Genomic DNA, 57,671 nt, shown 5'->3' with positions numbered 1-57,671 from the left:
GGCCGCCAATTGTCGTGTATTGCTTGAGGTAGAGGAAATCGAGGCCGAAACAGTCGTTCTGATAGCCAACAGAGGTTCCCAAAGACACGAAGTTTTTCCGAGAAATGGCTCGACGCGCGAAAGCTGATGCATGCCAGTTCGCCCAGTATGTCGACACGCCGCCGCTGAGCTCGTTGGTGCGCTGGAAATACACTGACGTCGGCGTCGAGTTCCGGAAATTGTTGACGTAGTAATAGTAGGGCGTGACCGGTTCCCACACATACCCGCCGTTGATCTGGAAATGCGGAATGGACAGGCCGAACAGGGCGTCGCCGAAGTCGATGTCCCCGTTTTTCGGGTTTACGCGTGCGCGGGCCGTAAAGTTGAAATATTGCGAAGGCTCGACGCGCGCGCGTGCGACTACGTCCGAAAGATGGTGATTCAGTCCTGAATAGGGCAGTCGATCATGCTCGACATGTTCCTGGAAGCTTTCGCCCACCAACAGATCAACCTGATGGCCGTTCCAGGTCCAGTTACCGTGCAAACCGATATTGGCTCGCGCGCCGCCGTCGATACGGTCAGTGCCCTGGTAACGGTTCAGTTCGAACAATGTTGAATCCGTGAACTCGTAATTCAGGCTGTCTTCGTTCGGCAGAAGGCGGGAGGCTCCATCTCCGGTGTTCGGCGCGTAAATCGCCTGAACGATGGGTTCGAAAATCTGCGTTCCACGTCCTTTGGAGAAGGTGCGCAGAAACGGCCAGTTCATTTTCAAGGCGACGGTCGGCACGACCTGCGCGCGTGTTACGGAGCCGCTGTACGTGTAGAAATTCGGACGTTCGTTCACTGATCGAGCGTGATACAGCATCGAATCGAGGCGTAGGGTCAGAAGGTATTTCTGTCCCCAGCTGTTCCGAAACGGGCGATCCCAGTTTAGCTGCAATTCGCCACGCTGGTCGCTGGTGCCATTCGAGCGATATATGTTGAAATCATGGGTGTTGACGCCCAGCCTGCCGCCAAGCGCGTCAGGCTGACCGAGGAAGCTGTATTCATAGGACGGCAGGATGAACGGAAGGTCGCTGTTGCTTATGACGCCCTGATTCAATCCCTGATAAAATTGCGTGTCGACGCGCGAATAGGCTCCGGTGCCAAATCCTTCCAGATAAGCGGTCGAATTCAAGGTGTCGGCGCCGTAACCCTGGATGCGGTAGTCGCGCATGTAGTTCGCTGAACTGGCGAGGTTAACGTTGAAGCCTCCCCGCCATGTCGGGGTGATGTTGGCGAGGCCGCGTGCGAACACATAGCCTTGTATGCCATGGTCATTGGTGGCGCCGACCGAGTTGCCGAACGTATTCACGTAGCCGCTTTGTTTATGCGTGTCGTATGCGACGCCGCCGAGGATCGTCAGCGAGCCGAAGTTTAGCCTGTTGCGGTACTGCGCGCTTATCTGCGGTCCAGTTTTTGTTGAGACCAGCCCCTGTATCGTCGCATCGGACTGATCGTCGATGACCCAGTAATAGGGAACGGTCAGATATGTTCCCAGATAGCGGTCGTGCGGCGTCAAGCCTGGGGTGAGAAAACCGCTGTGTCGTTTCGCCGAAGGGTCGGTCATTGAGAAGAACGGCAGATAGAAAACCGGGATACCCAGAATATCCATGTAAGCATCGCGGAAATTAATCTGCTGGTGCTCCAGATCCTGTGTCGCGTCGTATGCCCGAAGTTGCCAGAATGGCGGGCGGGTCCGGTCTTTGGCGCAGATTTCGCAGGCAGTGTAGACGGCGCGGGAGAGGTCGTTGATCTTCCCGCTTGTGCGGCGCATGCCGTTGGCGGCCAGTTTCGCGTTGTCCTGCATGATCGCGTTGACGTGGGTCATGACCCCTTCATGCATGTCGCCGGTAAGTTCGGCGTAACTCGAAAAAAGCACCGACCCGTCCGGCTGACTCGATGCGACGCTGCCGCTCGCCGCGATGATTCCGGTGTTTCGGTCATACGTCATCTTGTCGGCGCGCATGATTCGCTCGCCCTGCCAGACCTGTACGTTGCCGGTCCAGGTGATGACGCCTGCGTGGTCGTCGTAGCTGACCTTGTCCGCCTGAAAGGTGACCGGTTCGCCTGGATTGGTGGTGCGTCCGGTGTTGACGTGCAGGGGGGTGGCGCGGAACTGCGCATGGGCGGCGGATCCGGCGAAAGCTCCGAGCACGCCGAGAGCCCATGCGCCCGCAGGCAGCCTCAACCGGCGGGACAGATCGAAAGGAATAGCGTCTCCGTCTTTCACCCGACGCCTGCGCGCCCAACGAGGGGCGCGGCGCAATGACGTGACCGAATTAAACCGGGCGAAGCTCAAGATCAGCCGTCCTCCAGATGCAGCAGCAATGAGACGGCAAGGCAAAGCCCCGCCCCGGTTGGCGCCCACGCCGCAAGCAGCGGCGGCAAGGCGCCGGAATTACCAAATTGCTCGGCGACTTTCGAGACTGTGAAGAGCAGAAAACCGGCCGCGACGCCAGAGCCGATCATCTGCGCAACGCCGCCGCGACGCGTCGGGCGCATGGAGAAACCGGCGGACACCAGCGCCATTGTGCCCGCAAGGATTGGCAGGGCGAGCAACGATTCAAAATGTAAGCGATGCCGGATGGAGGAAAAACCAGATCTTTCAAGCAGCGCGATGAAGCCCGGAAGAGCCCAGACCGATAATGTGTCCGGCGATGCGAAGCTCTCCTGCACCCGCGACAGCGTCAGATCCGTGGGCAGTGTGACGGTATGCGGCTCTCCCGCCGTCTCGTCCGGACGCAGCGTCCGGGCCTGCTGGAAAACCCACCGGTCCGGAGCCAGCAACCCGACGGGGGCCTCGATCCTTTCGATGAGATGATCGTTTCGGTCGATGCGGAAAATGCTGATGTCGCGAATTTCCAGTTGCTTTTTCATCAGCCGGGTGTCGCGGGCGTGAAGGATCGCCACGCCATGGGCGTCGAGACCGGAGTCGAGTTGCCTGAGCCACAATGACGAACCTGACAAGCTTAGCGGTCCGCCGCCGGTGCGCAGATATTGTGAATCCAGAGCCTCCGCTCGTGCATACATAATGGAAGACAGAGGCGAGATGACGGCGGTGGTCAGGCCGCCAAGCAGAAGCGCGCATGTTAACGGAGCCGCCAGAAACTGCCACGCGGAGATGCCAGCCGCGCGCGCGACGATAAGCTCTGAAGACCTTGTGAGACGCCAGAAGCAGACGATTCCGCCCAGAAGCACGCCGAACGGCATGATTTCCATAAAAAAATACGGGATGTGCAGTCCGGCGATCTCTGTGACCAGGCTGGTCGGCACGTCGGGTTTGGTGGCGACGCGTCGCAGCAGGTCGATGAAGTCGAACAGGCAGACGATCCCGGTCAGCGTGGCTGTCATTGACAGGACCGACAGTATGAACTGGCGTGCGATATAGATGGAGAGCGTGACCGAAACCACCACGAGACAGATCTCCCGTGTTCTAGCGCGCGGCGGGCGAGGCGTCGCGAGACGCGCCCAGCCTCGTGACGTTGGATCCGGAGGAACTGATCGCTGACGCGAACAGCATCGCGGCGCAGATAAGCCCGGGAACGGCTGCCTCGATCAGAATCAGGGGAATCAGCGCGGTGTTGCGGCTCGCAAGGTTCTGGAGAAGCAGGTTCAACGCCAGCAGCGCGACGACCGTCACGACGGCGAAGAGTGGGCGACTGATGTTTCCGTGTCTGGAGAAAGCTCCCTGCAGTACCGCGACGAGGCCGATCATGGCGAACGAGAACGCTGTAAACGGGGAGGTGATTCGCCGCCATCCCTCCACCGCCAGCTTGCCCCGGTCGCGGTTGCTGACCTCATGTGGGTTAGGCGACAGCAGCTCATGCAGAGACATCTCGGCGGCATCCCGATATCGGACCTGATTGTCTTTGTTCGACGTCAGGTCGAGTGCGTTCCGGTCAAACAGCAACATAGTCAGACGTCCGGTCTTCGGGTCGATTTCCTGCCGAGATCCTTCGAACAGCACGACCCGGGGCTGATCGTTCACCAGCAGCATCGTGCCCCTCTTGGCCAGAATTGTAGCGCGGCTGTTGGCCACGCGGTCGTCCTCCACCACGATTCCGCGCAGGGTGCCGTCGTGATCGCGTTCGCGGACATAGACGGTCATGACGTCGGACACACGTGTGAAGACGCCTTCCTGAAGCATGAAGGCGGCCATCTTGTTGCGGATCTGGAACTCGAACTGCCGGAAGTCACGATAGGAAACGGGAACGATCCACAGGTTCAGAAGGAAAGTGAGAGCCGTTGCGAAGCTTGCGCAGACCAGACCCGGCCGCGCTAGAGCGAACGGCGACAGGCCGGCCGCCCGCATGACGGTCAATTCCCGGTCTCCCGCCAGCCGTTGATACATGAAGAGCGTCACGATGAAGGTCGTGATCGGCAGCACGACCGCCACGAACGACGGAATCATCATGCTGGTCAGTTCGATGAACACACGCAGCGAGAGGCCGCGATCAACGACGAGAGACACAAATCGGAGCGACTGCGTGAGCCAGATCAGCGCGGCCAGGCCGCCGGTCGATGCGGCGAGCGCGACGAATAACTGACGGATAACGTAGCGGTCGAGTGTGGTGAAACCCTTCACCGGACGACGCCTGCGGTGTGTCGAGCGGAGGAGGATATGGTGTGCAGGCGAACCTCGCGCGATTCGCGCCGGATATTAGCCAGAACAAGCACCGCTTCCACTCCTCCGTTGAGGCGAACGAACGGCCGAACGTCCGACGCCGCTAACCGCCGCATGGCGGTTACGGCGGGAGGGAGGGCGACGCTATGATCGCCGCGTTCCACGTTGAAGACGCCGTTGAAACCTGGCGGAGAAGGTGGGATTCGAACCCACGGTACGCTTACACGCACGGCGGTTTTCAAGACCGCTGCCTTAAACCACTCGGCCACCTCTCCATGGCCATTGATTAGCGACGCCGTCGCCCGAAGGCAATATGACCCGCGTCGCGCACCATCCCGCCTTTCAGAGATCGAGGATTCGCTCCGGTTTGGCGCGCCCGCGAATCACGTCGACGATTCCGAGCAGGTTGCCCAGAAGACGGCCACGTCGATCGATATAAGCTTCCGGCCGCACGCTGCGGGCCACGTTCATACCCATGTTGCGTAAGATGCTCAGAAGAGACTTTCGCCAGGCGAAGGTGCCTTTACGGGCGAAATAAACCGGATTGACGACCTGCGAATACCCGAGGCGTTTGCCTGATGTGCGTCCCTTTTTTGTGCCTAGGTGAACGCCGGTCGCAGCGTTAATTTTGACGACACGCCCATAAGGCGCAACGCGCCGCGAAAAATCGACGTCCTCGTACCACGCATACAACGGCAACCGCTCATCAAAGCGCAGGGCGTGGTCGCGGATCGGCGCAAGACGGAACGCCATGTTGCATCCATAGCCGTTCCATGTCGGCTCGATGGAGGGATCGCCGTTCGCGCCGCTGACAATGGCTCCGTCGAGAATCGCCTCTCCTTCGTCGATACTCAGCCCGGGCCCACGGGCTCCATCCGCAAGAACGCGTCCGGTCGTTATCGCAACATCAGGTTGAGCAGAGAAAATCGCCAGAGTGCGCTCGATATAATGTGGGTCAGTAAGGAAATCATCGTCGAAGAAGAAAATGAAATCGTCATCCCCGGCCTCGTCGAGCAAGGCGTTACGTTGAATCGGAAGGCCGGGAGGAGCGTACATGATCTTCAGGTCGTCGGCTTCATCCAACCCTTCGACATCCGCCGCCTTTGTCGCGCAAATGACGATACGTTGCGCCTTCCGTGTCTGGCGGCGCAGGTGCGCGATCGTCGACGGAAGGATCGTCGGTCGACCGCTTGTCGCGATACCGATGAAAACGCGGATACCGTCGATGCGATCCTTTTGAGCGGACGATGGCGGGGCGTCCGCTTGTGAGAAGACGAGCGCGCCAGTGTCTGTGTCAGAATATGCCAAGACCAACGACGTCCATTCCTTTCTTGCGCACGGCGGCGGTCAGGGTTTCCCTCGTCGACGTTGATTCCGTGGCTGTTTTGAAACGCCGGCAATGCGGCGCCGTGGTCACAAGATGCATACCATAGCGAGCGTTGACGGTGCGGGCGAAGCGCCCGCTGAGATCGCCCAGAACCATGGGCGAAGCGCTGCGAACCTCACGCGGTTCGCTGAGGTAGAGATGGCCAGCCACTCCATCGGCGGCCTCACACCAGACTACGTCGCCCGACAAGGCGCCGTTCCCTGACAAATCCCGCGCAATGGCTGCTGGGGTCAGGGTCGAGGGCGTCGCGGCAATAATCGCCAAAAGAAACGTCATGCGGCGATGAAGCGAAGGGATCATTTTCATCAAGCCCTTAGCTCCAGAGCCATTTGTTTCAGTCGTTCAGCCGCTTTGACCCAGGTGAAGTCCTGCGCACGCTTCAGCCCCTTCGCCTTCATGGTCGCGGCGAGAGACGCATCATCCAGAATGCGAAGAACCTGAGCGGAAAACTCATCAGGGACCGCCGGGTTGGCGTAAAGCGCCGCGTCTCCGGAAATTTCTTCGAGCGCGGGTATCGCAGAAGCGACCACGGGACAGCCGCAGGCCATCGCTTCGACTGACGGCAATCCGAAGCCCTCATAGAGGGACGGGAAGACGAAGCATGAAGCCGCGCGGTACAGTGCATGGAGTTCACCGTCCGTCACGCGCCCCACATATTTGGCAGGCTCGGGCAGGGAGGCTGTGGCGCTGAATACGCTTGAGTTCACGCCGCCGCTGATGACAAGCGGCACACCGCGCGCCGCGAGGGCTTTGGCGAGATTCCCCAGACCGGCAAGGTTTTTGTGCGGCGCAAGGTTGCCTACGGCAAGCACGAACGGCTTTCCGCTCAGGCCATTTCGATCGAGTATCGCGGCGTCAGGCGTTTCTCGAAGAATGTGCTCGGCGCCTTCGGGAATGACAGAGATACGACTTTCCGGCGTGCGTAAAAACCGCGACAGCTCCGAGCGTGAAAATTCCGAAACGGTGACGAGGTGGGCATCGCTGCGCACGAGGCAGGCTTGTAGCGCCCGGTACCAAAGTCGGAACTTCCAAGAATACCCACCCGGTTGAGCGAAAACGGCAGCGTCATGAAGAACCACGATCTGGCGCCCGGCGAAAACGGGAGCCGTATTACCCAGATTAATCAGAACGCCGCTCCGCGCGACGCGAGGCAGTTCCGCCTGTTCCCATATCTGACCGCCCAGCTTCCCAACGCCTTTGACGGAAAGCCCGCCGGTTGACAGGCCTCCGGCGGACGGGGGAGGAGCGGTCGGCGCCAGAAGCACGGGAGGAGGGCCGTCGACGGTCGCCCAGGATGCCGCCATCGCCCGAGCGATTTCTCCGGCAAAACGCTGCACACCGCTTAAATGCTGGGTCAGATAACGCCCGTTTATGAATACTGGCAGCACTGAAGGTTCCGTGAAATGCGTAGAGCGTGAACGAAAAACGGCGCCTTCTCAGGAGGCGAGAAGACCGTAGTGGCTGTAAATCTGGATCTGGTTCGTTGTTGCGCTGTCAGGACCGCGCATAGGCGCCTGATTGAGCACGCCCCCAAGGACCTTCGCGTCATAGGCCTGCATCTGCCGCATGGCCTCCTTGATCGATGCCTGCGTGGTCGTTCCCCATTTGGCGAGGACGACGACGCCGTCTGTCTGGTGCGAGAGGACGGCCGCATCGGGGAACGCTAACACGGGCGGCGTGTCCAGAATGATCATGTCGTAATGGGGGCTTAGTTCGGCGAGCACGAGACCGATAGCCGACGGCGAGACCATGCGACCGCCGCCCTTGCCACCGCCGGACATCGTCATCACGTCGACGCCTGGCAAAACGTCACGGGCCAGTCCGCCGCTGTCCTGCAGGGACGGGGCCGAGTTGTGCGGAGACCGACCGACGCCCGCCACAAGCTGAATCGCGGACGGGCCGTGCGTGTCGCAGTCTATCAGGAGCGCCCGCTTACCGCTTCGTCCCGTATTGGCGGCGAGAGACAGGGCGAAGGTCGTTTTGCCTTCGTCCGGCCCCGGAGAGGTCACGACAATCGACTTGGCGCGAAACCGGCTTTGTCCGAACGACAGGATCGCACGAATGGACTCCACCATCTCGACATACGCGCATGTCGCGCCCGAGTGATACAATCGCGTCAGGCTGCCCGTGAAGGAAGGCACCATGCCCAACGTGAACAGGCCGGGCACGGAGTCCATCTCGACCGGACTGCGAACGCCTTTGCGGTTACGGTCGAGCGCGAGGGCGACGCCAACGCCCAGAAGGCTGGAGGCGACCAGTGCGAGAACCATCAATTGCATACGCGGCGGCCCGGAGACCGATAGCGGCTTGTCGGCGCGCGTGATCAGATCCGCCTCCGGTTCCTGCAACTCCGCCGCTGTGGACGTCTGCGCAAAGCGGCTCAGGTAGTCCTGATAGACGGCGCGCGCAGCGCTCGCTTCGCTCTCGAGCTGCCGCAACGTCACATTCGCACGGTTTTCCTTCGACACATGCCCCTGAAGACGTTGAACCTCCTGCGTCAACGCTGCGACCTTCGCCTGAGCGCTCTGAAGATCCTTGCCGGAGCTGGCCGAGATGTGTGCGATCTCGGCGTTGATCTGGCGTTGAACATGCGCGGCGGCAGCTCGGGCGGCGCGCAGTTCGGGGTTTGCGTCGCCCGCCGTGCTGGCTAGGCTCGCCGCGCGGGCGTTGAGTTCCGCCTCCTGCGCCTGAAGCTGCTGTATGATCGGCGACGACAGGACGGCGGTCGTGTCGGCGCTGGACCCACCAGCGCCGCCCGAATGCATTTCGGCGTAATGCGCCCGTTTAGCCTCAAGTTCGGACTGGGCTTCGATAAGCTGGCGGTTTGTCTCCACAAGCTGCTGATCGGCGATGGTCGTGCCTTCCTGCACCGGCGCCGCGTTAGGGCCTGACGGGATGATGCTCTGGCTCAGTTGCGTCGAAACAAGGTCGTTCTTTTCCCGGAACTGCTCAACGGCCTGTTCAGCTTTGCGCAGTCTGTCGCGCAAAGGGACGATTTGTTCGTCCAGCAGGCCATTCGCGCGCCAGGTCGCGGAAATCTTCAAATGTCTCTTGAAGTCGAGGTAGACGTCCGCATAGGCGTTCGCGATCTGTGAACTGAGCGTGGCGTCGCCTGTGCGGGCTGTGACGGTGATGATGTAGGACCGTCCGTCGTTCAGTACGGTGATGCGGTTCATCAGCGCGTCGCGCGTGGCCTGAAGCCGCTCGGCTGGCGACAGCTTCGGGTGGTCCGGCGTTTCGCCGAGCAGCCGCGAAATGGCGTCCACGATCCGACGTTTAAGCGGCACGGCGTCGAGCATGTTGCGAAAATATGGCGCGTCGACCAGATCAAGTCTCTGCGCAACAGACGTCGCGATGGTCGAGCTTCTCAGGATCCCGACCTCGGTGTTGACGGCGACGGTGTCGACGTCAACTGGAGACTGCGTAGCCTGAAGATCACGGAACGGCGCCTGTTTCGTCCCGATCATGAGAGAAGACGAAGCGTCGTAATAGGGGCTCAGAAGGCCAATGCCCACACAGGCCGGGCCGCCAATCAGCACCGTCGTCACTGAAACTGCGAGCCAGTGCCGACGTATCACGCTGAAAATCTTCAGAGGGGAGACGTGCGACGTGTCTTGTGTGTCAGAAGGGGGAGGCCCGTTGAACGAGGGTATCTGCAAGGCGTTCATTCAGGACTCTTCCATGAAAAAATATAATCGGACGGATGCAGAGGCGTGCAGGATCATGGCGCTTTGGCGATCAACTGCACGGGGGCCTGCGGCAACGGAGCGCGGATCAATGCGCTCCTTTCTGGAATAGAACCGCGGGAAGGGTCTTCAAAAGAATCATGACGTCCCGCCCAAGTGTCCATCCTCGCACGTAGTCGGTGTCGAGCCTGACGCGCTCGCCATAACTGGTGTCGCTACGTCCGCTCACTTGCCACAAGCCTGTCACGCCAGGCCGAACCGCCAGATAATATCGCGCGTTACGCCCGTAATAATCCAGCTCTGATTCAACGACGGGCCGAGGGCCGACCAGACTCATCTCAAGGCGGAGCACGTTCAGCAGTTGCGGCAATTCGTCGAGACTCGTTTTGCGCAAGAAACGTCCTACGGGGGTGATCCTGGGATCGTTCTTCAACTTGCGCGTCGCGGCCCATTCCGCCGCGGCAACCGGGTCGCTTGCAAGAATATCGTCAAGCGCCTGAGCAGAGTTAACCACCATACTTCTGAATTTCAGGCACGGAAATTTTTTGCCATTTAGACCGACGCGCATGTGGCCGTAAGTTCCCGGACCGCCGTCCAGACGCACAAGAACCCAAAGCGCCAGCAGCACGGGGGAGGCGGCAAGAAGAAGTAATGCTGCTCCGAAAAGATCCAGAATCACTTTCGCGCTTCGTTCGACTTTGAAACGAAAACCGCTCATGGCGAAAACTGATTCGTCCGTTTCATCGGGAGAGAAATCCGTCGCCGTGCTGAGGACTTCGGACGCCGATCCCGCTGCTTCGGGATGACGTTTGGTCTGGGCGCCGGAAATGGACGCGCTCATGGGGCACAGACTCCATTGCGAAATTGAGAGCGAGTGACCGCCCATGAAATAGCGCGCAGATTCCGGCGCCACTGGCGTGACCGTCGGTTGCCTGAACCCGACCGCGTCGTCGCGCTGCATGCGTTTTGCATGCCTCCTTATTACGACAACAACGTCTGTTTGGCAGCAAAATCATGCGCGCCGAGCGGCAAGTTGTGCAGTATAACGAAGAATTAACGATCCCGGTCCGCACTCATCGTAAAATCGTCGTTAAAGTGATTTGGCGCCTGAGACGCGTTTGTATTGCCGGAAATGGCGCGTTAAGAACTGGGCTTCTTTGGTGGGTCGGAGATTCGTGCTGTATTTCAAACACACTGAAGAGTCGGGCATGCACCAAAAGGTTGGCGCGCCGACCCTGGCCGCAGCATGTGGGATTGCGCTCTTCATGCTTCCTTTCGCCGCCAATGCGCAGGTGATCCAAAACTATTTCCCCGCTCTGGGCAGTGGCGCGGGAGAGTTGAGCACGGAACCCACACAGGTCAGGGCAGCGGGCGCTTACCAGCCGCAGGGTTTCCAGTCTGGCCCCGTCATCGTGAATCTGGATGGTTCCGAGGGCGGCGGTTATGACAGCAACGTCGATATGCTCCCTGCCGCGCATTCGAGCGCGGTGATCAACACGCAGGGTCATCTGTCGGTCGTTTCGCGCTTTCCGCACAACGATCAGGCGCACGGGGACATAAGCGTGTCGGATACGCGCTACCCTTCCCGGTCGGTCCAGAACCGAACGACCTGGACCGCGAATGTCGGCGGCACGCATTATTTTGGTCGAGACGAGCTGGGTTTCTCCTACACCCATCTTTCGCTGGTGCAGATGCCGTCGGAAGCGGGCGCTCTGATCTTGAGCAGCCCGGTGCCGTATACTGTCGAAGACGGGCGCATCAGCTATCTGGTGCACACGCATGGAAGAGCCAGTTTCCAACCTTTCGTAGAAGCGCAGCGCTATGCGTTCGGGCGCCCGGCAATGGTGAATAATGCGGGCGCCTACACAAACCAGACATATCGCAACCGCGTCGTCATCAACGAAGGCGTCACCAGCCGGTATGAGCTGATGGCGGAGACGCATCTTCTTGTGGTCGCGCAGGGGACAGAAATTCGTTACGATACGCCAGCGTCCGGATATCCCAGTCGAAATTCGAACGGTTTTTCCATTCTGGGTGGCTACGATGCGGGTTGGAAGGGGCCGATCAAGTTTCGCGCGCTTCTTGGCTACCAGATGCGTCGCTATGCCTCGACGCTTTATGGGAAGATCACATCGCCTGTGGCTGAGGCCCAGCTTAGTTGGTCGCCGACCCGTCTTACCAGCGCCGTGCTCAGCGTGCGGCACGGCATTGAGGACAGCGCATTCGAAGGCGTCGTCGGCTTCACGAATACTGCGGCCACGCTTGTCGTGACGCATGCGCTGCAACGCAACGTGCTGCTGACGTTCAACGCGCAGGTCAGCAAGGCGTCTTATCCTGCGACGCCTGCAGCGTTGAAGGGGACGCCTGTCTATCAAGTGGCGAGCGACCAGAATACTTACGGCTTCGGCCTCAGCGGGCAGATTTTTCTGAACCGTCATCTCTCGGTGACGGCCAATTACAGTTACCTGAGTCAAAGTGTTTATCAGAGCGCGATGTTCCCGGTGCACATGGCCCAGCTCAGCGTGCATTTCGCTCTTTAAGCCAATTTTCGTTTTCAGCAGGGAAGTCGGATGATGCTTTCGTCGGGATATAGCTTCGGTCGGTCGGTTCGTGCGGCGGCTTTGCTAGGAAGTGTGGCGTTATCGGCTGCTGGCTGTGCGGGTGGATACGACCTGAAACCAGCGCCGCCGTACGATCCGGGCCAATACAAGCTCGGTGTCGATGACGAAATTCGCGTCATCACATATGGGCAGGACCAGCTGACTTCTGATTTCAGGGTCGACAGCAACGGTAAGGTGGCGTTTCCGCTAACCGATGGATTGCAGGCCGCTGGCTTTACGACCCGGCAGTTCGCGAGCGAGGTCGCGGAGGCGCTGGAAAAATCGCGGATGCTGCGTGACCCGAAAGTGTCGGTCGAAATTACCGCGTACCGCATGGTGTCCGTTCTAGGCGAAGTCACCCGTCCCGGACAGTATCCTTACCAGCCAGGCATGACGATGTTGACTGCCGTAGCTTCGGCTGGAGGGTTTACCTACCGTTCGCTTGAAAGTCGCGCCTATGTCCTGCGGCAGGAGGGCGATCATACAGTCGTCGGTAAACTGAAGCCCCAAGATTACGTGAAACCTGGCGACGTCATCAAGATTTACGAAAGGCACTTCTAGGACGGAACAGATCCGGAGGGTATGGCGTCAGGATCGACGTCGGAACTCATTGCGGCTCTTCGCTGGAAACTACCTTAAGGCGGCGATCAGGCCGCCGATAATAGGAATCCACGCGAGTAGACCCAGTACGACGCCAAGCACCACGCCGCGTGCCGTAGAAGTCCGTTCGTCGGCTTTGGCGGCTTCGCCTGAGACCGCAGGGCGAGGGGCTATGGTATCGCTGGAAGAAGGCTGGCTCATTGTCGTCAGCTCACCGCAAAGAATCCGTCCGATCATTGTCGGAACCTAATTGACGAAGATTTAACAGGCCCTACGCGATTTAAAAGCAACATCTGACAAGCCGTGGTTCCGGCGCGGAGCCAAACACGACCGGAAACAGGACGGCCAGACTGCCGACGCCAGTGAGGAAGCGATATGACGACACCGATCTCGCAAGTGAAAGTAGCCATCATCCACGAATGGCTTGAGCACTACGCCGGTTCGGAGCGGGTCGTCGCCGAGCTGCTTAAAATCTTCCCGCAGGCCGAAATATTCGCGGTGGTCGACTTTCTTCCTCCAGAAGAGCGCGGCTTCTTGGGCGGTCGCAAGGTCACCACCACATTTGTCCAGAAACTGCCCTTCGCGCGCAAGTATTTCCGAAATTACCTGGGGTTGATGCCCATCGCGGTTGAGCAGTTCGACCTGGCCAAATTCGACCTGATCGTGTCCAGCCACCACGCTGTGGCGAAGGGCATCATCACCGGGCCCGACCAGTTCCATATCTGCTACGTGCACTCGCCGATGCGTTACGCATGGGACATGCAGGCGGCCTATCTTCGTCAGAGCGGGCTTGAACGCGGCCTGAAGGGGATGTTCGTGCGCTGGATGCTGCACCGAATCCGGACATGGGACGTCCGCGCCGCTTCAGGCGTTGATGTGTTTGTAGCCAATTCTTCCTATATCGCGCGGCGCATTCGCAAGGTGTATCGGCGTGACGCGCTGGTTATCCACCCTCCGGTGGAAATCGAACGCTTTCAGGTCGCGGAAACCAAACGTTCGTCCTACATCGTCGCTGCGCGACAGGTTCCTTACAAGCGCGTTGATCTCGTCGTGGAAGCGTTCCGCAAGATGCCACAACACAGGCTTATGGTCGTGGGCGGTGGTCCTGATCATGACAAGATCGTCGAACTGGCCGCTGCCTCGCCGAATATTACGGTGAAAGGCAAAGTGCCGCACGACGAGTTGCTGGCCCTGATGCAGGGCGCCAAGGCGTTCGTATTCGCCGCCGAGGAAGATTTCGGCATCGCGCTGGTGGAGGCGCAAGCCTGCGGGACGCCGCTTATCGCCTTCGGGCGCGGCGGAGCGTTGGATATCGTGCGTCCGGAAGGGGATCCGAAAGGATGTACCGGCGTCCTGTTCGACACGCAGGATGCCGACGCGATCGTCGCAGCGGTCCAGCGGTTTGAGGCCATTGGCGCGTCGATCACGTCGGAAAACTGTCGCCGCAACGCCCTGCGGTTTTCGGAGGAGGCATTTCGTCAGCACGTGACCGAACTGGTGGAAGGGCTTCTGGATCAGGGCCTGCCGACGCCGCGCATGTCGGATCCGTTGACGAGTATGACGATTGAGGCCGAATAATCGCTTGCCGGATTTATTTTTAGTCGCCAGCCCCCTCGGCTAAACCATGTCTCTATGGCGCAGACCATGATTTCGTTGCGCGTTGCGGGGTTAACGCCAGGTGGAGGCCGATTTCGATGACCGTGCCTTTGATGGGCGCCATCCTGTTTCCGCTATGCTTCCTGCTATGGGCGAGACCGGACCGGATGCTCGGCCTGCTTCTGGTCGCCGGAATTTTTCCGGCGGCTTCCGCTCTCACGCTCGGCAGCGTCTGTCTGCAGCCGTCACTTGTCCCCGGCCTCGCGTTTATCTCCTATGTCGTGCTGCAAAAGCTTCTCGGCGCCCGGTACCCGGGACAGGACTCGGCGTCACGGTTATGCGGCCCCATGATGCTGGCCACAGCGTGGGCGCTGGTCGGCTCCATCGTCATGCCGCGACTGTTTCGGAATCAGGTTCACGTTTGGCCACAGAAGCAGGATCTGGTTGGCGGTCAGGTCCTGCTGACGCCGACTTTCGGCAATATCTCGCAGGACACATACCTGCTGCTGAACGTGTTGCTGATGGTTCTCGCCGCGCAGTACCTGACCCGATGGCAGGTCAAACTCAGCCGCCTGTATTATGCGTATCTCGCCGCAGGGTGGCTGGTGGTGGTCCTGTGCGTCTGGCAGTTCGGCAGCCGAGTGGGCGGCTTGCCGTTCCCCAAGACGTTCTTCTACTCGAACACCGGATGGGCTGTGCTGGATAACCAGATGGCGGGGCCAGTGCCGCGTATCAACGCGACCTTCAGCGAACCGTCAGCCTGTGCGTCATATCTCGCGGGCATTCTGTTCTCGACGGTCTGGGTGACGTTGAAAGGCTACAAGGTTCGCTTCTCCCGCCTGCTCATCGCGGCCTCCGCTTTGGGCATGTGCCTGACGACCTCGACGACCGGGTTCGCCGCTGTCGCGGTCGGGGCGCTGCTGATGCCGATCATGGTCGTGGCGACAGGCGCCGCGCGCCTGCTTGGACGGATCGGGCAACTGGCTATGATCTGCGCCGTGCTTCTGGGCGTCGGCGGTCTGGCCCTGGCGACGTTCTCTCCCCACACCGTGGAAAGCGCGCAGATGATCGCGTCGAGCACGGCGGAAAAAAAGAACAGCGTGTCGTATCAGGAACGTTCGCAGGCCGACGCCGACTCTCTTACGGCCTTCGCCGAGACCTACGGGCTGGGGGTCGGATGGGGCAGCAATCGTTCGTCCAGCCTCATCCCCGGTCTGTTGGCGACTGTGGGCGCCGTCGGCGTCATCTGTCTTGCGGTTTTTGACTGGAGACTTATGAAATCCGCCGCATGGGCCTTGCGCGCTGCGCCGGGGTCGCCTGAAACCATGGTGGTGGAGGGCGTCATGGCGGCGCTCGCCGGTCGTCTGACGGCCGCGTGCATCTCCGGTCCGACCATAGGCCTGCCGGATTTCTATGTGCTGATCGCGGTGGCGATTGCGGCCATTGTGCGCGTCCAGATGCTCAACCGGGCGGCGACAGCAGTTCCGGTAGGGGCGTTGCTCGCCGCGGAGTGATCGTTATCGAATGATTGGTGCGTTCACGGATTTCGCGGATCAGGGGCTTCTGATCCCGTTGGAAATCGCAGTTTTTTTCGTTTTGCTGGCGCTGGGGCGTCCGCGCGACGCCCGCGCGTGGGGCGTCGCGATGGCCGCCGGTTCGCTGCTGATTCTGCTGTTGAAGCTGTGGTTTGAACGCTGCGGCGTTCCCCAACATCGCGTTATCTACAGCCCTAGCGGTCACTCTATGGCTGGCACGATGGTCTATGGCGGCCTTCTTGCACTCTTCTGCGGCAGCGACGTCGTGTTCGCATGCGGCGTGGTGCTGCTGGCTATCGCGTTCGCAACCTCCCGAATCGCTCTGGGCGTGCATACGGTCCCGGAGGTGACACTCGGCGGTTTCATCGGGCTATGCGTGGCCGTCACCCTGCGTCGGGGGCTGGCGCGGGAGCAGGCGGAAAGCCGGGCGGCGCTGTTTACGACGCTTGCGGTGTTCGGCGTGCTGGCGCTGGCGCTGCATGGGTATCGATTGGGAGTCGAGCGCCGCATACAAGCGTTCGCGCATGCGGAACTGGGACGTCTGTTCTGTCAGGGACCCGGTCCCGGCCCGCGTTTCTGAATTTCTGTTAGTCCGCCAGATATCGCTCACGGATGTGACGCAGGTAAGCCCCGGCGCCAAGCGGGCGGCCTGTGGCGTCCGCGATAATCTCCATCGTGGAGGCGCTGCTCGCCCTTTCATGCACCGCCTTGCGCAGCCAGCCGACAACATCGCCGAACTCTCCCCGACGAATTGAACTGTCAAGGTCGGGCAGGGCCGCCGTCGCCGCTTCCTTCAGTTGCGCTGCCGTCAGCGCGCCGAGAGCGTAACAGGGGAAATATCCCCATAGTCCGAGCGGCCAGTGAATGTCCTGCAGGCATCCGCGGCGATCATCAGGAACAGTGAGGCCAAGGAGCGCCTTGATTCGGGCGTTGAACGCCTCAGGCAGATCACGAAGGGCGAGCGTCCCGTCGACCATCGCGCTTTCGAGTTCGTAGCGCGCGATGATGTGCGCAGGATACGTCACTTCGTCCGCATCGACGCGGATGAAGCCGGGCTCGACGTTCGTCATGCGGCGATAGAGCGCGTCCGAACTCCATCCCTCGCCACCGAAAGCACGCTCCATCGCTGGCGCCGCGAACGATGCGAAGGCGGGTGATCTCGCGATCTGCATCTCCAGAAATAACGACTGGCTTTCGTGCATCGTCATGCCGCGCGCCGTTCCAACCGGCTGCCCGGTCCATGCCCTGGGCAGTCCCTGTTCGTAAAGAGCGTGCCCGGTTTCGTGCACGACGCCCAGAAAGGCTGGCAGAAAATTCGCTTCGTCATAACGCGTCGTGATGCGGACGTCGTCGGTGGCGCCGCCACAGAAGGGGTGGGTGCTGACATCCAGTCTTCCGCGAGTCATGTCGAAGCCTACCGCCTCCATCATGGTTCGCCCGAACGCTTCCTGCGCTGCGACAGGAAACGGCGCGCGACCCGGGCCCGCCTCGGCGTTCGATCGGGCGGATTGCCTGTCCAGCACAGCTTGCAGCAGCGAAGGCAGTTCCCGCCCAAGTTTGTCGAAAATCGGCGCAATGACGTCGCGGCGCATTCCGGGATCGAAGGCGTCCAGCAGCGCGTCGTAGGGGGAGAGGGATAGCGCCTCGCCAGTCGCCACGGCGCCTTCGCGCGTCAGGTCCAGTACGACCTGAAGGTCCGGGAGCAAGGCGGCGAAGTCGCTGTTGGCGCGCGCTCCCCGCCAGATCATTTCACAACGGGAACTGGCCTTGGACAATGCCTCGACAAGATCGCCAGGAACGGCGACCGCGCGGGTGTGCAGGCGCCGCATTTCTGCGAGATTGGCCGCTCGCCATGGATCGTCGCCAGGATCGGCGCGTTCCAGCAGTTCCTGCGTTTCAGGCGCGGTCAGAAGCTCGTGTCGCAGACCTTCCAGAGTGGCCATGGTTGCGCCCCGACGTTCGGCGGCTCCATCCGGCATCATCACGTCGCGATCCCATGACAGCACGCCCTGCGCGTCCCCCAACGCGGAAAGACGGGCGAACAGGCGCTCGAGCGTTTCGTAAGCAGTCATGACCGGTCATCTCCATCGGTAGCCATCAGTTCTCGCGCGCGGCGCAAGCGCATGCAGGCGGCAAGGCAACCAATACGGTGGTGCGTGGGCGGCGAAAAGGCTGGTTTCAGATTACGGCGTGTCGTCAGTTAAGGAGGATATGGATATAGCCATTGCGGCTGAGTGGGAGCCGCGACTGCGGAACCTCACGTTGCCTGGATCGCCGCGCGACGTTAAAATCTGCTCATTGCAGGGCCTTATGACCGCCGCAGGCGCTGTGGCTGTCGCAGGGCCTGTCGTCGTGTCAGTTACAGGTGGCGAAGGAGCGGACGTTTTCTATGAGCACGCAACCCGCCGCCCGGGTCACGGATTCTTTCGGCCATGCGGCGACGCTCGAAGGTCTCGCCGCCGGGCTTGCGATTGGCGCCGCGATAGGGCTGGGCGTCATTGCGACAGGCGGGCTGGGCGCGCTGGCCGTTGGTGCGGCTCTGGCGACCACCGGGTTGGGCGCTGCGATTGGCAGCAGGTTTGCAGGACCAGTCACCGGCGTCATCACGACCGGCTCGAGGAACACCTTCGTCAACGGTCTGCCCGCGGCGATGGTGGGCCTCGCCACAGGCGAATGCGCGCTACACGCCGGCGCGCCAATCCCGGTGGCTACCGGGGCTGCGACCGTGTTCATCAACGGGCAACCGGCCGCCCGCGTCGCCGATCTGATGGGCTGCGGCGCGGCGATCCGCATCGGATCGCCCAACGTCCTAATTGGGGGACCGCGGCAATCGCCAGTATGCTCCGCTCTGCGCGGGGAAGCCGCGACGTTCGAACGGTTCCGCATCGACGCGCAGGCCGCAAGCGCCGCCTACGATCCTCCCGAAAGCCGGACGCCGCCAGACGGGTATCGCAATGCGACAGACGAAGATTTGAGGAAGTTACGTTTGTCGCCGGAAATGCTCGAGCATCCCACAAACCCTAAGACCAACAAGCCGACCGACTTCAGGGCTGCGGTGTTTATCAATAACAAGACCAATGCGCCGATCGTCGCCTTCAAGGGCACCAGCAGTGGTGAGGACTGGAAAACCAACTTTGCGCAGGGCCTAGGTCACGACACTTTCTACTATGATCAGGCGCAAAAGATAGCCCAGCGTGTAAGACTTTCACCGGCCGGTGCTGGCGCTCATTTCACCGGCCACTCCCTCGGCGGCGGCCTTGCGTCGGCAGCTGCGAGAGCGACGGGTTTGCCAGCCACGACGTTAAATCCGGCAGGTCTGAACGCCAAAACCGTAGCGCATCCTGTGAACGCCGACATTGACGAAATTTACGTCAAGGGGGAGATCCTGCATGGCGTTCAGTCGACATTGCCGATCCCTGAGGCGGCGGCGACCAGAACCTGGGCGCTCGACCCACCCAGTCTTTTCAGTGCGGCCACAGATCCGCGCTGGAAGGTCAACGCCGCCGGATGGCTGCGGGCGTCCATCATCGGCGCCGGGGTGGGCGACGTTCTGCTTCACTTCATGGACAACGTCAACGAAGCTCTCAGCCAACGCCAGCGCCAGATTCGGCGGTCTCTCGCCAGAAACGGATGCCTGTGATGCGCGTCCTGCCCGTCATTCTCGCGGTCTGCCTGTGCTGCGCCGCGTGCAAGAAAAAGGAACATGCCGTGAGCCAGCATCACGATGATCGCAAGGTCGGAGAGGTCGATCCCAACTATCCTCACATCCCGATGATCGGCGCTGTGATGAACTCGGAAACGGACGAAGTGCGAAAGCTGGCAGCTCAAGGCATCGGCCTTAATGAGCGTGCGCCAGAAGATCGATCAACGCCGATGATAAACGCAGCAGAAACAGATCAATGGCCTGTCGTGGAAATCCTCATCGATCATGGCGCTGATATCTGGGCTCATGATAAATTTGGTGTTGTGGCAGGCGGATATGCTTTGACTAGTTTAGTTTTGCGCGGATCCAATGAAGATCAAGCCCGACTTCGGGTCATCGAAAAACTGAGGGCAAGGGGTTTCCCGCTTCCACCGCCAGACCCAGATCAAATTCTCGCTCTGGACAAGGCGGGCAAATGGCCGCCGCCGGGAGCGCAACGCTGATGTCGAACGGAGAACGACCTATGTCTCTTCAGGGGATGACCATCACCTGCCCCGAGGGATGGCGCGACGCGTCGATGCTCATTGTCTCCGCCAGCGCCCCGTCACCTTCCGGCCTGACGCCAAATCTCGTGATCACGAGAGAGACGCTGTCGGACAGCCTGCCTGAGGATCGCATCGAGCGGCTGCACGAGTTCGTCGATCGCCAGATCGACCAGATGGAGACGGCGCTCGCTGATTTTCGAGAGGTCTCCCTGCGCCGCGCGACGAGTGCGCGGCTTACAGTGGAACTGACCATCGCGTGGACGTCGGGCGGCGTTCCCGTCACACAGTCGATCACCTACGCCTATGCAGGCGAAAAAACTGTCGTCATCTCCACAGCGACCGCAAGTCAGGATCATTTCTCCGAGATAGAGCCGCAGTTCACAAAGATTTTGCAAAGTTTCCGGATAACCTGAGACCTGCGCCACCACGGCCGGCCATGTCCTTGACCGACCGTGTTCGACAGCGAAATGATCTGTCGTTGCTTTTTTGAATCTCGCCGCATCATGAAGGTTCAGGCTTCTCCCAATAGCGGAGAAGACCATGAGGGCGGTACTTTCTAGCGCTTTATGATGTCTGTTTTCCCGGCTTTGAGGGGGGGGGGGACGTCCTCCTTAACTGACAACACGCCGTAGGATTCTTTCCGTGTAGCGGTGCGGGGACGGGAAGCAGAAGCACGCTTCAAATTCCTGCGCGGATAAACCGAGAGACCGTTCGCCATCTGATAGGGCCGCCTCTCAGAGTCTCCCTGCCGGTGCGTAATTCCGCGGAGCAGGTCTTCGGAAGAGGCTGCAAAGGGTATATTTTACCCCCCTGCAGTGGTCTGAGGAATTTATGGTCCGCGATGCGCCCGCATGGTGAAGGAAAACAGCGTGACAGGTGACATTCCCGCGGAAATCACTGTGGCGCTCGGACGTCTGGAGGTTGGCGACGCGGCAGGAGCCTTCGACGATCTGCGCGCTGTTCTGGCGCGGGAGCCGGAGAACGCCGATGTTCTGCATGCGCTTGCCAGAACAGCACATCAGGTGGGGCGTTACGACGCGGCGGTCGCCTACGCGGGAAAGGCTGTCAGGTTTTCCTCGACGACGGACCGGGCCAGTGCGGCCCTGCATGTCACGCTGGGGCTTTCGCTGCTGGCCCTTGGCCACGCTGAGCCGGCTCGCGCCGCCCTGCATGTGGCGACTCTCGCCGCCCCGGACGAGGCCTCCCCGCGTCTCGCCCTCGCGCAGGCGCTGGAGGCGCTTGGGCGGATGGACGAAGCCATGGAGACGTTGCGCGACGTGATACGGATGCGGCCCGCCGAGGCCGGTTTCAGGCTGGTCTATGGACGGTTGCTTGAACGGTGGGGGAAGGGCGACGCGGCGCTCATGGCGTATGAGGACGCCGTGACACTCGCTGTCGCGGGCGACGTCGTGACCCGCCAGCATAAGGCGGAACTGCTGCGGCGGCTCGGACGGGCGGAGGAAGCGGAGCAGACGTTCGCCGAAGTGCGGGAGAGACTTCCCGACGATCCCGCAGCGTTGGCCAACCATGGCGCTGCGTTGTTCGACGTTGGCCGCATGGGGGAGGCGGCCGAAGCGCTGGAGGCGTCCGCCATCGCCTCTCCGAATTCAGCCGAAACACAAACGAATCTCGGGTTGGTAAGGATGGCGTGCGGAGACCTGTCGGGCGCCGACGCGGCCTTCCTGCGAGCCTCCGCGTTACGGCCGGACGATCCGCTGATCGCCCTGAACAGAGGCACGTTGCTTGGTGAACTCGGAGACCGGGACGCTGCGCGCGGCCTGTTCGCTTCGGTTATCACAGCGCGGCCTGACGGCCGGGACGCCGCTCGTGCGTGGTTCAATCTTGGAACGCTCGATTTGGCCGAAGGTCGATTTAGGGACGGTTGGCGGAATTTCGAAGCGCGGCTGGCGTTCATGCCGCCTTTGCCGGGGACGGAATTGTCTCGTTGGGACGGTAGACCGCAGGCGGGTCGCGTTTTGCTCACCGCGGAGCAGGGGCTGGGCGATTTCATCCAGTTCCTGCGTTTTGTGCCAGCGACGCTTGAGCGCGCGCCCGTTCATCTTCAAGCGCCGCCGACGATGATCGCCTTGCTTGAACGTGGCGTCTCGGCGCCGAACTGGGCGCGCAGCAGGGAGTCTGGAAGGCTGACGATTTCGGCCGACGCGCACGATGGCGAGGCCTCAAGCGCCCATGCGTCCGTTCTAAGCCTGCCGTTTCTGCTCGATGCAGGACGGCCGCCGCCTTTTCTGCCTTATCTGGGTACGGGGTGGAAAGATGGACGGAATTGTTCTGTCATGAAAATAGGCGTTTGCAGCGCAGGAAATTCCTCTTACCGTTTCGACAGGCGCCGCTCAATTGGATGGGAAGAGCTTGCCGATCTGCTGGCGATCGGAAACGTCGAATGGCGCTCTCTCCAGCCGGGAGCCTGCCCGCCAAACGTTGTTCCGTTGCCCGAGGGAGATATGGCGCAGACGGCGGCCATCGTCGGAGAACTCGACCTCGTTATCACGGTGGACACCGCTATTGCGCATCTTGCAGGCGCGATGGGCAAGCCGGTCTGGTTGCTGAATCGATATGGTGGCGACTGGCGGTGGGCCGCGGGCTCGTGGGCGAAAGACGAGAGTGGAGAACAACGTAATCTCTGGTACCCGTCTCTGCGCATGTTCCAGCAGGTAGAGCCGGCCCTTCCGGAGAGGGCATGGCGGACCCCGGTTCGCGCCGTGGCGGACGCGTTACGCGCCGAATTGCGGTTACGCGGCGCGCGCGACTAAGCTGCGCCAGCGTTTCAGGGAGAGTGAACGATGGATCTCGGCATTGCAGGACGTAAGGCGATCGTATGCGCCGCGTCCAAAGGACTTGGGCGTGGCGTCGCCGAGAAACTGGCGGCGGCTGGCGTGCATCTGACGTTGAACGCCCGAGGGGCAGAGGCTCTGGAGGCGACGGCGGCCGATTTGTCTGAACGCTACGCCGTTTCCATCAAGACCGTTGCTGCTGACGTGACGACTGAACAGGGGCGGGCGCAGCTGCTGGAGACCGAGCCCGCCGCTGATATCCTGATCAACAACGCGGGTGGACCGCCGCCGGGAATGTGGAGCGACTGGTCGGAAGAAGACTGGCTGAGCGCCGTCGGCGCCAACATGCTGACGCCGATCATGCTGATCAAGGCCGTGTTGCCGGGGATGATCGAACGCGGATGGGGCAGGGTGGTCAACATCACGTCATCCTCAGTGAAAGCGCCGATCGGCAATCTGGGACTTTCGACGGGCGCGCGCTGCGGGCTGACGGGCTATGTCGCGGGAACAGCGCGGCAGGTTGCAAAACATGGCGTTGTCATCAACAATCTTCTTCCCGGCATGCACGAGACGGACAGGCTGTCGGGGCGTATCGAGAGCGATGCGCGCAATCGTGGCGTTTCTTACGAACAAGCCCGCGCCGATCTTGCGGCAAGCATCCCGACAGGGCATCTCGGTCGTGCACAGGACTTCGGCGCTGTCGGCGCTTTCCTGTGCAGCGAGCATGTCGGCTTTATGGTCGGACAAAACGTTCTGCTCGACGGTGGGATGATCAACGCGACGTTCTGATGACTTGCTCGAAAGAGCGATCACGCACGGCGGTGACATGATCAGGTCAGGCGGACCGTCCGGACGGTCCGCTGTCATTCCGTGGCAGAACCTTTGCCGCCCAGAGTCATTTTCATGACTGTGCGCACTGGCACAACGTCTCGACAAAGGAGATCTCAGCATGTCGGACCAGAACTTCCGCGCCATTCTCACCGGATCGTTCTCGACCCCCTGCAAGGACAACCCGACGGGCGCGATGATTGAAGCCGCGTGGGAAAGCGACGGCACGAACGCGCGCTACGTCAATTGCGACGTGAAGCCGGAAAATCTCGCCAGCGCGGTCGCAGGCGCTAAGGCTATGGAATGGGTGGGTTTCAATTGCTCCATGCCGCACAAGGTGTCGGTCATCCAGCACCTTGACGGCGTGACCGACGCCGCGAAGCTGATAGGCGCAGTCAACTGCGTTTCAATCAGTGACGGCAAGCTGACCGGCGACAACACGGACGGAAAGGGCTTTCTGGAATCGCTCAAGAGCGTGACCGATCCTGCGGGCAAGCGAGTGCTGTTGCTTGGAGCGGGCGGCGCAGCGCGTGCGATCGCCGTGGAACTGGGGCTAGCCGGAGCCGCGTCTGTCGCGATCGCAAGCCGCGATGTCTCAAAGGCTGAGGAGATCGCAAAGCTTCTTGCTGAAAACACGAAATCCTCAGCGAGCGCCCTACCTTGGGACGGGGACATCGATGTCCCAGAGGGCATTGAGATCCTCATCAACGCCACTCCGGTCGGTCTTGGCGACGCTGAGGCGATGCCGGACGTGAACGTTGAGACTCTCGGCGGAGTGGAGATCGTCGCCGACGTCATTTTCAATCCGCCAAAAACACGCCTTTTACGGACGGCGGCCAAGAAGGGCTGCACCACATTGGATGGTCTGGGCATGCTGGTGAATCAGGGCGTGATAGGCGTCGAGCAGTGGATGGGCAAAAAGCCTGACGCGCAGGTCATGGCTGAGAAGCTGAAGGAAATCTTCGGCGCATAAGGCGCCCTGGCGCTCAGGCTGAGCGCGCCTTCCCGGCGCGCTCGCGCTCCTTGACCTCGTTCCATACGGCGTCGAGTTCATCGACCGACCTGCCTGATGGTGTAAGGCCCCGTTCTGCGAGAATGGCCTCAAGCGCCTGAAACCGGTGGGAGAACTTGTCGTTCGCGCGGCGCAGGCACGCTTCCGGGTCAAGCTCCAGCCGTCGGGCGAGGCTGGCTGTGGCGAACAGCAGATCGCCGATCTCATCCTCAAGCGCGTCCCGGTCGCCGTTCGCAAGTTCGACGCCGACCTCGTTCACTTCTTCCTGCACCTTAGCGAACACGCCCTTAACGTCGGGCCAGTCGAACCCAACGCGGGCCGCACGTGCGGCGAGTTTGCGCGCCCGCAGTAGCGCCGGAAGCGCACTGGGAACGCCAGCGAGAGCGCCGGTCTCGGCGCGCGCGATGCGTTCCTGCTCCTTGCGGGTCTCCCATTGCGCCATCAGCGCGGCGTCGTCGCGCGCCGCCGTCGTTTCGTCCGTGAAAACATGTGGGTGGCGGCGGATCATCTTGTCGGCGATAGCGCGGGCTACTGTGGAGAAGTCGAATCGCCCGCTTTCTTCGGCCATGCGCGCCTGAAACACGACCTGCAGCAACAGGTCGCCCAACTCGTCAGCGGTCTCGTCCCAGGCGCCTCGGTCTATAGCGTCGGCGATCTCATACGCTTCTTCGATGGCGTAGGGTGCGATGGTCGCAGGCGTCTGCGCGACATCCCAGGGGCAGCCATTGTCCGGATCGCGCAGGCGCGCCATGACGTCGATCAGACGTTCAAGCTGCGCCGAGGCGTCGGAGGACGGACGCACGGGTGGCCGCGTCAAGGGGGAGTTGGTCATCGGCAAACGATCCTGCGCGAGATGATGATGTTTCATGCAATAGCCGCCGGGCATGGCGCATGAGAAGACCGACATGCGCAGCGGTCCCGATGTGACGATTCTTAACGTCTTCCTCTCTGCGCCGCGAAGTAGAAATGATAGGCAAGAAACGCCGCCAGCGCGGAACCCAGACTTGCCAGCACAGTAGGGCGCTGCGCAGGGTCGGCCAGCATCGTTATCGTGACTGACGCAATGGCGACGATGGCCGCATAGTTGACCGCAGGAAACAGCGGGATTGCGCTGTAACCCCAGCGTGACCCGGCGCGTTCGCGCATCCGCAGATGCGCGACGACGATCAGAAGGTAAATGAACAGCATCACCGCGCCGGTCGCACCGAGCAGAAATGCGAAGACCGTGCCGGGAGCAAGAATGGACGAGAAGGCCGCAAGCAGGCCAAACACGCTGCACGCCAGCACGGCAGCCTGCGGCGCGCCGGCGGACGAGAGGCTTCCGAGCGTACGTGGGGCTTCGCCGCGCAGCGCCAGACCACGCAGAGTTCGCGCCGTGACGAACATCGCTGAATTCAGGCAAGACAGGACGGCGCTCAACACGACGAGCCTTATCGCGAATGCTGCGCCGGGCACGCCCATCACGTCCATTGCCAGCACGAACGGAGACTGCCCGGGATGGATGTCGCTCCACGGCTTGATACAAAGGATTAGCGACACCGAGACGACGTAAAAGAGCGTGATCCGCGTGCCAATCGTCCGCGTCACACGCGACAGATTGCGCGGCGCGTCATGAGATTCCGCCGCTGCGACGGTCGCGATCTCGGAGCCGACCATGGAGAACAGCACCGTCGGCAGCACTGCCAGCAACGCCCCCATGCCATGCGGCAAGAAACCGCCGTGACCAAGGAGGGTCGCCACCGGAGCAGGATGACCGCCGAGCAGGCCGAACAGGTATGACGCCCCGAGAACGCTGAACACGACGATGCAGGCGATCTTGATCAACGACAGCCAGAACTCGAACTCGCCGAAAACTCCGACTGCAGTCTGGTTGATAAGCGCAACGCTTGCGACCAGCGCCGTCGCCATCAACCAGACGGGCAGGCCGATCCAGTCCTGAAGCAGGATCGCCCCCGCGATGGCTTCGCTGCCCACGGTCACCACCCAAAAGCCCCAGTAAAGCCAGCCAGATACAAAACCGGCGGCGTCGCCGCAGCCCGCACGGATGTAGTCGACGAATGAGCCCAGCCCCGGCCGTGCGAGCAGCATTTCACCGAGCATCCGCATGACCGTGACCACCAGCGCGCCGGTGAAGGCGAAGGTCAGCAAAACGCCGGGTCCTGCTCCTGCTATGGCGGCGCTGCTGCCGACGAACAGCCCAGCGCCGATCACGCCGCCAAAGGCGATCATGGAAATGTGGCGCGTTTTCAGTTCGGACGCGCCGGAAGACGCCTTGTTATCTCTGGCTGCTTGCGTGGTCGCTGTCTGCACGCGAGGTCGCTCCGTATCGTTGCGGGGTCGAGCGTGCGCGAAAGTGGCGCGCATGGCGACTTATCTTATGGTGCCGGGCGGTTGGACGCCACGCAAGACGTTACGAATTCGAACGGGAGAACAGTCTGGCGCAGTCAAGGCGCTGGCTTCATGAACACCTGTCAGATAAATACACGCTCAGGTTTTTACGGGAGAGGGTAGATGGAACAGCGGCCTGTCGTGTTTATCGACGGAGAAGCGGGAACGACCGGGCTTGGCATCCGCGAACGCCTGCGCGCTCTTCCTGTTCGCCTGCACTCCATCGATCCGTCTCGCCGTAAGGATCCTGCCGCTCGCTCCGAGGCCATGGCGCAAGCCGATCTTGTGGTGTTGTGCCTGCCGGACGCCGCGTCACGGGAGGCCGTCGCGATGGTCGGAGAACTGGCGACGACCGGACAGGCGCCGAAGATTCTTGACGCCAGCACCGCCTTCCGCGTCGCGGACGGGTGGACCTACGGTTTTCCTGAACTCGATCGCCTGCAGGCCGGGCGGATTCGGGAGGCGAGCTTCGTCTCGAATCCCGGCTGTTATCCAACCGGAGCAATCGCGCTTCTAAGGCCTCTGGTCGAAGCCGGGGCGCTCGATGCTGCGTATCCGGTGTCGATCAACGCGGTCAGCGGCTATAGCGGCGGCGGTCGCTCGATGATCGAGGCCCATGAGCGAGACGGCGGCCCGGCGTTCGAGCTTTACGGGCTGGGTCTGACGCACAAGCATGTGCCCGAGATCGAGCGTCACGCGCGTTTGGCGCGACGTCCGCTTTTCGCTCCGTCGGTCGGGCACTTTCCGCAAGGCATGATCGTGTCGATTCCCCTGCATCTTTCAGATCTCGCTTCGGGCGCGACCGGAGAGGGGCTGCGCGACATTCTCGCTCGTTACTACGAGGGTGCGCACTACGTCACAGTCGCCGCGCCCGAAGGCGCGCTGGTTGGCGAAACACTGGCTGGTGCAGACGGCATGGAATTGCGTGTTCACGCGAACGATGAGCACCGTCAGGCGGTTCTCACCGCGCGCCTCGACAATCTCGGCAAGGGCGCATCCGGGGCCGCCATTCAGAATATCGCCCTGATGCTTGGGCTTGAGCTCGACTGATCAGCCGCTCGATGCAGAGAAGGCGTCGTCGCATCTTTCGCGACGCGCCGGTTGCTGATACAGAAACCCTCGCTGCGAGAGTGACGGAACGGTAGACGTAGTCGGCTCAAAATCGACCGCCGCAAGGCATGGGGGTTCGAGTCCCCCCTCTCGCACCAGATAATCTGGAAAAAATGATGACCGAGACCGCCGACGCTGCGCTGCTTCCCAACTGCAAGCCGGGAGCGCGACCAGCGAATCCGCGTTTCTCGTCTGGGCCGTGCGCAAAGCGTCCGGGCTGGTCGCTCGACGCCCTGTCGGGCGCGCTGCTTGGCCGATCCCATCGCGCGCCGGAAGGACGGGCGCGGATCGCGGAAGTGATCGACCGTTCGGCCGCGATTCTCGGCATGCCTGCCGATTGGCGGTTGGGAGTCGTTCCGGGCTCTGATACGGGAGCTGTGGAGATGGCGCTCTGGTCGCTGCTTGGCGCGCGCCCGGTGGACGTATTGGCGTTCGAGAGCTTTTCGGCGACGTGGGCTAACGACATCGTCTCCCAACTCGGGCTGGATGCCCGGGTGCTTACCGCCGAGTATGGCCGTCTGCCCGATCTCGCCGCCGTCGACTGGTCTCGTGACGTGGTGTTGGCATGGAACGGGACGACGTCGGGGGTCTGTTTCCCAAATGGCGACGCCATTCCGGTCGAGCGCGATGGATTGGTGATTTGCGACGCGACGTCTGCGGCGTTCGCCATGGAGCTTCCATGGGAGAAGCTCGATGTCGTGACATGGTCATGGCAGAAGGCGCTGGGCGGGGAGGCTGCGCATGGGATGCTGGCTCTCTCGCCGCGTGCGGTGGCCCGGCTGGAAGGCGGACCAGCGCCGCGTCCTCTGCCAAAGGTTTTCCGCCTGACCTCCAAGGGCAAGCTGATCGAAGGAATCTTCAAGGGCGACACGATCAACACCCCGTCGATGCTCTGCGTCGAAGACGCGGTGGACAGCCTGAAATGGGCCGAAAGCGTCGGCGGCCTGCCGGGCCTGATCGCGCGCAGCCGGGCCAATCTTGCGGTTCTCGCTGAGTGGGAAGTGCAATCGGACTGGGCAAGTTTTCTGGCCGAAAACCCTGACCAGCGATCCAGCACGTCGATTTGTCTCCGCATTACAGCGCCTTGGTTTCTAGCGCTGGACGCGGAGACGCAGGCCCGTGCGGCGAAGGACATCGCCGGGTTGCTAACGAAGGAGCAGGCGGCGCTCGACATCGCCAGTTACCGCGACGCTCCGCTGGGGTTGCGTATCTGGGGTGGCGCGACGATCGAGACGGCGGATATCGCTGCGTTGATCCCGTGGCTCGACTGGGCTGAACGGGAAGTCAGGGTGAAATATTCATGACAAGGCGCTGATTTTAAAATTTATAATTTGTTGCGGGCGTGAGCGTTACGTTGGGCATAGGAAAACCGTGCCCATCGGACGCGGCTCTCGTCATTTTTTAGAATAATCTGGCAACATACTGATTTTAAGGTATTTTTTAAGTTGAGCGTCAACGCGGGCAGGGCGCTCGGCAATCGACGCGCCCTCCGCTTTAGATGACGCCCATCGCCCGTTCCCACTCATCACGCAGCGCAGCGTCCACGGTCGCCATATCGACGTCCACGCCTAGGTCCTTGAGGCTGGTCACGCCGTGTTCGCGGATGCCGCACGGCACGATCCCCTCGAACGCCGACAGATCGGGCGCCACGTTCAGTGAAACGCCGTGCCAGCTCACCCATCGGGTCACGCGGACGCCCAAAGCGGCGATCTTGGATTCGTGGCCCGTTTTCGAATCGACGACCCAAACGCCGACGCGATCGTCCCGTGTTTCGCCTTTAACGCCGAATCGTCCCAGGGTCGCGATCAGCCATCCTTCCAGAGCGTGCACATAGGCACGCAGGTCGCGCGGCGGGACAGGGCCATGCGGTCGAGCAAGATCCAGCATGAGATACGCCACGCGTTGACCGGGGCCATGATAGGTCCACTGGCCGCCGCGTCCTGCGGGGTAGGTCGGAAATCCTCTTGGATTAAAAAGGTCGGCGTCACGTGCGGAGGTCCCTGCGGTGAACAGGGACGGATGCTCAAGTAGCCAGATGCGTTCCGACGCGCCGCGCCCGCGTATCGCAGCCACGGTTTCAGACATCGACGCTATGGCGTCAGGATAGGCGACGGGGTCGGAGGAGATTTCCCATTCCACCGGTCTTGCCGCCGCCGCTTCCGGTGTCGGGGATAATTCTTCGCCGTCTTCGACAAGAATCGGTTCGGGGGTCATTGCAGGCTGATCGAGCATCGGTTATACGCGCCTCCACTCCCCGGTATCCAACAAACGGAGCCGGAAGTCACGCTGCGGCCGTGGCGGAATGGTAGACGCGCAAGCTTGAGGTGCTTGTGGGGGAAACCCTGTGGAAGTTCGAGTCTTCTCGGCCGCACCAAACTCCCGAATGTCGGGACTTTTAAATTTAAAATTTGTTTGCGAAGCGGCCGCCCTGCAAAGGGCGGCCCGCGCGCGTTCGTATTATTCCAGTGATTTGCTTCGGTTTCGAAATTAAGGCGCGAATGTGGCGTTTAAGGCCTCAGAACAGAGATGTTTTCTGATTTTTTAATCCTTTTGAAGGCTGGCAACCGACTGCGATCCCGCCTTACAGTACGTCGCATGCCGGCGCGCTGATGTTCATCGCCGCCCGGCTCGTCCGCCCATTGATATAAGGTGCTCATTCGTGACGAAGCCATTGCGTAAAGCTGTGCTGCCAGTCGCCGGTCTTGGAACCCGGTTCCTTCCGGCGACCAAGGCGATGCCGAAAGAAATGCTGCCAGTCGTCGACAAGCCCCTCATTCAGTACGCAATTGATGAAGCGCGTGCGGCGGGAATTGAAGAATTTTGTCTCATTACAGGGCGAGGCAAAGATTCTCTTATCGACTATTTCGACGTCGCATTCGAGCTGGAAGTGACGCTGCGCGAGCGGAACAAGGTCGAGGCGCTGGACGCTCTCAAGCCCAGCAGCATCGAAGCCGGCTCGCTGGTCGCCGTGCGTCAGCAGGAACCCCTGGGCCTCGGCCATGCGATCTGGTGCGCGCGGAGCTTCATTGGCGACGATCCGTTCGCGATCCTGCTTCCCGACGACATTGTGCAGTCGGACGTGTCATGCCTGAAGCAACTGGCGGACACGTATTACCAGACGGGCGGCAGCGTTGTCGCTGTCGAGGAAGTGCCGCGCGAGCACACGAACCGTTACGGCATCCTCAAGCCGGGCGCCGATGACGGAAAACTTGTCGAGATCGCCGGCCTTGTCGAGAAGCCGAAGCCGGAAGAAGCGCCGTCCAATCTCTCCATCATTGGCCGTTACGTTTTGACGCCCGAAATCATGCCGTTCCTGGCCCTGCTTGAAAAAGGCGCGGGCGGGGAAGTGCAGCTGACTGACGCCATGGCGAAAACCATTGGAAAAACGCCCTTCCATGGCCTTCGTTACGAAGGCAAGCGGTTCGATTGCGGCAACAAGATCGGCTTCCTTGAAGCTCAGATCGCGTTCGCGCTGGAACGTCCTGATCTGGCCGACGATGTGCGCGGCTTCCTGAAGACCTACACTGGAGCTGTTTGATGACTTTTCGCCACACGTTCGACGCGACGAGCCTTCGCGAATACGATATTCGCGGCATCGTCGGCACGACGCTGAAGCCGGAAGACGCGTACGCCATCGGCCGCACGTTCGCCAGCATGGTTATCCGCAACGGCGGGAAGAAGATCGTCATCGGCTATGATGGCCGTCTGTCGTCGCCGGAACTGGAGGCCGCCCTGGTCAAAGGGGCCGTCGCCTCTGGCGCCGATGTTACGCGCGTTGGGTGTGGACCGACGCCAATGCTTTACTACGGGTCCGTTACATTCAAGGCCGACGGCGCCATCATGGTGACCGGCAGCCACAATCCGCCGAACTACAACGGCTTCAAGATGATGTTCGCGGGCAAGCCGTTCTTTGGCGACCAGATCAAGGAACTCGGCCGTCTGTCTGACGCGGGCGACGTGGTTCCGGATGCAGAAGGCACGGTCACGACGGTCGACATCAGCGACGAATACATTACGCGCCTGATGAAGGACTGGGACGGTGGCGAGCGAAAGCTGAAGGTCGTCTGGGATAACGGCAACAGCGCCGCTGGCGACGTGCTGAAGAAACTGCTTGAGAAGCTTCCGGGCGAGCACATCGTGCTGAACGGCGAAGTGGACGGTAATTTCCCGGCTCATCACCCGGATCCGACCGTCGCCAAGAATCTCGAACAGCTCATAGACAAGGTTCGTGAAGTGAAGGCGGACGCCGGCATCGCGTTCGACGGGGACGCCGACCGCATTGGACTTGTCGACGATAAAGGCGAGATTCTCTGGGGCGACCAGATTCTGGTCCTGCTCGCCCGCGACGTGCTGAAGACCCATCCGTCAGCGACGATCATCGCTGACGTGAAGGCAAGTCAGGTTCTATTCGACGAAGTCACCAAGGCTGGCGGCGCGCCGTTGATGTGGAAGACCGGCCATTCTCTGATCAAGTCCAAGATGGCGGAGACCAAATCGCCTCTGGCGGGCGAGATGTCCGGACACATCTTCTTCGCCGACAAGTGGTATGGTTTCGATGACGCGATCTATGCGGCCATTCGCGTGCTCGGCATCGTCGCACGCCTCGATACGCCGCTCTCTGCTGTGCGGGAGTCCTTGCCAAAGACGATCTCCACCCCGGAGATCCGTTTCGACTGTGACGATCTGCGCAAGTTCAAGGTGATCGAGGAAGTCGCCGAACGCCTCCGCACCGAAGGCGCCGACGTTTCCGAGATCGACGGCGTTCGCGTCAACACGGAAGACGGCTGGTGGCTCCTGCGTGCTTCAAACACGCAGGCCGTTCTGGTCGCGCGCGCCGAAGGCAAGAGCGACGCAGGGCTTGAGGCATTAAAGGACGCGATTTCGCGCCAGCTTGAGCAATCCGGGCTGGAAAAGCCGGATTTCTCCGGTGAAAATGCCGGTCACTGACCGGCCACTACTCCGATAACCCGGCTTCGCGCCGGGTTATTGCGGTTATCGATCCGGGAGGCAGCCCGTGCAGAACGAGGACGCGTTCCGGTCATTTCTTGAGCCCGGCCAATGGGTGACGCATCCGGACCACCCCGAATGGGGTTTGGGGCAGGTCCAGTCTGCGATAGGGCGGCGCGTAACTGTCAATTTCGAACATATGGGCAAGGTGGCGCTCGACGCGTCCATCGTGACGCTCAGCATCGAGGTCTGATTCCGAATCGGCGGTTTCAGCCCTCGGCTGTTCCTCACCCAGCTAGACCGGCTCCAGCGCCCACTTCCGTCTGAAGGTGCGGTTCAACGTTTTTCGTCGCTGAGTTCCCCATCCTCTGCCCGTCCCGCTGTGAGGCGCGGCGTCCGCTGCATGGCAGGCATCCTGACGGATGCGAATTTGTCAGGACTGTAACTTCACCTCGTGGCCAGTTCGGGCGTATATCGAGGACAAATGCGGTCCAGTTTAATCGACAGCCACGGTCGGGCGATCTCCTATCTTCGCGTATCGGTCACGGACCGATGCGACATGCGGTGCGTCTACTGCATGGCGGAGGATATGGAGTTTCTTCCACGCGCCGACGTCCTCGACTTTGCCGAGATGGAGCGCTTGTGCGCGGCGTTCATCCGCCGCGGCGTGACCCGTATTCGCCTCACCGGCGGAGAGCCGCTTGTAAGGCGCGATATAGACACGCTTATTCGGAGTCTGGGTCGATGGCTGCGCCCGCAAGATTCCTTCGCGCCAGGGCTCGACGAATTGACGCTCACGACCAACGGCAGCCAGCTAAGGCAGCATGCAAAAGCTTTGTATGAGGCGGGCATAAGGCGCGTAAACGTCAGTCTCGATACGCTCGATCCGGAGCGTTTTGCGGCTGTGACGAGACGTGGTCGGCTTCACCAGACGCTGGACGGGATTCAGGCTGCGCTCGACTCTGGCATTGCGGTGCGAGTCAACACAGTGGCCATGGCTGACGTCAACGATAGGGAATTCGATCGACTTATCGGCTGGTGTGGGGAAATTGGCGCCGATTTGTGCCTGATCGAGACCATGCCGATGGGCGACACGGGCGAAGACCGCCGGGGCCAGTATCTGCCGCTCGTCGATATCAGGCGCGACCTGGCGACACGCTGGACCCTGGAGCCTTTGACCGTCCGGACCGGCGGCCCCGCCCGCTATGTCAGGGTCGCTGAAACAGGGCGGAAACTTGGGTTCATCACGCCGCTCAGTCACAATTTCTGCGAAAGCTGCAATCGCGTGCGGCTGTCCTGCACCGGACGGCTTTACACGTGCCTCGGGCAGGAAGATGGCGCCGATCTCCGTGCGGTGCTGCGGGAAGGCGGCTCAGACGACCAGATTGCGGCCACGATTGACGACGCACTGTCGCACAAGCCGAAAGGGCATGATTTCGTGATCGGCAGGCGCGGGGGGGGAGTCTCCGGTCCGGCGCGGCACATGAGCGTAACGGGAGGCTGATTTGTCTTCTGGCGATCTATCGTGATCAATACGTTAATATTTTGAAGCGCGATTGACTGGCCCGACCTGCGCGACTCAAATCGCTGAGACATGATGTTCGGTGTTTATCAATAAATGTCGGGTTTCATGACGCCGTCTTGAGCGAAGAGGCCGTGATGAGTGACGCAGGGGCTGTCGACCCGAAAATCTGTCAAATCGTTCGACAGTCGCTGCCGCAGATTGAAAGCGCGTTTGGTGTGCGGGTTCTACGGGCCACCGAAGCAGGTCCTCGCGGATATGGCGCAGGTTCACTCGATACCCCTCATGACGTTCAGTTTGCTTATGTTCGGAAGGCGGACTGGTATCTCAAGCTGACGCCGGGAGCTGAGAAAATCTCGCTGCCCGTGTCCCCCGGGTTGAACATGACAGGGAGCGATATTCGCGGCGTTTTGCGCTCCGCCCAGAGTGGCGATTTTGAGGCTCTGCTGAGTGTCGCGCAGGGTGACGCCTACTTTGAACAGCCCGAGGGCTGGAGTGAATGCACCGGACTTATCGGGCCAGCCAACATCCGAGCGTTTGATTTCGTGCGGCTTCGCGATCGCGCCGTTACCCAGGTCAGAAGTTGGGGTTTCGGCACGGATCAGGATTTCGCTGAGTTTTTCGACGCTGCGTATTGCGTTTTGCGCGCCCGGTGGCGTGCAGATCACGATGATTCGCCTCCAGAGGATGTGGGGTCCCTGACGGAAGGACTTGAGGAAGATCTGCGCGCCGATATCCATAAATTATTGAACGAAAAACGCGAGAAGGCGGAAACCGCTATCATGCCGCCCCTCCCGCGTATTCAGATATTCATGGATAGCGAGATGCAACGCCTCGCTGACGTGAGCACGCCTGCGCCGACAGGCGTCGCATCTGAGCAGTTCGACCAAATTTTCTCGAGCCTCGTGCGATCTTTTGGGTGACGGAGCTTCGCTTTGCGCAATCGCATGAGCAAAAATGAACGCCGCTGATGGGTAAGGCGAAGGAGCGGCCGCGCACGGATCAGCTGATGCGTGCGATCGGCTTGTCGCAACAACGGGATCTACAGGCCGTCGCCGAGCGATTGCGCTTACTGCGGAGAATACCGAAGCAAGCGGGTGTTTCCGTTTCGGCAACGCCCTGGTTGTAATATTATACTGGACCGGGCGCCCCCCTTTCGCATTAGTTTCGACATCAGGACGGTGCGAGTGGGGGAAACACTCGGTCGCGCCGGGGGGGCGCGACCACCTGTTCTTCGTTTGAACGCCCCACTATCTGCGTTCTGCGCAGGTAGTGGGAGAACAGGAGCACCCCTATGAACACGCCGCGCGAAACGGAAGTGTCGGCGCCATCCCTTGAAGCGTTGAGCGGGCAGGTGAGGCGCGATCTGGATTGCATACGCTATCCGCGCCGCGAGTGGATGCCTGTGACCAGACACGACGGCGAAGCCGTGCTGGATGTCGCGATCATCGGCGCTGGTCAGGGCGGCCTTGCCACCGCGTTCGCGTTGAAGCGCCTTAACGTCGACAATGTCACGATTTTCGATCGCGCGCCGCGGGGTGGAGAGGGGCCTTGGGTCACGTTCGCGCGTATGATCACTTTGCGAACGCCTAAATATGTGACCGGGCCGGATCTTGGCGTGCCTAGCCTGACGCCGCGTTCATGGTTCTCAGCGCGATACGGCGCTGACGCATGGGACGCTCTGGAGAAGATATCCCGACAGGATTGGCAGGCTTATCTCGACTGGTTCCGTCAGACGCTTGAGCTGCCTGTCGAAAACGATCGTAATTTCGAGGGTGTCACGTGGGAAAACGGCCTCCTGCGATTGACCTTTCGCTCGGCGGATGGCGGCGTCAGCACCCAGTTGGCGCGCAAGCTCGTGCTAGCCACCGGCATAGATGGCGGCGGATGCTGGAACACGCCCGCTTTTATCCGTGAGGCGTTGCCGAAGTCCCGTTACGCGCACACGTCCGAGGCAATCGACTTCGCTGCGCTGCGCGGAAAACGGGTTGGCGTTCTTGGCGCCGGGGCCTCCGCCTTTGACAACGCGGCCACAGCTCTGGAAGCAGGCGTCAAGTCAGTCGAACTCTGCCTTCGCCGGAAGGCCATCCCGTCAGTCAATCCATACCGATGGATGGAAAACACCGGATTTCTCGCGCATTTTCCGTCGCTACCGGATCTTCAGCGCTGGCGCTTCATGGCGCACATCTACGATCTCAACCAGCCGCCGCCGCAGGACACGTTCTGGCGTTGCCGTCGGCATGAGGGTTTCTCTTTCCATACCGGCTGTCCATGGACTGGCGCGCGGATGGAGGGAGAGGAGATCGTCGTGGATACGCCGCTCGGCGAGAAACGCTTCGACTTCGTCATCATCGGCGCGGGCTTCACGGTCGATTTGAAGCTTCGTCCGGAGACCGCGTCTTTTGCAGACGCCGTGGCGCTCTGGCGGGATCGCTTCACGCCGCCCGACGGCGACGAGCACACGTTGATCGGCGCACATCCATATCTCGGCGACGCCTACCAGTTTCTGCCCAAGGATGCGGCGGACCCGCGCGCGCCGTTGCTGGCGGCGATCCATAATTTCACCTTCTCGGCTACGCCCAGCATGGGACTTTCCGGCGCGTCCATCAGCGGCATGCGCTTCGGTGTGGATCGTCTGGCGCGTGGGCTCACGCGCGATCTGTTCGTGACGGACGGTCAGTGGCACCTCGATAGCTTGCTCAACTATGATACCCCTGAATTGATCAGCACGGAGCCGCCACCTCGATAGGCGCCGGGGCCGTTCATGCCCGACTGGCGAAAGCAGTTCCAATCCACTGTTTTTTCTGCACTTTGCTCGAACAGTCGAAGCGTTCCTATAAAGCGCCCTGGATTCAACAGGCAGCGTAGTCGTGGATTCTCTACGGAAATTCGGGGCGTCGCTATTGGTTCCAGTCCTGACAAAAAGTTCTAATTCGAAACGATTGGGGTGACGCCGGACAAACCTTCCTGACGGGCGTCGCGCGTGTAACAATTCCGTCGTGCGCGAAATGGTCGACGCCTGATCGCGAGGTATGATGAAGGGGCGGATATGTCTGTGAATGACGACAGTGGAGTAGATGAACTCGCGATCATGGCGCAGGCGGTGGCTCTGCCTCTACCGGACGCCTGCCGACCGGGCGTCGAAGCCAACGCCAGTGTGCTGCGCGGCTACGTGGCCCTGATCGAAGGACTGCCGCTTTCCGATCATTGCGAGCCAGCGTTTGGGTATACGCCATGATGACGACCGCCGCAGCGCAGGCGAACGCAGTCCGATTTGGCGTAAGGACCGCGCGCGAGACGATCGAAGCGGCGATCGAGACCATCGAGATACGTGACTCCGCCTATGTCAGCGTGACGCGACTTCTCGCGGAGCGCGCGCGGCGTATGGCCGACGCAATCGACATTCGCATTGCGCGAGGCGAGCAGGTCGGCCCGTTGGCGGGCGTGCCGTTCGGCGTGAAGGATCTGTTCGACGTCGCCGGGGAGGTGACGACTGCAGGCTCCGTCGTGCTGGCTTCTGACCCTCCGAAGGAAGACGACGCTATCGTGGTGCGGCGTCTGATCGCGGCAGGGGCCATTCCACTCGCACTGCTGAACATGGATGAGTTCGCCTACGGCTTTGCAACCGAGAACGCCCATTACGGCGTCACTCGCAACCCGCGTGATACGGATCGTCTGGCGGGGGGCTCCTCGGGTGGATCAGCGGCGGCCGTCGCGGGCGGCCTCGTTCCGATAGCTATCGGGTCGGACACTAACGGTTCGATCCGCGTTCCCGCGTCGCTGTGCGGCGTGTGGGGACTGCGGCCAACGCAGGGTCGCCTGCCGCTCGGCGGAGTGTATCCATTTGCAGCCAGCCTCGACGTGGTTGGTCCTTTCGCCGGAGACGTAGGCGATCTGAAACTGGCGTTCGAAGCGATGGATGGTCGTTCTCTCAGCGACATTCCTGACGCAGGCGGGCTGCGCGTGGCCCGACTGGGCGGGTGGTTCGAACAGGATCTTGTCCCAGCATTGAGAGAGGGTCTGGACCGTCTGACCGGGTTCCTCGGAATCTCCCGTATCGTCGAACTGCCAGAGGCGGCGCGCGCTCGCGCGGCGTCCTTCGTTATTACTGCGGCGGAGGGAGGTTCCCTGCATCTACCCCGTTTGCGAACGCGACCGATGGACTACGACCCCGCCACCCGCGACAGGCTGATGGCCGGCGCCATGCTGCCGGCAGCGCCGGTGATCCGGGCTCATCGTATTCGAAACTGGTTCCGCGAGCAGGTCCATGCGCTGTTCGAGCATGTGGACGTTCTCATTGCGCCCGCGACAGTCGGCCCGGCGCCGCGCATCGATCAGCCGACGATCATGGTGGGCGGCAAGCCGGTGTCCGCCCGCGCCAACCTGGGGCTGTTCACCCAGCCGTTAAGTCTGGCCGGGATGCCGATCCTCGCCGCTCCGCTTGCGCCGCCTGCGCACGAAGGCGCGTCGGCTGAAGAGCAGTTGCCGCTTGGCGTGCAGCTCATCGCCGCGCCGGGAAAAGAGGCCAGCCTTTTCGCCGTGGCCACTGCGCTTTCGCAAGCCGGACTGTTGGGTTTCCCAACTCCTGCGCCTGCGCCGGTCCATATGTCGTCGTCAAATTCCGGTAACTCCTGAGGATAGAGGCGTATGCTGCACACCCAGCGCTCGACACGCGGCATGGTCACCGCCCCGCATCATCTTGCGGCGCAGGCGGGCGTCGACGTGCTGCATGACGGCGGTTCGGCTATCGAGGCCGTCATCGCCACGGCGGCGGCCCTCGCAGTCGTTTATCCGCATATGACGTCGATCGGCGGAGACGGGTTCTGGCTTATCTGCTGGCCGGACGGCCGCACGCAGACCATTGACGCCTGCGGCGGCGCAGCGGCGGCGGCCGATCTCGATCTCTATCGCAGGAATGGGTATGACGCCGTGCCGTGGCGCGGTCCTCTTGCTGCAAACACTGTAGCGGGGACGATTTCCGGCTGGGCGAAGGCGCTCGAACTCGCGGCGCAGGCCGGAACGCCGCTGCCGCTGGAGCGGCTGCTGCGCGACGCCATTTGGTATGCGGAGAACGGCGCGCCGGTGACGAAGGGCGGCGCGGAACTGGCTGCGGCGAAATCAGCTGAACTGCGCCCGGTCTCTGGTTACGCAGCGATATATGAGCCCGACGGTCGTCCGTTGCTTGAGGGCGAGCTTCTGCGCAATCCTGCGCTCGGTGCGACGCTGCGCGAACTGGCGGAAGTCGGTCCAGCCTCGTTCTATGACGGGCCGCTGGCGGCGCGTATCGCGGCCGATCTTGCATCTGCGGGAAGTCCGGTCACCGCCGCCGATCTGGCGGCGCATCGCGCGAGCGTTCGACCGCCTCTGTCCACGTCCATCAAGGGCGCGACATTATTCAACATGGCGCCGCCGACGCAGGGCGTGGCGTCGCTGCTTATCCTGTCTCTGTTCGATCGTCTTGGCGTGACGCAGGGTGAAAGCTTCGAACACATTCATGGCCTTGTCGAAGCGACGAAGCAGGCCTTTCGATATCGCGACCGCCATGTCGGCGACCCGGCCTATATGACCGTGGACGCACAGACGCTTCTCGATGATTCGCGGACACTTGACGCCATGGCTGCGGCCATCGACCCGATGCGGGCCGCGCCGTGGCCGCACCCGTCTCAGGCTGGGGACACGGTATGGCTCGGCGCCATTGATAGTAATGGCGTTGCGGTCAGTATGATCCAGAGCACCTATTTTGAGTTCGGTTCTGGCGTCGTTCTGCCCGAGACAGGGATCACCTGGCAGAACCGGGGCGCGAGCTTCAGGATCGCCGAAGACGGATGGAACGCCCTGAAACCCGGCCGCAAGCCGTTCCATACCCTGAACCCCGCAGCGGCCCGTTTCGATGACGGACGCCTGATGGTCTACGGCACGATGGGCGGCGAAGGGCAGCCGCAGACACAGGCGGCGGTGTTCACCCGCTACGCCCGGTTCGGCATGGGATTGCAGGAAGCCGTCACGGCGCCGCGCTGGCTGCTGGGCCGGACATGGGGCGAGGACAGCGTGACCCTGAAATACGAGGACCGCTTTGCGCCCGAACTGATCGCGCGTCTCGGCGCTACGGGCCACGCGATCGAGCGCTCCGCGCCATTCACGTCGATGATGGGGCACGCGGGAGCGATCGTGAGAAACCCGGACGGCGTGCTGGAAGGCGCGTCCGACCCGCGCAGCGACGGAGCTGTGGCGGCGTGGTGAACGGTGAAGCGTCGTAACTCCGGATGACGCTCGCCGGAAATATTAGAGCATCATCCGATCAAACGGAATCGGCTGATCGGATAAAGAAATTCGTTAAAACAGTAAACCGGAGTCCATGAGCGCGCATAGACGTGTGAGTTGGCGAGATATTAGGAAAAGAGACGATGCAGGAACCATTTTTCGGACAGATAGATCCGCCGCAGCGTCTGCTGATGGGACCGGGGCCTGTGAACGTCCATCCGCGCGTTTTGCGCGCGATGAGCGCAGACATGCTGGGACAGTTCGACCCGGAAATGACGGAATATATGAACCAGACCATGGCGCTTTATCGTCAGGTGTTCATGACATCCAACAGGTGGACCTTCCTGATCGACGGCACGGCGAGGGCCGGGATAGAGGCGGCGATGGTCTCCCTTGTTGAGCCGGGGGCGCGCATCCTGATCGTCCGGGCCGGGCGTTTCGGGCTGCTGCTGTCCGAAATCGCGGAGCGGATCGGCGCCGACGTCCGCACGCTCGATCTCGAATGGGGCGAGGTCGCAACCCCGGAGGCCATCGAAGCCGCGATTGTCGCGCATCGCCCGGCGGTCTTCGCCTGCATCCACGGCGACACGTCCACCACAATGGCTCAGCCGCTTGAGGGCGTTGGCGAGATCTGTCGCAAACACGGCGTCCTGTCCTACGTCGATGCGACTGCGACGCTGGGCGGCATGGCGGTGGATGTCGATGGATGGGGCGTGGACGTCGTGACGGGCGGGCTGCAAAAATGCATGGGCGGGCCGCCGGGTTCCTCGCCCATCACGATTTCCGACTGCGCCGCCGAGCACATTTTCAGGCGCCGGCACGTGGAGAGCGGCATACGCGCGGCGGACGCCACGGATGGCATCGGCGCCCGCATCGGCTCAAACTATTTCGACCTCGCCATGGTGATGGATTACTGGTCGGAAAAACGCCTGAACCATCATACCGAAGCGACGACGATGCTTTACGGCGCGCGGGAATGCGCCCGTGTGATGCTTGAAGAAGGGCTGGCGACGCGCTTCGCCCGCCATCGCGCCGCAAGCGCCGCCGTGACGGCGGGATTGCGGGCGATGGGTCTGAATGTGTTCGGTCAGGATGCGTTCCGCATGACGAACGTAACAGGCGTCTGGATACCCGAAGGCGTCAACGGAGACGCCGTGCGCGCGCGGATGCGCGAGGATTTCGAAATCGAGATCGGCACGGCGTTCGGGCCGCTCGCCGGACGGATATGGCGCATCGGCGCGATGGGTTACAACGCGATGAAACACAAGGTCCTGCACACGATCGGCGCGTTGGACACGGTGCTTGCGGGGCAGGGATACGCCGTCCGTCGTGGAGAGGGCGTGGACGCCGCGCTCGCCGCATGGAACGCGACGCTTCAGGACGCGGCATGAGCGGGGCCTATCCTCGGGATCTTGCCGGATACGGCCAGACGCCGCCGGACGCGCGCTGGCCCGGCGGTGCGCGCGTGGCGGTGCAGTTCGTCGTCAATTACGAGGAAGGCGCCGAGAACTCCGTCCTGCACGGCGACCCCGCATCCGAAGCGTTCCTGTCCGAAATGGTCGGCGCGCGGGCGGTTTCGGGCGCGCGAGCAATGGCCATGGAAAGCCTTTATGAATACGGTTCCCGCGCCGGATTCTGGCGATTGCGACGGTTGTTCGTCGAACGCGGGCTGCCGGTGACGGTGTTCGGCGTGGCGATGGCGATGGCCCGCAACCCAGCCGCCGTCGACGCCATGCTGTCGGCGAACTGGGAAATCGCCTCCCACGGATTGCGCTGGATCGATTATCAGGACGCGCCAGAAGCCGTCGAACGCGAACACATCGCCGAAGCCGTCGCAATCCATACGGCGCTGACCGGAACACGGCCGCTCGGCTGGTATCAGGGACGCACAAGCCCCAATACGGCGCGCCTTGTCGCCGAGGAAGGGGGGTTCGTCTACGACGCGGATTCCTACGCCGACGACCTGCCGTATTACGATCGCACGCACGGTCGGGCGCAGCTGATCGTGCCCTACACGCTCGACGTGAACGACATGAAGATCGTGGCGCTGAACGGTTTTACGGAAGGCGAGCAGTTTTTCCGCTATCTGCGCGACACCTTCGATCAGTTGTGGGACGAGGGCGCGGAGACGCCACGTATGATGTCTGTCGGCCTGCATTGCCGGATCGCCGGACGACCGGCGCGCGCCCGCGCGGTCGCGCGCTTCCTCGACCACGTCATGGCGCACGACCGGGTATGGGTGGCGACGCGCCTCGACATCGCAAGACACTGGCTGGAGACCCATCCCGCATGACCGACGCTGTAAGCCGGGTCAACGCCATGACGAAGGATGCGTTCGTGGAGGCCTTCGGACCGATCTACGAATGTTCGCCCTGGATCGCGGACGCTGCGTTCGCGCAGGCGCCGTTCGCCGACACCGCCGCCGTGGCAGCCGCCCTGCGCGGCGTGATTGCGGCGGCGCCGGACGAAGCGAAACTTGCGCTGGTGCGTGAGCATCCGGAGCTTGCGCGGCGCGCGGGCGTGGACACGACGCTGACCGACGCGTCCCGTGCGGAGCAGGCGTCCGCCGGGCTCGACAGGCTGACGCCCGTCGAATATGCGCGATTCAACGCCCTTAACGACGCCTACAGGGCGCGTTTTGAGATGCCTTTCGTCATCTGCGTGCGGCTCAGCGACAAGGATTTCATCCTGTCGGAAATGGAGCGTCGCGGCGCGAATACGCCTGCGGAAGAGCTTGCGACTGCTTTGGGCGAGATCGACAAGATCGCCGCGTTGCGCTGCGCCGAGGTCTTTCGCAGATTGGAGGAGCCGTCATGAGCACGTTGTCGACCCATGTTCTCGATCTTGTCGCAGGCGGCCCGGCCGAAGGCGTGGCCGTCACGCTCTGGCGCGGTGAAACCGTGCTGTTCGCGGGCGCCACCAACGGCGACGGACGCTGTCCGGAGATCGCGGCCGTCGGACAACTTGAACCGGGCATCTATCGGCTGGAGTTTGCGGTCGCCGCTTATTTCCGCGACCGGGGCGTAGCGTTGAGCGATCCGCCATTTCTGGGCGTGGTGCCGATAGCTTTCGGAATCGCGGAACCTGCGGAGGACGGAAAGGGTGGACATTACCATGTGCCGCTTCTGGTCTCGCCGTTTGGGTATTCCACGTATCGAGGGAGTTAGGGCGTGTCGTCATTTAACGGAGAAAGTTTTACCCGAAGAAAGCACGCGTTTTTTGACTCTCCTGATCTGCATGGCGCTTCAGGAGGCGGAGGATCGTGTCGCCAGTGACGGTAAGACGATTGACTTCAAAGTGAAGGATATTGCCTGACGATGGCTGCTCCAGGCGCAAACGGTATCGTAAAATACGCTCATCTGATCCGTACCCGAAAATATGTTGCGGTGATTTCCATGGACAATCGAGGTGGCAGTTATTTCTCTGTTACGGGATGGTCCACGTTTATTGACCGCAAAGAGGCCACGCCGCAGTGGATCGGGAAAAATCTGATGAAGGCCCTGCGGACTAGCAAGGACCTCTTTATGCAATGGGGTAAGTATCCCCTACCTCAAGACAAAATTGACGCAGAGCGTAAAAAATCGGGGCCGCTCTACATGGAATTCTGGGGTCGTGTTCGGGAGAAATACGGCTTCAAGGATTGGCGCGAGGCTCAGACAAAATCGGCTCTGGTTTTTGCGGAATGGGAATGTGAGCAGACGGACCAAGTCCATCTGGCAGCATCAAAGGGGCGGGGAACAAGTCACTCTGCCTGGTATTCGAACGAAAACCACGGCAAGGTCTTTCATGCCTCGATCAGTGCCAGTGATCAGGAGTTTGGCGCGGTGGCGCTGCAGGCGCTTGACGCCTGCCAGCCAAACTACGCGTGACGCGCAGCTATCGGAACCGGCCATCTGCAAAGCGCTCCAAGGATCGTATTGCCGCCGACCCGGACACAAGCGGGAAAGATATTGATTTTGCTGTCAAGGTGATCGCATGAACATGCAGCAGCCGAGAGTTGCCCCCAGCACGAAACGAGCAAATATTATTCGAACACGAAAATATTTTGCTGTCATCTGCCGGGATGAATGGGGAGGCAGTCATTTCTCCCCGGACGGTTCCTCAATTGCCATCCCGATCAAGCAGGTTTCGGCGATCTGGATAGGAAACAACCTACGCCAGGCTCTCCTGACGAGCCATGACTATCGCGCGGATTACGGCTATGGTCCGCTATTTGACGAGAGACTTCAGGAAGCTCGCCCACGATCTGCCGCAGCGTCAAGAAATTTCTGGTTCGGAATAAGAGATGAGTACGGTTTCAAAGATCATCTTGCGGCCATGTCGAAATCGGCGCTCGCTTTCGTCGACTGGGATTACGAGGAGACGGATCAGATACGGCTTCGGGCTTCACGGGGTCGGGGCGGAGGACACTCAGCGTGGTATTCGCACGAAAACCACGCTAAGGTTTTCCATGTTTCGATCAACGTCACCGACGAAGAACTCGGCACGGTGGCGTTGCAGGCGCTTGACGCCTGCCAGCCAAATTACGCGTGACGCGCCAAGGGAAGTTCTCTGTAAAGCCTATCACGACGCCATGAACGACGTCTCCGCCGCCAGCGGCAAGTCTCTGACCTTCAAGAGCAACCCGGTGTCGTGATGAGAAAGAAAAAGCCGTTTCCAATAAGAAGTCATCCTCCGGGCACGCCGCATAGAACATGTCAGGTCAATCGCACGGACATGTACATCACCGTTATTTCTGACGAAATATGGGGCGGAATGCACTTCTCACGTCGCGGCCTAGCGATCCATTCGGCACGGGATGTGACGCCCGAATGGATCGGCGCCAATGTGCGACAAGCGCTCGAAACAAGCGAGTATTGCTCCCCGCCTCCTGGCGTTCCGATTGACCGGGACCACCTCATCGCCATGAAGGCCGCGTCAAGTGAGCGGCGTCTCGCCTTCTGGGACGACGTCGCCAGCACCTATGGCTACAAATCGAGGGATTTGGCCTGGAAAAAGAAGGACCACCTGTTCATTTCCTGGTTTAACGGATTGGAACCTGACATCGTCATGGAGGCATCCAAAAGCTCGGTTACCGGCAATCATTCGGCTTGGCCGCTCGACAGAAACGAAGGACGCGTCTTCCGGATTCCTTTCGCCGCATCCGATGCAGAGATTGGCGAAACAGTCCTGAAAACCTTGGCGAAGTGCGAAGGTCCCGGAAAGTCCACCCAGCCTCTCTTTCCATGATCCTGTCTGTCCGCTGAACAGGCAATCCATTCTGAACAACCCCGGCGCTTGCTGCGATAGGACCGTTGATCAGGGCGACTTCGGAAACGGGCGTGCGGCCATTGCCTCATGGGACCCGGAGAGTGGGGAGCATGGCTCAGAGTTCCGGCGCCCACCAGGCAGGAGCCGGGCGCCATAATGCAGGCCGCCGCGACGACCGACGTTTCTCCCCCTTGGAGGAGAGGCCGCGACTCTCTACCTTGGGCTCATGGCCGACGCTCCTGATCTCTCGACTCCCGACCCGACCGTTCGCGAACTGCTCGCCACAAGGCCACAGCTGTCGCTGGACCCGACCTGTGGGTTGATGATGGAGGGCGTGCCGCTTTCCGCCGTCGCGGACGAGATCGGCACGCCGACATGGGGGATCAGCGCGAGCACGCTGCGGATTCGCGCGCGGCGTCTGCTGACCGCCATGACGGGGGCGGGGTTGTCCGTATCCGTTCATTTTGCGGTCAAATCCAACGATCACCTCGCTGTGCTGCGAATTCTCGCCAGCGAAGGGCTCGGCGCAGACGTGGTCAGCGGCGGCGAGTTACTGCGCGCGCTGGAGGCGGGCGTTCCTGCGTCGAAGATCGTCTTCTCGGGCGTGGGGAAGTCTGACGCGGAGCTTCGTCTGGCGATCCAGAAGGGCGTCGCGCAGATTAACGTCGAAAGCGCCGAAGAACTGGAGATCATCTCCGCCCTCGCCGTGGAGGCCGGGCGCGTCGTCGACGTCGCGCTGCGCGTCAATCCAGACGTGGACGCTGAAACGCATGCGAAGATCACCACGGGCCTCGCCGACAACAAGTTCGGCGTTCCGTATGACGAGGCGCTGGCGCTTTATCTTCGCGCGGCTGCTCTGCCCGGCGTGCGTCCAGTCGGTTACGCCGCGCATATCGGCAGCCAGATTCTGAAGGCCGATCCCTACCGCGCGGCTTACGCCCGCGTGGCGCAGCTTGTTCGTGCGACGCGCGAGGCCGGGGCTGTGGTCAGCGTCGTCGATTGCGGCGGCGGGCTGGGCATCGGCTACCGTGACGAGGGCGAGGGCTCGCCGGAAGCCTTCGCCGGCGCCATCCGCGCGGAACTGGGCGATCTGGACGTGAGGCTGGCGATCGAGCCCGGCCGCTGGATTTCCGGGCCGTCCGGCGTTCTGTTGAGCACGGTCATTCTCCGCAAGGCGGTGACGGGCGGCGCGCCCTTCATCGTTCTGGACGCGGCCATGAACGATCTGTTGAGACCCTCTCTGTATGATGCGTGGCATGGCGTGCTCCCACTGTCCCCTCACGACGCGGTTCAGGAACCCGAGAAGGCGCACCTCGTCGGCCCGGTATGCGAGAGCGGAGACTGCTTCGCGCGGGATCGCATGCTCCCGCCGTTGCAACGTGGGGCGCGTGTGGCGTTCCTCGACGCCGGGGCCTACGGATCGGTCATGAGTTCCACATACAACGCGCGGCCACTGGCGGCGCAGGTGCTGGTCGAGGGAGAGCGCTGGGCCGTGATTCGCCCGCGTCAGACGGTCGAGGCTCTGTGGGCGAATGAGACGACGCCCGGCTGGCTGAACGGCGACGCATGAGCGACGCCGCGACATATGGCGGCGGATCGCGGGTTCCGGACCCGTGGCGTGATGCTTCGGACGCCAGAAAAGGGCCGGAAAACGCTTCGAGCGGCGGCTCTGGCGGTGGCGCAGGTGAGGGGCCGGCGGGCGGCCTCGCCGTAGCCCGCAAGCGCACGCGCCGCGTGTTGCTTGCCGAACGCGCGGCGCCGTTGCTCGCTCCGGCGGCTACGGTTGCTGGCGGTTATATTCTGGCGGGCCTGCTACGCGTGCCGCAAAGCCTGCCGGATGGCGCGCATCTGGCGCTGCTGCTGGGAACGAGCGCGCTGACGGCATGGCTCGCCCGACGCGGGTGGCGGCGTCTGCGCGAGCCGACGCTTATCGAGATCGATCGTCGCATCGAGCAGGCGTCGAATCTTCGCAACAGGCCTTTGGCCAGTCTGACCGATCACTCATCCGGTCTTGGCTCCAGCGAGTTGTGGCGTGCTTATCAGGAGCGCCTCGTCGCCTCGCTCGGGCCGTTGCGCTCCGGCTGGCCGCGCCCGGCTTTTACGCGTCGCGATCCATGGATCGCGGGCGGCCTGCTGGTTCCTGCGCTCGCCGTCGCGCTCGTCATGGCGGGCAGTCATGCTCCGGGACGTCTCGCCGCCGCCTTCGTGCCGGGCTGGGACGACCCGGATACGCCGATGCCGCATGTGGACGCGTGGATCACGCCGCCCGGCTTCGCGCTTTCAGCGCCGGTGTTCCTTAATAGCGGCGACGCTCCAGCGCCTGTGCCTCAAGGATCCGTAGTCACGGCGTCGGTAACGGGTTTGAATGGGGCGCCACGACTTGTTTCGAGTGGCGTCGAGGGGGAGAGCGTGAAGGCGCTCGATCCCCGATCGTGGCGGCTGGACGCGACGCTGGAGCATGGGGGCGCGCTGGCGCTCAAGGCGCGTGGACGGGTGATCGCCAGATGGAACGTCACCGTCACGCCGGATGCCGCGCCGATGGTCGCGTGGGGGAAGGGCCCCGGAGGCGAAAAGGGAAGCCGCCGGACCAGATTGCCTTACGAGGCGCGGCACTCTTACGGCATCGAGACCCTGACGGCCGAGATCCGCCTTGCCCACCCGTCGCTTCTGGGCGATTCCCGCGTGCTGCGCGTGCCGATCCCGCTTTCCGGGCATCCCGTGACCGCGAAAGGCGTCATAGCGCCCGACCTGTCTTCTGACCCGTGGGCCGGGGAGGAGGTCAAGGCCGTTCTTGTCGCGCGCAGCGTCAGCCATCAACAGGCGCAAAGCCAGTCAGTCACGTTCACTCTGGGGTCTCGGAAATTCCGTTCTCCCGTTGCGCGCGCCGTTCTCGATCTGCGGAAGCGGCTGGCGCTCGGGAAGGAATCCCGGCGTGCGGCGGCGGAGGATCTGGCGGCGCTGGGCGACACACCGGGGCCGCTTTCCAGCAATACCGGCATGTTTCTGAACTTGACCGCGATCGCCGCGCGTCTGTCCAATCCAGACGTCACGGATGAAGACGCAATAGCCGAATCCGTCGCCCGGATGTGGGATCTGGCGCTGGATCTCGAAGACCGGCTGAGGGGCGGCGACGAAGGCGCGCAGGCGTCCATCGAGGTTCGCGCCGCGCAGGAGGCCGTCGCGCAGCAGCTTCGGCATATGCGTGAAGACAACGCGCATGGGCCGGAGGATCAGGCAGAACTCCGTCGCCGGATGGAGGCGTTGCAGCAGGCCATTGCGCACAAGATGCAGGCGCTGACGCAGCAGGCGTTGCGCGACAAGACGGCCATCCCCGATCTGCCCGGCCTGACGAAGTCCGGCGACGACGCGTTCAGACGCCTGATGCAGCGTATGCAGGACGACGCGGCGGAAGGCAGGTCCGGCAACGCCATGGACAAGCTGGAACAGCTTGAAGATTCGATCGAGGGCATGCGCAACGCCACGCCGCAGGACATGGCGGCGCTTGGGCGGCAACTCGCAGCGCAGCAGAAGCTGCGGGAGCAGACCGACGGGCTGCGCGACATCGTGCAGCAGCAGACCAAACTGCTGGATCACGCGCAGTCGCGGCTCGACAAGGAGCGCCGGGCGGAAGAGCGGAACAACGCTGCGCGCGAACAGGACGACGACGGCGACACGAACCTCGCCACGATGTCGACGCAGGAATTGTTGCGCAAACTTGGCCTTGCGCCTCCGGGACAGGATGGCGGCGAACAGCAGCAACCGTCGGCCGAAGACCAGAGAAATTCCGGGCAGGACAGAGCAGGCGGGCAAGAAAATGGCGCGGCGCCGTCGGGGGCAGGCGCCGACCGGCTAGGTCAGGCCGATCATTCCGCCGGCAACCCGTCCGCGAGCGGGCAACCGCAGGCGGGACAGCCGGGCGACGGAGCGACAGCGGCGGACGCTCGCGGAACGGAGCGAGCCACGCAACACGCCCTTGAACGCGCAACAAGTGAGTTGCAGCAGGAGTTCAAGGACCTGACCGGCAAGGAGCCGCCTGCGTTCGCCAAGGCGCAGGGCGCGATGCGAGACGCTCGCCATGCTCTGGCGCAGGGAAATGACGGCGATGCGGCGGGCGCCGAGGAAAAGGCGTTGCAGGCGCTGCAGCAGGGCGGGCGGCAGATGCGAGAGGCTCTGCGCGGTAACGGCTCTTCCAGCGGTGGAAGGCCGAGTTTCCTGCCTGCGCTGAGTGGCGGCGACAACGGCGACCAATCAGGCGAGGGGCAGTCTCAGGCGGGAGATAGCGGCGCGGAACGTGGCGACGGCTCCGATAACGGGTCGGCGGACAAGGATCCACTGGGTCGTTCAACCGGGGAAGGCGGCGATAACGCGCCCGGCGACACGCACATTCCAGATACGATCTCTCGTGAACGGGCGCATGAGATTGAACAGGAATTGCGGCGCAGGGATTCGGATCGCACGCGACCGCAACAGGAACTCGATTACCTGGACCGGCTCCTGAAGTCGTTCTGAGAACGCGTCGCCTTCAGGCGACGAGCAGCGCCGCGTCGCCGGAGCAACCCGCTTCGGCATGTTCCGGCTGAAGCAACCGCCGCAGGGCGGCCGGATACAGGCGATGCTCCTGTTCGAGCACCCGTGCGGCGAGCATGTCCGGCGTGTCGCCCGGCAGGACCGGAACCGCCGCCTGCGCGATGATCGGCCCCTCGTCCATTCCGGCGGTCACATGATGCACCGTGCAGCCATGGACCCGCACGCCAGCCTCAAGCGCACGCTCATGCGTGTGCGTTCCGGGAAACAGCGGCAGCAGGCTTGGATGGATGTTGATCATGCGCCCGGCCCAGGCGTCCGTCATGAAGGGCGTCAGCAATCGCATATACCCGGCGAGACAAACGAACTTCACGCCCGCTTCGCGCAGGGCGGCGTCAATGACGCGTTCATGCGCCTCACGATTCCGGCCAAATTCGCGGTGCGGCACGGCCCGGGTCGCCAATCCCGCATCAGCGGCTGTCCGGAGACCGGGCGCGTCGGGATCGTTGCTCAGCACCAGCGAGACGGACGCCGGAAACTCCGGATCTGCGCAGGCTGCGATCAGGGAGCGCATGTTGCTACCCCGACCGCTGATCAGAATGCCGATTGGCGTTTTCTCGGCTACCGCCGTCATCGCGACAGGCTCACTCGCCGTCGAAGCGCGGCGTGGAGAGGAACCGCAGCCCCGGCGTCGCGCCAGCTTCGGTAGCCTCCACATGGCCTAACAGCACGCCGGTTTCGCCCATTTCGGCGAGGCGCTTCATCACAGCGTCCGGTTCAGGGGTGACAAGAACCATGCCGACGCCACAGTTGAACACGCGAAGCATCTCTTCGTCCGACACGCCTCCGGCGGCCGCCAGCCACTGGAACACAGGTAATGGAGTCCAGGCGTGTTCGACGACAGCCCCGGTCCCTGCGGGGAGAACGCGCGGCAGATTACCCGGCAGGCCGCCGCCGGTGATGTGGGCGGCGCCCGTCAACAGCCCTTCGCGGTGCAGGGTCAGCACTGTCGAAACGTAAAGGCGCGTCGGCGTCATCAGCGCTTCGCCGAGAGACGAACCGGGGGCGAACGGCGCCGGGTCGGAAAGGGTAAGGCCAGCGGCCTCAATCACTCGGCGGACCAGCGAAAAGCCATTCGAATGAACGCCGCTTGCGGTCAGTCCGATCAGACTGTCGCCCGGACGGATGGCGCCCGGCAGCAAATTTTCACGTTCGGCCGCGCCAACGGAGAACCCGGCCAGATCGTAGTGGCCGGGGGCGTACATGCCGGGCATTTCCGCCGTTTCGCCGCCCACAAGGGCGCAGCCGGACTGACGGCATCCCTCAGCGATGCCTTTCACCACCTTGGCGGCGTCTTCGACGGCGAGACGCCCTGTGGCGAAGTAGTCGAGAAAGAACAGCGGTTCGGCGCCCTGAACCACCAGATCGTTCACGCACATGGCGACCAAGTCGATTCCGACTGTTTCATGAAGGCCCGAATCTATGGCGAGATTCAGTTTCGTCCCGACGCCGTCGGTGCAGGAGACGAGAATCGGGTCCTTGAACCCGGCGGCCTTCAGGTCGAACAGCGCGCCGAAGCCGCCAAGTCCGCCCATGACGCCTGACCGGGTTGTGGCGCGCGCGGCGGGCTTGATCGCCTCGACCAGAGCGTCTCCAGCCTCGATATCCACGCCGGCTTCACGGTAGGTAAGGCCTTTCGCGGAGGATTGGGTCATCTCGATCTCGTCTCGAAGTAAATGGTGAGAGGGCGTATGTCGCCGCCCATCGTAATACGGCCATTGGCCGCAGGCCCGTCCGGTAATATGTGAAAGCGACGGGCGCGTCATGTCCCTGGCGCGTGGGAGTTTCCTTTAAGGCAGGCGAAGCGGCGCGCATAGCAGTGACGGACCGGGTTTGCGACATGAAATGCGCCGATGCACCCGAAAACCCTGCGGGCGCGGAGGAACGCAAACCTGTTCAGGGGACGCTCGCGCTGCCTTCGTCGCCACCGTCGTCCGGTCGCAGCCAGATTGCGCTGCCTTTCTCTCACCAGCCAGTGCTCGACGAAGCAGGCTTTGTGCCGGCCCGCTCCAACGCCGCCGCCCGTGCGTGGCTCTTTGGTCAGCGAACGATCGAAGGCTGGCCGGATCGGCGGTTGCTTTTGTGGGGCGGTCCGGGACGCGGGAAGACGCATCTCCTGCGCGTATGGGCGGCGCGTCATGAGGCAAAGGTGATCGAGGCCCGCGCTCTGGATGTTGACGTGGTCAAAAACCTCGCGGCCGGAGATGGTCCTGGCGCTTTGGCTATTGACGACCTTTCTGACGACGCCGTGGATGAGGTCGCCTTGCTACAGGCGCTGAATCTGGCGCGCGAACTCGGCGCGCCCGTGCTGATGACCGCGCGTCAGGCGCCCGCGCGCTGGCGGCTGACGGTGCCAGACCTGCAAAGCCGTGTGCGTGCGACGATGGCCGTCAGCCTTGGCCCGGCCGAAGACGTGTTGCTGCGCCGCCTGATGCTGCGGTTGCTCGCGGAACGCCAGCTTGTTGTCGCGGCGTCAGTTGTCGAGTGGATGTTGCCGCGTCTGCCTCGCGAAGCGCGCGCGGTACAGTTGGCGGTGCAGCGGATTGACGCGGCGTCGCTCAGCACGGGCGCGGCTTTCGACCGCGCGGCAGCGTCCGCGTTGATTGAAGAATTACTGGAGAACTACAGCGGGTAGCTGGTTAATCTTACTTCTTTGATTTATCTATTAATTGCATGATATTTAAGAAAAAATAAATCAGACCTTCAAGGCAGATTTTTTATAAAGCCGTTGTAAGGTACTGTTTTTAAATAAAATAATTACAAACTCATGGACGTTGCACATAACATCCATTGACGCCCATGGAGGCCGTGACGTCGCCATTGCTGGCGTCTTTTGTCCCCGAAATATCTCCCCTTGAATTTGTCATATGACAGAGCACAGGCGTGCGCCTACGCTGGTCAATTGATGTGACGACGAGTGATCGTCGCAGAGGTATGGGGAGTTCTATTTTGACTGGACGGCGGAAACCGAATTCTAACGCAACGACGCACGGTGGAAACGTTCACGAAAATTCAGAAGGCAAAGTCGCCGCCGGAAGGGCGCGTGGCGCCTCCGTCCTGTCCGGATCACGGTCGGCGCCTGCGAAAGCAGCGACAACAGGAGCGGCGAATTCGAAGCGCCCGAGCGCGCGATCCGCAACGATAAAATCGACGAGCGACGCGTCGACGACCGCGAAAGCCAAACCTCCCGCGCGCAAATCCGGGAAAGCGTTTCAAACGGAGAAAATTTCGACCCGCGCCCGCCCGCCCGCATTGATGCATGAAGCCATCGAAAAGGACTCTCCGGATCGTTTCATCAACCGTGAGCTCTCGTGGCTAGCCTTCAATCAGCGCGTCGTCGAAGAAGCCGAGAATCCCCGCAATCCGCTGCTTGAACGTCTGCGCTTTCTCTCGATCAGCGCGAACAATCTCGACGAATTCTATTCGGTTCGCGTGGCCGGTTTGGTCGGACAGGTGCGCGAGGGTCTTGTCTCCCTGTCTCCCGATGGCCTGACGCCGGCGTTGCAACTCGCGGCCGTGCGGGAGCAGTCGGCGCGGCTGCTGCGTAACCAGCAGCGCATCTGGGGCGATGTCCGTCAGCAACTGATGGAGGCGGGGGTCATTCTCTGCGCGCTTGATGATCTGGATGAGGCGGACCGGGCGTGGTTGAGCGCGCACTTCATGGACCGGGTTTTTCCGGTGCTCACGCCTCTGGCCGTCGATCCTGCGCATCCTCTGCCATTCATCCCGAACATGGGACTGGCGCTTGGCCTGCGGCTGGTTTCGGCCGACACAGGCGCGTTCGTCATGAACGGGCTGATCCTGTTGCCCGCCCAGATCGAACGCTTCATCCGCCTGCCGTCGCCGCCCGGCAAGCCGCCGCAGGTGCGCTTCGTGCTGCTCGAAGACCTGATCACGATGTGCATTGACCGGTTGTATCCCGGCCTGTCCATTGGCGAGAGCGGCATGATGCGAGTCATACGCGACACGGATGTCGAGTTCGAGGATGAAGCCGAGGATCTCGTGCGCTCTTACGAGACAGCCCTGAAGCGTCGCCGTCGGGGCGTTGTGATCCATCTCGACATGGAGGAGCGCGTTCCCCCTGAACTCGCTGACGCCATCGTCGATGAACTCGATCTGCCACCAGAGGAAGTGTCGATCCATTCCGGGATGATTGGCGTCGTCGATCTCAAGCAGATGATCGTCGACGATAGGCCTGATCTGCTGTTCCCGCCCTACACGCCGCGCTTCCCGGAGCGGATCGTCGATTTCGGCGGAGACTGTTTCGCCGCGATCCGCGCGAAGGACCTGATCGTTCATCACCCGTTCGAAAGCTTCGACGTTGTGGTGCAATTTCTGCGCCAGGCCGCCCTCGACCCGAACGTAATCGCCATCAAGCAGACGCTCTACCGGACGTCACGCGACAGCCCGATTGTCAAGGCTCTGATCGAGGCCGCCGAGGCCGGCAAGTCCGTGACCGCGATGGTCGAACTGCGCGCCCGTTTCGATGAGGAAGCGAATATTCGCCTGTCGCGCGCGCTGGAGGCGGCAGGCGCGCAGGTAGTCTTTGGATTCCCGGACCTGAAGACCCATGCGAAGCTCAGCCTCGTCGTGCGGCGGGAAGGCAGCGTCGTCCGGTCCTACGCACATTTTGGAACAGGAAACTATCACCCGATCACCGCGCGCGTTTACACGGATCTCTCCTTTTTCACATGCAACCCCGAACTGGCGCGGGATTCGGCGCGGCTGTTCAACTACGTGACGGGTTACGCGATGCCAGCGCGGATGGAGGCTATCGCGTTCTCGCCGCTGACGTGTCGTTCGACGCTGGTGGCGTTGATCGACGCGGAGATCGAGCATGTGCGGGCGGGACGGCCGGGAAATATCTGGCTGAAAATGAACGCGCTTGTCGATCCGCGCCTGATCGACAAGCTTTACGAGGCGTCGTGCGCCGGGGTGAAGGTCATGGCGGTCGTGCGGGGCATATGCTGCCTGCGGCCCGGAGTGCCGGGGCTTTCCGAAAATATTCACGTCAAGTCGATCGTTGGTCGTTTTCTTGAACATGCGCGAATTTACGCGTTCGGGGACGGGCGACGGATGCCGTCACGGTCAGCGAAGGTCTATATTTCCTCGGCTGACTGGATGACCCGTAACATGGACTGGCGCGTGGAAAGCCTGGTGCCGATCACCAACGCCACCGTTCATGCGCAGGTGCTGGACCAGATCATGATCACCGATCTGAAGGACAACCTCCACTCCTGGATTCTGGAGAAAACCGGCCAATGGCGACGTCTCGACCCGGGTGGAAAGCCGTTTTCCGCCCATGAGTGGTTCATGACTCATCCGTCGCTGTCCGGGCGCGGATCGGCCGCGTCCGAAGTGGCCATCCGGGCGCCTGCTCCGCATCCGCGAGATCGCCTTCTGGATGACTGATGCCGTGTATGCGGGACGTCGCGGCGCGTGCGAGCGCAGCGCGCCGCTTTTGGCGACGAGACCTGCTCAGAATGGACTCATCTGAACAGGCGGACAGCTAGGAGAAATAATAAGATACAGTATTCCCGCCTTCCCGAAATTCGGCGGAAACGTCCCGGCCAGTAATGGCGAAGAGTTCAATCGATCCGGAACTGGTCGCGTCCCGCGCCTCACGTATCCGCGTCACGCATTACGCTTCGCGCATGGATACATTACTGTACCGGTCAGAGACTCGCATTCGGCGGGTCGGGAATACGAAGTAAGCTCGCGGCAGGGAGTGCAGGATGACCGACATCAGCCACCAGTTCGGCGACGAATCCTGTCTGGCTACGGTGAGCGCTGCGGGGGCGGAGCTGTCTGCGTTGGTCTTCGACGGCGATCTCGACGCGCTGTGGAACGCAGGTCCCGAATGGCGGCGGCATTCGCCCGTTCTCTTTCCTATCGTAGGTCGGCTTGCGGACGATCAGGCTCTGATCGACGGCAAAACCTACCGAATGACGCAACACGGCTTCGCCCGTGATCGCGTGTTCGAATGGATCGAGCGCACGCCGACTGGCTGCGTGCTTGAACTTTGCGCCGACGATGAAACGCAGGCCGTCTTTCCGTTCGCATTCGTCCTGCGGATCGCCTACCGCGTATCAGCAGGACAGCTGATCGCCACCTATACGATCACGAACCCCGACGAACGCAAGGCGCTTCCGGCGTCTCTGGGCGTTCATCCAGCGTTCAACTGGCCACTTCACCCCGGCGAGGCACGGGAAGATTACGAAATCATCTTCGAGCAGCTGGAAAGCGAGCCGATCCGCCGTGTCGCGGGCGGATTGCTTTTGGATGAGACCTTTCCGTCGCCGGTCGATGGGCGCGTTCTCAAGCTCTCCGATTCCCTGTTCGTCGAGGACGCGGTGATTTTCGATTCCGTGGACTCGCGCTCCGTATGGTTTGGACGCCCCGGCGCGAAGGGTCTTCGCGTGAAATGGGCGGGGTTTGACGAACTCGGCGTATGGAGCAAGGAAGGCGCGCCGTTCCTCTGCATCGAGCCATGGCGCGGCCATGCCTCTCCGGCGAATTTTTCCGGCGCCTTCAAGGAGAAGCCAGGCCTGCTGCATCTGGGGCCTGGCGCGGAGTGGACGGCGTCGTGGCGGGTCGCCGCTACGGACGCGTGACGCCGCAATTTCATGAGCAGTTCAAAAACGCCGCGACGCTTCCGGCGCGCTCTGGGCGTGTTGGTCGTTTTCGTCGCGGTTTGCGCCGTAATCGTCGGCGCGGGCGTATGGCGCTATCGGGCGCCC

Annotated in this window: 52 protein-coding genes and 3 tRNA genes (2 of these 55 cut by a window edge); 37 read left to right on the top strand and 18 right to left on the bottom strand. The window is 61.9% G+C overall.

Annotation, left to right across the window (positions count from 1 at the left end):
- The 10 genes from G442_RS0100560 to G442_RS0100520 all read right to left on the bottom strand — a co-directional run.
- On the bottom strand, window positions 1–2,233 hold the 5' portion of the coding sequence (locus tag G442_RS0100560; protein WP_371863391.1) for an LPS-assembly protein LptD. The gene continues 68 nt to the left of window position 1, outside the view; only the first 2,233 of its 2,301 coding nucleotides appear in the window; the start codon lies at window positions 2,231–2,233; the stop codon falls past the left edge of the window.
- 89 nt (window positions 2,234–2,322) lie between these two features.
- The gene (lptG, locus tag G442_RS0100555) at window positions 2,323–3,435 is read right to left on the bottom strand and encodes an LPS export ABC transporter permease LptG (protein WP_026396409.1); all 1,113 of its coding nucleotides are present in this window, start codon (window positions 3,433–3,435) and stop codon (window positions 2,323–2,325) included.
- A gap of 19 nt (window positions 3,436–3,454) precedes the next feature.
- Window positions 3,455–4,606, bottom strand: coding sequence for an LPS export ABC transporter permease LptF (gene lptF / locus G442_RS20195; protein WP_084440272.1), 1,152 nt, complete (start codon window positions 4,604–4,606; stop codon window positions 3,455–3,457).
- A complete protein-coding gene (locus G442_RS24790; RefSeq protein WP_146882059.1) occupies window positions 4,603–4,809 on the bottom strand; it encodes a hypothetical protein in 207 nt (68 codons plus the stop codon). Before G442_RS24790 ends, lptF begins: the two co-directional genes overlap by 4 nt.
- A gap of 21 nt (window positions 4,810–4,830) precedes the next feature.
- Window positions 4,831–4,920 (bottom strand) — tRNA-Ser (locus G442_RS0100545).
- Between the two features lie 67 nt (window positions 4,921–4,987).
- Window positions 4,988–5,953 carry a glycosyltransferase family 2 protein gene (locus tag G442_RS0100540; RefSeq protein ID WP_246789273.1) on the bottom strand — a complete coding sequence of 322 codons (966 nt, stop codon included), beginning with the start codon at window positions 5,951–5,953 and terminating at the stop codon, window positions 4,988–4,990.
- Entirely contained in the window at window positions 5,940–6,338 is a 399-nt protein-coding gene (locus tag G442_RS20185) for a hypothetical protein (protein WP_051291765.1), read from the bottom strand. The genes G442_RS0100540 and G442_RS20185 overlap by 14 nt, the downstream gene beginning before the upstream one ends.
- Window positions 6,338–7,420: a glycosyltransferase family 4 protein gene (locus G442_RS0100530; protein WP_026396407.1), complete on the bottom strand. Its 1,083-nt coding sequence runs from the start codon at window positions 7,418–7,420 to the stop codon at window positions 6,338–6,340. The genes G442_RS20185 and G442_RS0100530 overlap by 1 nt, the downstream gene beginning before the upstream one ends.
- Before the next feature lie 48 nt (window positions 7,421–7,468).
- Window positions 7,469–9,700, bottom strand: a complete 2,232-nt coding sequence (locus G442_RS0100525) for a GumC family protein (RefSeq protein WP_026396406.1) — start codon at window positions 9,698–9,700, stop codon at window positions 7,469–7,471.
- Window positions 9,701–9,806: 106 nt separating this feature from the next.
- Window positions 9,807–10,679 carry a sugar transferase gene (locus tag G442_RS0100520; protein WP_084440271.1) on the bottom strand — a complete coding sequence of 291 codons (873 nt, stop codon included), beginning with the start codon at window positions 10,677–10,679 and terminating at the stop codon, window positions 9,807–9,809.
- A gap of 247 nt (window positions 10,680–10,926) precedes the next feature.
- Here G442_RS0100520 and G442_RS0100515 point away from each other — a divergent pair, with 247 nt between their 5' ends.
- Both G442_RS0100515 and G442_RS0100510 read left to right on the top strand, forming a co-directional pair.
- Window positions 10,927–12,258 (top strand): outer membrane beta-barrel protein, encoded by a 1,332-nt coding sequence (locus G442_RS0100515; protein WP_051291764.1) that lies wholly within the window; start codon window positions 10,927–10,929, stop codon window positions 12,256–12,258.
- A 33-nt stretch (window positions 12,259–12,291) separates the two neighbouring features.
- Window positions 12,292–12,879: a polysaccharide biosynthesis/export family protein gene (locus G442_RS0100510; RefSeq protein WP_026396403.1), complete on the top strand. Its 588-nt coding sequence runs from the start codon at window positions 12,292–12,294 to the stop codon at window positions 12,877–12,879.
- 69 nt (window positions 12,880–12,948) lie between these two features.
- Here G442_RS0100510 and G442_RS24785 read toward each other — a convergent pair whose 3' ends face one another.
- Window positions 12,949–13,119, bottom strand: coding sequence for a hypothetical protein (locus G442_RS24785; protein WP_170230040.1), 171 nt, complete (start codon window positions 13,117–13,119; stop codon window positions 12,949–12,951).
- 174 nt (window positions 13,120–13,293) lie between these two features.
- On the opposite strand from G442_RS24785, the gene G442_RS20180 reads away from it, so the two are divergent.
- From G442_RS20180 to G442_RS0100495, 3 genes are all read left to right on the top strand, one after another.
- Entirely contained in the window at window positions 13,294–14,496 is a 1,203-nt protein-coding gene (locus G442_RS20180; protein ID WP_051291763.1) for a glycosyltransferase, read from the top strand.
- Between the two features lie 116 nt (window positions 14,497–14,612).
- On the top strand, window positions 14,613–16,028 hold the full coding sequence (locus G442_RS0100500) for a hypothetical protein (RefSeq protein ID WP_026396402.1): 1,416 nt from the start codon (window positions 14,613–14,615) through the stop codon (window positions 16,026–16,028).
- A gap of 10 nt (window positions 16,029–16,038) precedes the next feature.
- A complete protein-coding gene (locus G442_RS0100495; RefSeq protein WP_026396401.1) occupies window positions 16,039–16,629 on the top strand; it encodes a phosphatase PAP2 family protein in 591 nt (196 codons plus the stop codon).
- Window positions 16,630–16,636: 7 nt separating this feature from the next.
- Here the strand turns inward: G442_RS0100495 and G442_RS0100490 are convergent, their stop codons facing one another.
- Window positions 16,637–18,121, bottom strand: coding sequence for a carboxypeptidase M32 (locus G442_RS0100490; protein WP_026396400.1), 1,485 nt, complete (start codon window positions 18,119–18,121; stop codon window positions 16,637–16,639).
- A gap of 317 nt (window positions 18,122–18,438) precedes the next feature.
- On the opposite strand from G442_RS0100490, the gene G442_RS23750 reads away from it, so the two are divergent.
- From G442_RS23750 to aroE, 6 genes are all read left to right on the top strand, one after another.
- A complete protein-coding gene (locus G442_RS23750) occupies window positions 18,439–19,689 on the top strand; it encodes a PAAR domain-containing protein (RefSeq protein WP_026396399.1) in 1,251 nt (416 codons plus the stop codon).
- A complete protein-coding gene (locus G442_RS0100480; protein ID WP_026396398.1) occupies window positions 19,689–20,195 on the top strand; it encodes an ankyrin repeat domain-containing protein in 507 nt (168 codons plus the stop codon). The genes G442_RS23750 and G442_RS0100480 overlap by 1 nt, the downstream gene beginning before the upstream one ends.
- A gap of 20 nt (window positions 20,196–20,215) precedes the next feature.
- Window positions 20,216–20,650 carry a DcrB-related protein gene (locus tag G442_RS0100475; RefSeq protein WP_161628304.1) on the top strand — a complete coding sequence of 145 codons (435 nt, stop codon included), beginning with the start codon at window positions 20,216–20,218 and terminating at the stop codon, window positions 20,648–20,650.
- A 456-nt stretch (window positions 20,651–21,106) separates the two neighbouring features.
- Entirely contained in the window at window positions 21,107–23,008 is a 1,902-nt protein-coding gene (locus G442_RS0100470) for a tetratricopeptide repeat protein (RefSeq protein ID WP_246789272.1), read from the top strand.
- A 30-nt stretch (window positions 23,009–23,038) separates the two neighbouring features.
- The gene (locus G442_RS0100465) at window positions 23,039–23,818 is read left to right on the top strand and encodes an SDR family oxidoreductase (protein WP_026396395.1); all 780 of its coding nucleotides are present in this window, start codon (window positions 23,039–23,041) and stop codon (window positions 23,816–23,818) included.
- Between the two features lie 160 nt (window positions 23,819–23,978).
- Entirely contained in the window at window positions 23,979–24,830 is an 852-nt protein-coding gene (gene aroE / locus G442_RS0100460; protein ID WP_026396394.1) for a shikimate dehydrogenase, read from the top strand.
- A gap of 13 nt (window positions 24,831–24,843) precedes the next feature.
- Here the strand turns inward: aroE and mazG are convergent, their stop codons facing one another.
- Together mazG and G442_RS20165 are read right to left on the bottom strand one after the other, a co-directional pair.
- Window positions 24,844–25,701: a nucleoside triphosphate pyrophosphohydrolase gene (gene mazG / locus G442_RS20170; protein ID WP_246789301.1), complete on the bottom strand. Its 858-nt coding sequence runs from the start codon at window positions 25,699–25,701 to the stop codon at window positions 24,844–24,846.
- 101 nt (window positions 25,702–25,802) lie between these two features.
- Window positions 25,803–27,098 carry an amino acid permease gene (locus G442_RS20165; RefSeq protein ID WP_371863390.1) on the bottom strand — a complete coding sequence of 432 codons (1,296 nt, stop codon included), beginning with the start codon at window positions 27,096–27,098 and terminating at the stop codon, window positions 25,803–25,805.
- 282 nt (window positions 27,099–27,380) lie between these two features.
- Between G442_RS20165 and argC the strand changes: the two genes are divergently transcribed.
- From argC to G442_RS0100435, 3 genes are all read left to right on the top strand, one after another.
- Window positions 27,381–28,307 (top strand): N-acetyl-gamma-glutamyl-phosphate reductase, encoded by a 927-nt coding sequence (gene argC, locus G442_RS0100445; protein ID WP_026396393.1) that lies wholly within the window; start codon window positions 27,381–27,383, stop codon window positions 28,305–28,307.
- A gap of 74 nt (window positions 28,308–28,381) precedes the next feature.
- Window positions 28,382–28,465, top strand: a tRNA-Leu gene (locus G442_RS0100440).
- 18 nt (window positions 28,466–28,483) lie between these two features.
- On the top strand, window positions 28,484–29,671 hold the full coding sequence (locus G442_RS0100435) for a phosphoserine transaminase (protein ID WP_026396392.1): 1,188 nt from the start codon (window positions 28,484–28,486) through the stop codon (window positions 29,669–29,671).
- Between the two features lie 190 nt (window positions 29,672–29,861).
- Here the strand turns inward: G442_RS0100435 and lipB are convergent, their stop codons facing one another.
- Window positions 29,862–30,599: a lipoyl(octanoyl) transferase LipB gene (lipB, locus tag G442_RS0100430; RefSeq protein ID WP_084440269.1), complete on the bottom strand. Its 738-nt coding sequence runs from the start codon at window positions 30,597–30,599 to the stop codon at window positions 29,862–29,864.
- 56 nt (window positions 30,600–30,655) lie between these two features.
- Between lipB and G442_RS0100425 the strand changes: the two genes are divergently transcribed.
- The 19 genes from G442_RS0100425 (at window position 30,656) to G442_RS20150 (ending at window position 50,856) form a co-directional block, all read left to right on the top strand.
- Window positions 30,656–30,741 (top strand) — tRNA-Leu (locus G442_RS0100425).
- A gap of 285 nt (window positions 30,742–31,026) precedes the next feature.
- On the top strand, window positions 31,027–31,905 hold the full coding sequence (gene galU, locus G442_RS0100420) for a UTP--glucose-1-phosphate uridylyltransferase GalU (RefSeq protein WP_026396390.1): 879 nt from the start codon (window positions 31,027–31,029) through the stop codon (window positions 31,903–31,905).
- A complete protein-coding gene (gene pgmG / locus G442_RS0100415; protein WP_026396389.1) occupies window positions 31,905–33,314 on the top strand; it encodes a phosphoglucomutase/phosphomannomutase PgmG in 1,410 nt (469 codons plus the stop codon). Before galU ends, pgmG begins: the two co-directional genes overlap by 1 nt.
- Window positions 33,315–33,381: 67 nt before the next feature.
- Window positions 33,382–33,567 carry a DUF3553 domain-containing protein gene (locus G442_RS0100410; RefSeq protein WP_026396388.1) on the top strand — a complete coding sequence of 62 codons (186 nt, stop codon included), beginning with the start codon at window positions 33,382–33,384 and terminating at the stop codon, window positions 33,565–33,567.
- 231 nt (window positions 33,568–33,798) lie between these two features.
- A complete protein-coding gene (gene moaA, locus G442_RS0100405) occupies window positions 33,799–34,818 on the top strand; it encodes a GTP 3',8-cyclase MoaA (RefSeq protein WP_026396387.1) in 1,020 nt (339 codons plus the stop codon).
- 155 nt (window positions 34,819–34,973) lie between these two features.
- A complete protein-coding gene (locus tag G442_RS23745) occupies window positions 34,974–35,759 on the top strand; it encodes a DNA polymerase beta superfamily protein (RefSeq protein ID WP_026396386.1) in 786 nt (261 codons plus the stop codon).
- 371 nt (window positions 35,760–36,130) lie between these two features.
- Window positions 36,131–37,585: an NAD(P)-binding domain-containing protein gene (locus G442_RS0100395; RefSeq protein ID WP_051291761.1), complete on the top strand. Its 1,455-nt coding sequence runs from the start codon at window positions 36,131–36,133 to the stop codon at window positions 37,583–37,585.
- Between the two features lie 300 nt (window positions 37,586–37,885).
- Window positions 37,886–38,074: a DUF4089 domain-containing protein gene (locus G442_RS0100390; protein ID WP_035375987.1), complete on the top strand. Its 189-nt coding sequence runs from the start codon at window positions 37,886–37,888 to the stop codon at window positions 38,072–38,074.
- On the top strand, window positions 38,071–39,471 hold the full coding sequence (locus G442_RS20155) for an AtzE family amidohydrolase (protein WP_051291760.1): 1,401 nt from the start codon (window positions 38,071–38,073) through the stop codon (window positions 39,469–39,471). The genes G442_RS0100390 and G442_RS20155 overlap by 4 nt, the downstream gene beginning before the upstream one ends.
- A 12-nt stretch (window positions 39,472–39,483) precedes the next feature.
- Entirely contained in the window at window positions 39,484–41,076 is a 1,593-nt protein-coding gene (locus G442_RS0100380; protein WP_026396383.1) for a gamma-glutamyltransferase family protein, read from the top strand.
- A 164-nt stretch (window positions 41,077–41,240) separates the two neighbouring features.
- Complete coding sequence (locus G442_RS0100375) at window positions 41,241–42,488, top strand: pyridoxal-phosphate-dependent aminotransferase family protein (protein WP_026396382.1); 1,248 nt, start codon at window positions 41,241–41,243, stop codon at window positions 42,486–42,488.
- Entirely contained in the window at window positions 42,485–43,390 is a 906-nt protein-coding gene (puuE, locus tag G442_RS0100370; protein ID WP_026396381.1) for an allantoinase PuuE, read from the top strand. Before G442_RS0100375 ends, puuE begins: the two co-directional genes overlap by 4 nt.
- A complete protein-coding gene (gene uraD, locus G442_RS0100365; RefSeq protein ID WP_026396380.1) occupies window positions 43,387–43,914 on the top strand; it encodes a 2-oxo-4-hydroxy-4-carboxy-5-ureidoimidazoline decarboxylase in 528 nt (175 codons plus the stop codon). The genes puuE and uraD overlap by 4 nt, the downstream gene beginning before the upstream one ends.
- Window positions 43,911–44,264 carry a hydroxyisourate hydrolase gene (gene uraH / locus G442_RS0100360; protein ID WP_026396379.1) on the top strand — a complete coding sequence of 118 codons (354 nt, stop codon included), beginning with the start codon at window positions 43,911–43,913 and terminating at the stop codon, window positions 44,262–44,264. The genes uraD and uraH overlap by 4 nt, the downstream gene beginning before the upstream one ends.
- A 150-nt stretch (window positions 44,265–44,414) precedes the next feature.
- Entirely contained in the window at window positions 44,415–44,966 is a 552-nt protein-coding gene (locus tag G442_RS0100350) for a hypothetical protein (RefSeq protein WP_026396378.1), read from the top strand.
- Window positions 44,967–45,414: 448 nt separating this feature from the next.
- Complete coding sequence (locus G442_RS26025; RefSeq protein ID WP_246789271.1) at window positions 45,415–45,630, top strand: hypothetical protein; 216 nt, start codon at window positions 45,415–45,417, stop codon at window positions 45,628–45,630.
- 102 nt (window positions 45,631–45,732) lie between these two features.
- Entirely contained in the window at window positions 45,733–46,326 is a 594-nt protein-coding gene (locus G442_RS0100340; protein ID WP_026396376.1) for a contact-dependent growth inhibition system immunity protein, read from the top strand.
- A gap of 247 nt (window positions 46,327–46,573) precedes the next feature.
- Window positions 46,574–47,917 carry a diaminopimelate decarboxylase gene (gene lysA, locus G442_RS0100335; RefSeq protein ID WP_026396375.1) on the top strand — a complete coding sequence of 448 codons (1,344 nt, stop codon included), beginning with the start codon at window positions 46,574–46,576 and terminating at the stop codon, window positions 47,915–47,917.
- Complete coding sequence (locus G442_RS20150) at window positions 47,914–50,856, top strand: DUF4175 domain-containing protein (protein ID WP_051291759.1); 2,943 nt, start codon at window positions 47,914–47,916, stop codon at window positions 50,854–50,856. Before lysA ends, G442_RS20150 begins: the two co-directional genes overlap by 4 nt.
- A gap of 13 nt (window positions 50,857–50,869) precedes the next feature.
- Here G442_RS20150 and purN read toward each other — a convergent pair whose 3' ends face one another.
- Window positions 50,870–51,505, bottom strand: a complete 636-nt coding sequence (purN, locus tag G442_RS0100325) for a phosphoribosylglycinamide formyltransferase (RefSeq protein ID WP_026396374.1) — start codon at window positions 51,503–51,505, stop codon at window positions 50,870–50,872.
- 10 nt (window positions 51,506–51,515) lie between these two features.
- Entirely contained in the window at window positions 51,516–52,586 is a 1,071-nt protein-coding gene (gene purM / locus G442_RS0100320) for a phosphoribosylformylglycinamidine cyclo-ligase (protein WP_026396373.1), read from the bottom strand.
- Window positions 52,587–52,771: 185 nt separating this feature from the next.
- Between purM and G442_RS0100315 the strand changes: the two genes are divergently transcribed.
- The gene (locus G442_RS0100315; protein ID WP_035375986.1) at window positions 52,772–53,566 is read left to right on the top strand and encodes a P-loop NTPase family protein; all 795 of its coding nucleotides are present in this window, start codon (window positions 52,772–52,774) and stop codon (window positions 53,564–53,566) included.
- A 367-nt stretch (window positions 53,567–53,933) separates the two neighbouring features.
- On the opposite strand, the gene G442_RS24780 is transcribed toward G442_RS0100315, so the two are convergent.
- A complete protein-coding gene (locus tag G442_RS24780; protein ID WP_146882052.1) occupies window positions 53,934–54,113 on the bottom strand; it encodes a hypothetical protein in 180 nt (59 codons plus the stop codon).
- 73 nt (window positions 54,114–54,186) lie between these two features.
- On the opposite strand from G442_RS24780, the gene G442_RS0100310 reads away from it, so the two are divergent.
- From G442_RS0100310 to mltG, 3 genes are all read left to right on the top strand, one after another.
- Entirely contained in the window at window positions 54,187–56,343 is a 2,157-nt protein-coding gene (locus tag G442_RS0100310; RefSeq protein WP_146882050.1) for an RNA degradosome polyphosphate kinase, read from the top strand.
- Between the two features lie 323 nt (window positions 56,344–56,666).
- Complete coding sequence (locus G442_RS0100305; protein ID WP_026396370.1) at window positions 56,667–57,545, top strand: aldose 1-epimerase family protein; 879 nt, start codon at window positions 56,667–56,669, stop codon at window positions 57,543–57,545.
- A gap of 12 nt (window positions 57,546–57,557) precedes the next feature.
- Window positions 57,558–57,671 carry the beginning of an endolytic transglycosylase MltG gene (mltG, locus tag G442_RS0100300; RefSeq protein WP_084440268.1) on the top strand. 903 nt of this gene lie beyond the right edge of the window, so only the first 114 of its 1,017 coding nucleotides appear in the window; the start codon lies at window positions 57,558–57,560; its stop codon lies beyond the right edge, outside the window.

The sequence above is a fragment of the Acetobacter nitrogenifigens DSM 23921 = NBRC 105050 genome, assembly GCF_000429165.1.
GTDB lineage: Bacteria > Pseudomonadota > Alphaproteobacteria > Acetobacterales > Acetobacteraceae > Acetobacter > Acetobacter nitrogenifigens.
This window is presented reverse-complemented; position numbering and strand designations above follow the sequence as displayed.

Excerpts from the sequence above, each read along its gene's own strand:
- G442_RS20185 (WP_051291765.1), bottom strand. The coding sequence starts at position 6,338 with ATGAAAATGATCCCTTCGCTTCATCGCCGCATGACGTTTCTTTTGGCG.
- G442_RS0100525 (WP_026396406.1), bottom strand. The coding sequence starts at position 9,700 with ATGAACGCCTTGCAGATACCCTCGTTCAACGGGCCTCCCCCTTCTGAC.
- G442_RS0100520 (WP_084440271.1), bottom strand. The coding sequence starts at position 10,679 with ATGCAGCGCGACGACGCGGTCGGGTTCAGGCAACCGACGGTCACGCCA.
- G442_RS0100515 (WP_051291764.1), top strand. The coding sequence starts at position 10,927 with ATGCACCAAAAGGTTGGCGCGCCGACCCTGGCCGCAGCATGTGGGATT.
- G442_RS0100510 (WP_026396403.1), top strand. The coding sequence starts at position 12,292 with ATGCTTTCGTCGGGATATAGCTTCGGTCGGTCGGTTCGTGCGGCGGCT.
- G442_RS24785 (WP_170230040.1), bottom strand. The coding sequence starts at position 13,119 with ATGAGCCAGCCTTCTTCCAGCGATACCATAGCCCCTCGCCCTGCGGTC.
- G442_RS20180 (WP_051291763.1), top strand. The coding sequence starts at position 13,294 with ATGACGACACCGATCTCGCAAGTGAAAGTAGCCATCATCCACGAATGG.
- G442_RS0100500 (WP_026396402.1), top strand. The coding sequence starts at position 14,613 with ATGACCGTGCCTTTGATGGGCGCCATCCTGTTTCCGCTATGCTTCCTG.
- G442_RS0100495 (WP_026396401.1), top strand. The coding sequence starts at position 16,039 with ATGATTGGTGCGTTCACGGATTTCGCGGATCAGGGGCTTCTGATCCCG.
- G442_RS0100490 (WP_026396400.1), bottom strand. The coding sequence starts at position 18,121 with ATGACTGCTTACGAAACGCTCGAGCGCCTGTTCGCCCGTCTTTCCGCG.
- G442_RS23750 (WP_026396399.1), top strand. The coding sequence starts at position 18,439 with ATGAGCACGCAACCCGCCGCCCGGGTCACGGATTCTTTCGGCCATGCG.
- G442_RS0100480 (WP_026396398.1), top strand. The coding sequence starts at position 19,689 with ATGCGCGTCCTGCCCGTCATTCTCGCGGTCTGCCTGTGCTGCGCCGCG.
- G442_RS0100475 (WP_161628304.1), top strand. The coding sequence starts at position 20,216 with ATGTCTCTTCAGGGGATGACCATCACCTGCCCCGAGGGATGGCGCGAC.
- G442_RS0100465 (WP_026396395.1), top strand. The coding sequence starts at position 23,039 with ATGGATCTCGGCATTGCAGGACGTAAGGCGATCGTATGCGCCGCGTCC.
- aroE (WP_026396394.1), top strand. The coding sequence starts at position 23,979 with ATGTCGGACCAGAACTTCCGCGCCATTCTCACCGGATCGTTCTCGACC.
- mazG (WP_246789301.1), bottom strand. The coding sequence starts at position 25,701 with ATGACCAACTCCCCCTTGACGCGGCCACCCGTGCGTCCGTCCTCCGAC.
- G442_RS20165 (WP_371863390.1), bottom strand. The coding sequence starts at position 27,098 with ATGATCGCCTTTGGCGGCGTGATCGGCGCTGGGCTGTTCGTCGGCAGC.
- argC (WP_026396393.1), top strand. The coding sequence starts at position 27,381 with ATGGAACAGCGGCCTGTCGTGTTTATCGACGGAGAAGCGGGAACGACC.
- G442_RS0100435 (WP_026396392.1), top strand. The coding sequence starts at position 28,484 with ATGACCGAGACCGCCGACGCTGCGCTGCTTCCCAACTGCAAGCCGGGA.
- lipB (WP_084440269.1), bottom strand. The coding sequence starts at position 30,599 with ATGCTCGATCAGCCTGCAATGACCCCCGAACCGATTCTTGTCGAAGAC.
- pgmG (WP_026396389.1), top strand. The coding sequence starts at position 31,905 with ATGACTTTTCGCCACACGTTCGACGCGACGAGCCTTCGCGAATACGAT.
- moaA (WP_026396387.1), top strand. The coding sequence starts at position 33,799 with ATGCGGTCCAGTTTAATCGACAGCCACGGTCGGGCGATCTCCTATCTT.
- G442_RS23745 (WP_026396386.1), top strand. The coding sequence starts at position 34,974 with ATGAGTGACGCAGGGGCTGTCGACCCGAAAATCTGTCAAATCGTTCGA.
- G442_RS0100395 (WP_051291761.1), top strand. The coding sequence starts at position 36,131 with ATGAACACGCCGCGCGAAACGGAAGTGTCGGCGCCATCCCTTGAAGCG.
- G442_RS0100390 (WP_035375987.1), top strand. The coding sequence starts at position 37,886 with ATGTCTGTGAATGACGACAGTGGAGTAGATGAACTCGCGATCATGGCG.
- G442_RS20155 (WP_051291760.1), top strand. The coding sequence starts at position 38,071 with ATGATGACGACCGCCGCAGCGCAGGCGAACGCAGTCCGATTTGGCGTA.
- G442_RS0100380 (WP_026396383.1), top strand. The coding sequence starts at position 39,484 with ATGCTGCACACCCAGCGCTCGACACGCGGCATGGTCACCGCCCCGCAT.
- G442_RS0100375 (WP_026396382.1), top strand. The coding sequence starts at position 41,241 with ATGCAGGAACCATTTTTCGGACAGATAGATCCGCCGCAGCGTCTGCTG.
- puuE (WP_026396381.1), top strand. The coding sequence starts at position 42,485 with ATGAGCGGGGCCTATCCTCGGGATCTTGCCGGATACGGCCAGACGCCG.
- uraD (WP_026396380.1), top strand. The coding sequence starts at position 43,387 with ATGACCGACGCTGTAAGCCGGGTCAACGCCATGACGAAGGATGCGTTC.
- uraH (WP_026396379.1), top strand. The coding sequence starts at position 43,911 with ATGAGCACGTTGTCGACCCATGTTCTCGATCTTGTCGCAGGCGGCCCG.
- G442_RS0100350 (WP_026396378.1), top strand. The coding sequence starts at position 44,415 with ATGGCTGCTCCAGGCGCAAACGGTATCGTAAAATACGCTCATCTGATC.
- G442_RS26025 (WP_246789271.1), top strand. The coding sequence starts at position 45,415 with ATGTCGAAATCGGCGCTCGCTTTCGTCGACTGGGATTACGAGGAGACG.
- G442_RS0100340 (WP_026396376.1), top strand. The coding sequence starts at position 45,733 with ATGAGAAAGAAAAAGCCGTTTCCAATAAGAAGTCATCCTCCGGGCACG.
- lysA (WP_026396375.1), top strand. The coding sequence starts at position 46,574 with ATGGCCGACGCTCCTGATCTCTCGACTCCCGACCCGACCGTTCGCGAA.
- G442_RS20150 (WP_051291759.1), top strand. The coding sequence starts at position 47,914 with ATGAGCGACGCCGCGACATATGGCGGCGGATCGCGGGTTCCGGACCCG.
- purN (WP_026396374.1), bottom strand. The coding sequence starts at position 51,505 with ATGACGGCGGTAGCCGAGAAAACGCCAATCGGCATTCTGATCAGCGGT.
- purM (WP_026396373.1), bottom strand. The coding sequence starts at position 52,586 with ATGACCCAATCCTCCGCGAAAGGCCTTACCTACCGTGAAGCCGGCGTG.
- G442_RS0100315 (WP_035375986.1), top strand. The coding sequence starts at position 52,772 with ATGAAATGCGCCGATGCACCCGAAAACCCTGCGGGCGCGGAGGAACGC.
- G442_RS0100310 (WP_146882050.1), top strand. The coding sequence starts at position 54,187 with ATGCATGAAGCCATCGAAAAGGACTCTCCGGATCGTTTCATCAACCGT.
- G442_RS0100305 (WP_026396370.1), top strand. The coding sequence starts at position 56,667 with ATGACCGACATCAGCCACCAGTTCGGCGACGAATCCTGTCTGGCTACG.